The organism is Stenotrophomonas sp. 71799_Sma (assembly GCF_056482505.1).
Genome location: NZ_CM151202.1, coordinates 4,442,426 through 4,500,096, shown reverse-complemented (window position 1 = coordinate 4,500,096; position 57,671 = coordinate 4,442,426). Strand labels below are relative to the sequence as shown.

The following is a 57,671-nucleotide window of genomic DNA, read 5'->3' as shown; positions in this document are numbered from 1 at the left end:
GTGATGACGCCAAGCCGGTGCTGGTGTTCAAGGGCTCAACGGGCGAAATCATCGATCCCCGGGCGAAAGGCGGGCGGCGTGAGTCCGGAGGCGAGGATTTCCTCAACAATGGACGCCAGGGCGTAGGCATGCAGAGCGACTACTACGATCGGGCCATGGCACTGGCGAGTCGCTTGAAGACCTCTGGTACCCAGTTTGAACTTGCCGGTCATTCGCTTGGCGGCGGCATGGCCTCTGCCGCTTCGGCGGTTACCGGTGTACGTGCGACCACCTTCAATTCGGCGGGGCTGCATCCGGCCACCGCCGATCGCTACGCGAAATCCCACGGATTGCCGGTGTTCAACACGCGCGACACGGTGCACACCTACCAGACCTCGGGTGAAGTGCTCAACGATGTGCAGAATGGATTGAAGCGGCTCAACGAGCATCACCGGCAGGGCTTTGGCCTGTTGGCCAGCGAGACCAGCCAGCTGCTGCGTCAGCCCGGCGTGCAGCAGATGGTTACCCGCAAGCTGCAGGAGATGATGCCGGCGGGTGCGCAGACGGCCACGGCCCAGCTGGTTGACCAGCTGGCGTCGAAATCCGGGGCAGAGGCATTGCGCAATGTTCCGGTGGCCGCGGGCAGGATGGAACTGTTGCTGGACGCCAAGACCGAAGTGAACGGAAAGGTGGTGGATCGCCGCCATCGAGAAGCGCCAAGCCAGCTTGCCGAATACGGTGGCCCGCTGGCCGAGGTGCTGATCGCAGGTGCGCGCGGCATGCGTGCCGGACGGGTTGCCGGTGAACATGTCGAGCAGGTCGGCGCGCTGGCGGGCCGGGGCATGAGCTTGTCCGGCGTGGCCGTCGAGCGTGCGTCGACCCTGCAGGGAAATGCGATCGGCACCGTGGTCGACTACGGTGGCAAGAGCATGCGGGTGGGCATCGAAGGCGGTGCGACGGTCATTGCCAAGGGGCGCGAGCTGCAGGGTCTGGTCGAATCGGTCAGCCACCGCGTGCAGGCCAAGGGCAGTTACGGCTGGAACATCGGGGCCAGCGTGCTGGGTGCGCTCGGTGCCGACGACATGGCCAGACAGATGCGTGAGCACGGTGATGCGGCGCGCAATCAACACGAAACCAAGGCCCGTGAAGCCACCCGTGAAGCGGCGGCGGATGCCGGCCGCATCCGTGCCGGCGGCCATCATCTGGGCGGCCAGCTGCAGCAGGGCGTGCATGGCGTGGCCAATGGGCTGCGCAACGGCTATGCCGTGTACGGCGCGACTTTCCACATGGGCATGAACTGGAGCAGCCATCAGATCACCGGGCTGACCTCGCAGGCGCCGGCCGTGCTGGCCGGCACCGTCGGGCTGGGCGCGATGGCCAACAAGGGCATTGCCACGCACCTGCCCACGCCGGCACTGCCGCAGAACCTGGTCAACCTGGCCAAGACGTCGTGGGTGATCGGGCGCGGCAGTGCGACCATGGGGGAGTCGGTGGACCGGCATGGCATGAGCGAGACGATGAACCCCAGTCTCGACGCGGCAATCGCGAGCCAGGAGGCGGCCGCGCGCAAGCTGCTTGGACGGCCGCATGCGCAGCTGCAGGAGGGGGGCGCGAAGATACCCGCGCTGAACGATCCGGGGCACATCGATTTCCATCTGTTCAAGGGCGCGCAGACCGGCGTGCACGGCCTCGATGTGGCACATGGCCGCATCCCGAACCTGCAGAGCGATCAGCTGGCCGGGGCGTTGGCTGTGCAGGCCAAGCGCGAAGGGTTGCAGGCCATCTCCCATGTGCTGCTCAGTGACGACCGCACGCGGGCATTCGCGGTCGACACCCCGGATCTGCAGGCGGCCCACCGCCGACATGCGCATGTGGACGTGGCGGCCGGCATGGCCCAGTCGCTGGCCGTGAGCACGGCGCAGGTTGACGCCCTGAACACCGGTCGCGAACAGGCGACGGCAGCCGGACTGGCCCAGCAACAGGGGCTGGAGGCCCAGGAGAACGCCCGGCGGATGGGCTAATGGCCGAATGAACCGCGACGCCGCGACGGGGTTCCCCTCCCGCCCCGGCTGCGATACAGTCAAGGGGTGTCCAGCCTGACGACCCCGCATACCCTTTCTTCCGCACGCCGTTGGTGGCGATGGTGGCCCGTTGCCGTCGTCCGCCCCCATAACGCTGTGTCCCGGAAGGAAAGTCGTCTTGAACTCGCACGCTCAGTTTCAGCTGCAGGCCGCTGAAGGCCACACCCATATTCCCGTCGTCCGTGAAGTGCTGTCCGACCTGGACACGCCGCTTTCGGTCTATCTGAAGCTCGCCGACGGCCCCAATACCTACCTGTTTGAATCCGTCGAAGGCGGCGAGCGCTTTGGTCGTTACTCGATCATCGGCCTGCCGGCGCGCCGCGTGTATGCCTTCCATGGCCACACGCTGACCGTGCGCGAAGACGGCCAGGTGGTGGACACCCGCGAGGTGGCCGACCCGTTCGCCGAAGTCGAGGCGCTGCGCAGCGCCCACTCGGTGCCCAAGCTGGAAGGCCTGCCGGGCTTCACCGGTGGCCTGGTTGGCTGGTTCGGCTTCGAGTGCATCGGCTACATCGAGCCGCGCCTGGCCCCGCCGGCTGGCCGCGATGAGCTGGGCACGCCGGACATCCTGCTGCTGGATTCCAACGAGCTGGCGGTGTTCGACAACCTCAAGGGCCGGCTGTACCTGATCGTGCATGCCGACCCGCGTGTCGAGGGTGCGTTCGAGCAGGCCCAGGCACGCCTGGATGCATTGACCGCCAAGCTGCGCGCACCGGGGGCCGGCTATCCCGCACCGCTCAACAGCGACGTGCTGGACGAGTCCGATTTCGTCTCCGGGTTCACCCGCGAAGGCTTCGTCGATGCGGTCCAGCGCAGCAAGGAATACATCCGTGCCGGCGACATCTTCCAGGTGGTGCTGAGCCAGCGCCTGAGCGTGCCGTTCAAAGCGCGCCCGGTGGATGTGTACCGTGCGCTGCGTGCACTGAACCCGTCGCCCTACATGTATTTCCTTGATGTCGGCGACCTGCAGGTGGTCGGTTCCTCGCCGGAAATCCTGGTGCGTTTGCAGGATGGCGAAGTGACGGTGCGCCCGATCGCTGGCACCCGGCCGCGCGGTGCCACTGTCGAACAGGACCTGGCGCTGGAAGCCGAGTTGCTGGCCGATCCGAAGGAGCGCGCCGAGCACCTGATGCTGATCGACCTCGGCCGTAACGATGCCGGTCGCGTGTCCAAGGCCGGCACCGTGGAAGTGGGCGAGCAGTTCGTGATCGAGCGCTACAGCCACGTCATGCACATCGTCAGCGAAGTGACCGGGCAGCTGCAGCCGGGCCTGAGCTATGCCGACGTGCTGCGTGCCACCTTCCCGGCCGGCACGGTCAGCGGTGCGCCGAAGATCCGCGCGCTGGAAGTGATCCGCGAGCTGGAACCGATCAAGCGCAATGTCTACGCCGGCAGCATCGGCTACATCGGCTGGCATGGCGATGCCGATACCGCGATCGCGATCCGCACCGCGGTGATCAAGGACGGCCGCCTGTATGTGCAGGCCGGCGCCGGCATCGTCTACGACTCGGACCCGGACAAGGAATGGGACGAGACGATGAACAAGGGCCGCGCGCTGTTCCGCGCCGTCGCCCAGGCCGCCAAGGGCCTGTAAGCCTGCCTCGCCACGGCCGCTGCGCCGTGGTCGTTCCGCCGTTCCCGTTCAAGACAAGGAGTACCGCATGAAGCTGCTGAGCGCATTGCTGTGGTCGTCACTGCTGGCCACGATGGCCCCGTCTGCGTGGGCGCAGGCCAACACCATTCCCTCGCAGCCGCACCTGCTGGTGAAGGGCGAGGCGCGCCGCGAGGTGATGCCCGACCGGTTCGGCCTGCAGTTGAATATCGAAGAGACCGACATGGATGCCGACGCCGCGCGCCGCCGCGTGCAGGACAACGTCGCGCGCGTGCTGGCGCTGTTCAAGCAGCACAAGGCGGTGGAGGGCAGCGTGCGTGCGGACAATCTGCGGATCGGCCCGGCCACGCGCTATGAGCAGAACCGGCAGGTCTTCGTCGGCACCCGCGTGTCGCGCCAGCTGCGTGCCAGCTTCGCCAGCGTGAAGGCGATGCAGGACGTGCTGGGTGCACTGAAGGCCAACGAGAACCTGCAGGTCAGCAGCGTGGCCCCGACCTACTCGGGCGAAGTGGCGCTGCGGCGCGAACTCAAGGGTGAGGCCGCCGCGTCGACGCGCCAATCCGCGCAGGGCCTTGCCAATGCCTACGGCACGAAGCTGCGCGGGCTGTACAGCATCTCTGATGTGGCGCCGAACTTCGCCTATGGCGTGCAGGCGGGCAATTGGCCCAGAAGCGACGACATGGTGACACCGCCATCGCCGCCGTCACCTGCGGCGCAGATGGACATGATCGAGACCACCGGCTCACGCCTGCGCGAATCCATCGAAGCCGGCCCCATCACCTACACCGAAAACGTATACGCCATTTTCCTGATAAGCGACGGAACCTGACCATGTTGTGGATGATCGACAACTACGACAGCTTCACCTACAACCTCGTGCAGTACCTGCAGACGCTGGGCGCCGAGGTGAAGGTGGTGCGCAACGATGCGATGAGCGTGGACGAGATCGCCGCGCAGAAGCCTGAGCGCATCGTCATTTCGCCCGGCCCGTGCACGCCCAACGAAGCGGGCGTGTCGCTGGAACTCATCCAGCGCCTGGGCCCGACCACGCCGATCCTCGGCGTGTGCCTGGGCCACCAGGGCATCGGCCAGGTCTACGGCGGTACGGTCATCCGCGCCGGCAACATCATGCATGGCAAGACCTCGCCGATCCGCCATGAAGGCAAGGGCGTGTTCGCCGGCCTGCCGGACCGTTACCAGGCCACCCGCTACCACTCGCTGGTGGTGGACAAGAACAGCCTGCCCGAGGTGCTGGAAGTGACCGCCTGGACCGAGAACGACGACGGCTCGATCGAAGAGATCATGGGCCTGCGCCACCGCCAGTTCCCGGTGGAGGGCGTTCAGTTCCACCCCGAATCCATCCTCACCGAACACGGCCATGCCCTGCTGCGCAATTTCCTGCAGCGTCCGGCCGCCTGATCCCAGGAGCATTCCCATGAGCTTCTCCCCCCAGGAAGCCCTGCAACGCACCATCGAGCACCGCGAAATCTTCTTCGACGAGATGGTCGACCTGATGCGGCAGATCATGCGCGGCGATGTCTCGCCGATGATGACTGCCGCCATCCTCACTGGCCTGCGCGTGAAGAAGGAAACCATCGACGAGATCGCCGCTGCGGCCACGGTCATGCGTGAATTCGCGCTGGCGGTGCCGGTGGCCGATACCACCCACCTGGTCGACATCGTCGGCACCGGCGGCGATGGCTCGCACACCTTCAACATCTCCACCTGCGCGATGTTCGTCGCGGCCGCGGCCGGTGCGCGCGTGGCCAAGCATGGCAACCGCAGCGTGTCGTCCAAGTCCGGCAGCGCCGATGCAGTCGAAGCACTGGGTGCGGCCATCGAGCTGCAGCCGGCGCAGGTGGCCGCGGCCATCGAACAGACCGGCATCGGTTTCATGTTCGCGCCGATCCATCACCCGTCGATGAAGGTGGTCGCGCCGGTCCGCCGCGAGATGGGCGTGCGTACCATCTTCAACATCCTTGGCCCGCTGACCAACCCGGCCAGCGCACCGTCGGTGCTGATGGGCGTGTTTCACCCGGATTTAGTGGGTATCCAGGCACGCGTGCTGCGCGAGCTGGGCACCGAGCGCGCCATGGTGGTCTGGGGCCGCGACAACATGGACGAGATCTCGCTGGGCGCCGGTACCCTGGTGGGCGAGCTGCGCGACGGCAAGGTACGCGAGTACGAGATCCACCCGGAAGACTTCGGCATCGCGATGTCGGCCAGCCGCAACCTGCGCGTGGATGGCCCGGAGCAGTCCATTGCCATGCTGCGCGCCGTGCTGGACAACCAGCCCGGTCCGGCGCTGGACATCGTGGCCCTGAACGCCGGCGCCGCGCTGTACGTGGCCGGCGTGGCCAGCGACATCGGCGACGGCCTGGCCCGTGCCCGTGCCGCCATCGCCAACGGCAGCGCCCGCCAGCGCCTGCAGCAGTATGTAGAGACCACCCGCGCGCTGGTTGCCTGAGCGCGCGGTTCAGCCTGACCCTCTTGATGGCCGATAATGGCCGTCCTCACCGCCCCCGCACCGAATCGAAGACGATGAGCGACATCCTGCAGACGATCCTGGCCCGCAAGGCCGAAGAAGTGGCCCAGCGCCGTGCCCAGCGTCCCCTCGAGGACCTGCAGGCCGCCGTGGCCAGCGCCCCGCCGGTACGTGGCTTCGTGCGCGCGCTGCAGGCGGCAGTGGCCAACGGCGATCCGGCGGTGATCGCCGAGGTGAAGAAGGCCAGCCCGTCCAAGGGTGTGATCCGCCCGGATTTCCGCCCAGCCGACATCGCCGTCAGCTATGAGTTCGGCGGCGCCAGCTGCCTGTCGGTGCTGACCGATGTGGACTTCTTCCAGGGTGCCGATGCCTACCTGCAGCAGGCCCGTGAGGCCTGCACGCTGCCGGTGCTGCGCAAGGACTTCGTGATCGACGCCTACCAGGTGTACGAGGCGCGCGTGCTGGGTGCCGACTGCATCCTGCTGATCGTCGCTGCGCTGGACGACACGCAGTTGGCCACGCTGTCCGAACTGGCGATGTCGCTGGGCATGGACGTACTGGTGGAAGTGCACGACATCGACGAGCTGGAGCGTGCGCTGCAGGTACCGGCACCGATGATCGGCATCAACAACCGCAACCTGCGCACCTTCGAGGTGTCGCTGCAGACCACGCTGGACATGCAGAAGGCGGTGCCGCGCGATCGCCTGCTGGTCACCGAGAGCGGCATCCTCGGTCCGCAGGACGTGGCGCTGATGCGCGATGCCGGCATCCACTCGTTCCTGGTGGGCGAAGCCTTCATGCGCGTGGAAGAGCCGGGCGAGGGCCTGCGTCAGCTATTCTTCGCGGCATGAAAACGCACTATCCGACGCCGCGCGACGATGCGCCGCTGGTGGTCTTCGATTTCGACCACACCCTCTACGATGGCGATTCGGGTACTCACCTGTTCGCTTCGCTGATCAAGCGCAACCCGCTGCGCATGCTGGCGGCGCTGCTGGTCACGCCGATCGCCGGGCCGATGGTGGCGCTGCTGCCGACCCGCCGTACCGGCATTTCGGTCTATGTGTGGATCGGCAGCTTCGGCCTGCACCGTGCGCGCGATTTCAACAAGGTGATCGACGCCTATGTGCTGCGCAACGAGGCGCAGATGCGCGCCAAGCTGCTGCCACAGGCGCTGGAGGTGTTCGCAGCGCACCGGGCCAAGGGTGACCGCGTGGTGGTTGCCACGGGCGCGCCACCAGAGCTGGCACGCGCGATCCTGACCTTCGTCGCCCACCAGGACGTACCGGTGATCGGCACCGAGGTCGGCCCACGGCTGGGTGGCGTCGGCCCGACCCGCCACTGCCACAACGAAGAGAAGATGCGCATGCTGCGCGAGCGCGGCTACGGCGACATCGATATCGCCTACTCCGACAGCACCGCCGACCTGCCGCTGCTGCTGGCCGCCAAGGCGCCGGTGGTGGTGAACCCGAAGCCGGGCAGGGTGGACTTCTTCCGCCGCGTGCTGCCGGCCGGCACCCGCATCCTCAACTGGGGCTGCGTGGACCGCGGCGGTGACAAGGCGTAACGCGCGGAATCCGCCGGGGATGGGATGACGGAGTGCCGGGCTGCGACCCGGTAGTGCCGGCCGCTGGCCGGCAACTTCATGATTGCGGAAGGGCTTGCGGGGTTGCCGGCCAGCGGCCGGCACTACCGAATCCCGTGCAGCTAGCGCCGGGCCATGCCCGGCGAGCGCTCAGCGCGCCAGATACCCGGTCAGCGCATGCCCGATCTGGAACAGGCTGATGCCCAGCACCAGCACGCCCACGGCCACCAGCACCCAGCGCTCCTTCAGGCGCTTCACCAGCAGTGCGGCCACCGGCGCGGCCATCATGCCGCCGATCAGCAGGCCGGCCACGATCTGCAGGTGATGCAGCCCCATCGACAGCAGGAACGTTGCTGAAACTGTCAGGGTGACCACAAACTCGGCCGCGTTCACCGTGCCGATGGTGGTGCGTGCCTGGCCGCCGCGGGCCAGCAGGGTGGAGGTGGCCACCGGCCCCCAGCCGCCCCCGCCGCTGGCATCCAGGAAGCCGGCCACGAAGCCCAGCACGGGCACCCGCTTGACCTCGCCCTTGGGCATCAGGCGGCCGGCGGCACGTGCCAGGATGATGATGGCCAGCACCAGCAGGTACAGGTAGATGAGCGGGCGGATCACCTCGCCGGGCAGCTGGGTCAGGCCGTAGGCACCCACGGCGCCGCCTACGGCGCCGGGCAGCGCCAAGCGCAGGAACAGGCGCTTATCGACATTGCCGGCGACCAGATGCGACACGCCGGAGGCGCCAGTAGTGAACACCTCGGCGGTGTGGATGGCTGCACTGGCCTGCGCGGGCGGAATGCCCATGGCCAGCATCACCGACGACGACACCAGGCCGAACGCCATGCCCAGCGCGCCGTCCACCAGCTGGGCGCCCAGGCCGATGAGGATGAACCACCAGAATGCGCTGCTCAGTTCCATGCACCGAGCCTAGCGCGTGAAAGAGTGCGGACCAAGGTCCGCACCCACCGGGTGCTCAACGATCAACGGGTGCCGTACAGCACCACGGTCTTGCCGCGGGCGTGCAACAGGCCATCGGTCTGCAGCTTCTTCAGCACGCGGCCGGCCATTTCGCGCGAGCAGCCGACCAGGCGGGCCAGTTCCTGGCGCGAGACGCGCAGCTGGCTGCCCTGCGGATGGCTCATCGCCTCCGGCTCCTGCGCCAGGTCGTGCAGGGTGCGCACGATCCGGTCGGTAACGTCCAGGAATGCCAGGCGGCTGGCCTTGCGGCTGGTGTCGAGCAGGCGCTTGGAGATCTGCTGGCCCAGCGCGTAGAGCAGGCGCGGGGCATCGGCCGACAGCGGGCCGAGGAACAGCTGGTGCAGGCGCTCGTAGCTGATTTCGGCCAGCTCGCAGGCGGTACGGGTCCTCAGGATCACCTCGCGGCGGTCCGATTCAACGAACAGGCCCATCTCGCCGACGAACTCGCCGGCACCGAAGTAGCCCAGCACCAGCTCGCGATCGTCATCTTCCTCGGCCATGATCGAAACCGAGCCGCTGATGACGTAATACAGGGTTCCCGCCGGGTCACCGGGTCGGAAGACGTCGGTACGGGTGGGGTATCGCCGCCTGTGGCTGTGCGCCAGGAAACGATCGATTGTGGCGATATCCAGGGCCAGTGGACTGCTAGCTAGGCGCACGGTTGACACGATAGGAGCGCTCCCTCTGCGCATGAACGGATTCACGGGGTCGATAGCGGAGCTTAACCAGCGCAATTGTTAAGGGCAAACAGTGTGCCAGATGTGAGCGCTCTTCACGTTCCCCCCGGGGACAGTTTGCCCCATAATTCCCCCTTTCCCTTCTTACACAGGAATCGACCGCCGTGGTCAAGCCGTTGCCTCGCCTGAGGCTGCAGGGTTTCAACAACCTCACCAAGGCGCTGAGCTTCAACATCTATGACGTGTGTTACGCGCGCACCGAAGAGGAGCGTCAGCGTTACATTGAATACATCGATGAAGAGTACAACGCCGACAGGCTGACTCAAATCTTGACCGATGTCGCCGAGATCATCGGCGCCAACATCCTGAACGTGGCCCGCCAGGACTACGATCCGCAGGGTGCCTCGGTGACCATCCTGATCTCCGAAGAACCGGTGATCGACAAGAAGCAGGCCGGCAAGGAGCTGATCTCCGATGCCGTGGTCGCGCACATGGACAAGTCGCACATCACCGTGCACACCTATCCGGAAACGCACCCGCAGGAAGGTATCGCCACCTTCCGCGCCGACATCGACGTGGCCACCTGCGGCGTCATTTCGCCGTTGAAGGCGTTGAACTACCTGATCGAAAGCCTCGAGTCGGACATCGTGATCATGGACTACCGCGTCCGTGGCTTCACCCGCGATGTGAAGGGCAAGAAGCACTACATCGATCACAAGATCAACTCGATCCAGAACTTCCTGGCCAAGAACATCAAGTCGCGTTACGAGATGTTCGACGTCAACGTCTACCAGGAAAACATCTTCCACACGAAGATGCACCTGAAGGACTTCGACCTGGACCAGTACCTGTTCGAGGAAAAGGCCAAGAACCTGTCGTTCAAGGAGCGCATGAAGATCGAAGCGCTGCTCAAGCGCGAGATCGAAGAGCTGTTCCACGGCCGGAACCTGTCCGAGTAAGCCCCATGTGCGATGCCCGCAGGCATCGCCGCCCAGGCGGGACGACCCGCCCCGTGGAACCAGTGCCCCGCACGCGTTACAGTTCCACGGTGATGTACCGACCCACGGCCCGGTGTGAAAACACCGGGCCGTTTCGTTTTTCTCAAAAAAGGTAAGGAGCCCCCACCCATGCCCTGGATCTACCTGCTGCTGGCCGGCCTGTTCGAGATCGGTTTCGCCCTCGGAATGAAGTACTCCGAAGGCTTCAGCAAACCCCTTCCCACCGCTGCCACGGTCGTGTCCGCGCTGATCAGCCTGTACCTGATGAGCCAGGCGATGAAGAGCATCCCGGTCGGTACCGCCTACGCGATCTGGACCGGTATCGGCGCCATGGGCGTGGCGGTGCTGGGCATCTACCTGTTCAACGACAGCGCATCGCCGGCCCGCCTGGCCTGCGTGGGCCTGATCGTGACCGGTGTGATCGGCCTGAAGCTGGTCTCGCCCAACTAAGGCGGCCCGACCAACGGTCGGGCCCCACCGTCGGGCCCACCGTGCCCTTGGGGAGGCCCCCACCGTTGGTGGGGCGCCCCGGTCAAATGCGGTAGGCGATGGTCTTCATGACCTTGGAAGCCAGCGCCATCGCGCCCGGGATCGGGAACGGCAGGCGGCGTGCGCCGGCCTGCTCGGCGTGGTCCGCATGGCGGGCCTCGTCTTCTTTCATCACGGCGATGACCGCGCGGCTGCGCAGGTCGCCGGCCGGCAGGTCGACCAGGTGCTCGTCCAGATGGGCTTCCACCTGGCGCTCGGTCTCGACCACGAAGCCCAGGTTCCAGCCGTCGCCGCGCAGCCCGGCCAGGGTGCCGATGGTGTAGCTGCCGGCGTACCAGAGCGGGTTGAACAGGCTCGGACGGCTGTCCAGTTCGCCCAGGCGGGTGGCGCACCAGGCCAGGTGGTCGGTTTCTTCCTGGGCCGCTTCCAGCAGGTGTTCACGCGTGGCCGGGTCGCGGGCCACGGCCGCCTGGCCGAAGTAAAGGCCCTGTGCGCAGACCTCGCCGACGTGGTTGATCCGCATCAGGCCGGCCGCGTGGCGGCGTTCGGTGCTGTCCATGCCCGGCTCGTCGGTGTCCGCAGCCGGATAGGGGCGGGCCGCCGGCGGGTTGCCGAACACCGTGTCCAGGGCGCGCTGCGCCTCGGTCAGCAGGTGGTCCAGCGGGGTGATCTGGCGGAGCACGGTCATGGCGGTACACGGTGGGGCGGAAGACCCCGCGATTCTCGCCCGACCCCGTCCCCCTGCCAACCCGGTCAAGGGCCGGCTTGCAACGGGGGGCTGACCTGCGTACAATCCCGCCTCTTACGCTTCACCTTTTCACAACGCGTGGCAGAGTTCCGGCGAGCCTTTCGCCGCAATGAGCCCGACCTAACCTAGAGTTCTTCATGAGCACTTTCACTGCCAAGAACGAGACCGTCCAGCGCGACTGGTACCTCGTCGACGCCGAGGGCAAGACCCTGGGCCGTCTCGCCACCGAGCTGGCCCGCCGTCTGCGTGGCAAGCACAAGCCGGTCTACACCCCGCACGTTGATACCGGCGACTACCTGGTCGTCATCAATGCAGAAAAGATTGCCGTCACCGGCAAGAAGCTGCAGGACAAGATGTATCACCGTTTCACCGGTTACATCGGCAACCTGAAGACCGAATCCCTGGCACAGGCGCTGGAGCGCCACCCGGAGCGCGTGATCGAGATCGCCGTGAAGGGCATGCTGCCGAAGGGCCCGCTGGGTCGCCAGATGTACCGCAAGCTCAAGGTCTACGCCGGCACTGAGCATCCGCACGCCGCACAGCAGCCGCAGGTTCTGGATATCTAATCATGGCTATCACTCAAAACTACGGCACTGGCCGCCGCAAGTCCTCCACCGCTCGCGTGTTCCTGCGCAAGGGTTCGGGCAACATCACCGTCAATGGCCGTCCGCTGGACGAGTTCTTCGGTCGTGAGACCGCGCGCATGATCGTGCGCCAGCCGCTCGAGCTGACCAAGAACACCGAAAGCTTCGACATCCTGGTCACCGCCGCTGGCGGCGGCACCACCGGCCAGGCCGGTGCGATCCGTCTGGGCATCGCCCGTGCTCTGGTCGAGTACGACGAAACCCTGAAGTCCGAGCTGCGCAAGGCTGGCTTCATGACCCGTGACGCCCGTGAAGTCGAGCGTAAGAAGGTCGGTCTGCACAAGGCTCGCCGCGCCACCCAGTTCTCCAAGCGCTGATCTACCGCGCCTGGTTGGGCTCCTTCGGGGGCCCGCTGGTTGGACAAGCAAAAGCCCGGCTTCGGCCGGGCTTTTGTCGTTCTGGGGTCGTGGATTTCCTGGTTGCCGGCCAGCGGCCGGCACTACCCGTGGTCCGCATGCCTGACCCCGGTCTCTGTCTGGAGAAGAGCCCCCTTGTTGTTCAAGGGGGTGCGCCGACAGGCGCGGGGATAAGGCGGGATGCGTGACCAAACAAAAAAGAAAAAAGCCTGATCTTTCGATCAGGCTTTTTTCTTTTTTGTTTGGCTGCCCCGGATGGATTCGAACCACCGAATGCCTGAGTCAGAGTCAGGTGCCTTACCGCTTGGCGACGGGGCAAAACGTGCAACTATTTTCTCACTTTTCACGCTGAAAAACAACTTGATTTTCAGTGTGGTGGCTATGGGTGGACTCGAACCACCGACCCCAGCATTATGAGTGCTGTGCTCTAACCGGCTGAGCTACATAGCCTTGGTGAGCCCGCTATTCTGCGGATGTGTATCGCCCCTGTCAACACTTTTGTATCGTGCTTGTGGGCCGACAGGCGGCATGGGATAGTCCCGACCAGTAGATTTTTTAGGAGTCCGCATCGTGATCGATCCGGACGGCTATCGACCGAACGTCGGCATTGTGCTGATGCGGCAGGACGGCCAGGTGTTCTGGGCACGACGTGTGCGCCGGGACGGCTGGCAGTTCCCGCAGGGTGGCATGAATACCGACGAGACGCCTGTCGAGGCCATGTATCGTGAACTGCAGGAAGAGACCGGCCTGCTGCCTGAGCACGTGGAAGTGCTCGGGGCAACGCCCGGCTGGCTGCGCTACAAGCTGCCGGCGCGGGCCATCCGCCGCAACGAGCGGCAGGTCTGCATCGGCCAGAAGCAGGTCTGGTTCCTGCTGCGCCTGACCGGCGACGAGTCCCACGTGAAGCTGGACCACACCGACTCACCCGAGTTTGACCACTGGCGTTGGGTGGACTTCTGGTACCCGGTGGAGCACGTGGTGATGTTCAAGCGTGGCGTCTATGCGCGCGCCTTGCGACATCTGGCGCCGTTGGCGCGCGGGGTGGCCGGGCAGGGCGTGACCGCCATGCCCAAGAGCGCTGCGGAGGCCTGGATGCCGGGCCATACCGCCGGGCATGACCGCCCACGCAAGCGCCCACGGACCCGCGGCTACTGGCCGAAGAAGGCCACCGGCGATGGTCCGGCCACGTGACCGGCTGAACCGTATCGAGAATGGTTCAGGTCTCTGATTGACAACCATTCTCGTTTCCATTGGAATAGCCAACAGGCCACTCTTGGCCTGTCAGCCCGGTTCACGCCTGTGTACGTCTGCATCTGCAACGGAGTCACCGACCACCAGATCCGCGAAGCCGCCAGCCATGGCGTCAGCACGGTGGCCGAACTGACCATGCGTACCGGTTGTGGTGCCACCTGCGGTTCCTGCCTGGACATGGCCGGCGATCTGCTGGCCAAGGCGCGTGCCACCCACGATCTGCCGCTGCCGGTCCTCGGTCTGGCCCAGGTCGCCTGATCGTCTCTTTCGCGGCGCGTTGACGCCGCGCTTTCGCATCCTTCACGTGCGGCCGCACAGGCCAATGCGCACGATTCGCGTTCCTTCACGGCCGCGCGCAAGGCGTTAAAGTGCCTGCGTTTTCAGCGTGCAGGAGCACCCCCATGAAGGGCGACACCAAGGTCATCGAATTCCTCAACAAGGTCCTCTACAACGAGCTGACCGCGATCAACCAGTACTTCCTGCACGCCAAGATGCTGAAGAACTGGGGCATCAAGGAGCTGGCCGAACACGAGTACAAGGAATCGATCGACGAGATGAAGCATGCCGACATGCTTGCCGACCGCATCCTTTTCCTCGAAGGCCTGCCGAATTTCCAGGCGCTGGGCAAGCTGCGCATCGGCGAGAACCCGACCGAGATCCTGCAGTGCGACCTGTCGCTGGAGCGCGACGGCGTAGTGACCCTGCGCGAGGCCGTGGCCTACTCCGATTCGGTGGGTGACTACGTCAGCCGCCAGCTGTTCGTGAAGATCCTCGACTCGGAAGAAGAGCACATCGACTGGCTGGAAACCCAGCTCGACCTGATCGAGCGTATCGGCGAGCCGAAGTACCTGCTCAGCAAGCTGGAAGAGTGACGTAGCGTCGAGCTTGCTCGACTGTGATCAGCATGGCGATGGTCGAGCAAGCTCGACGCTACCGATGCTGTGCCAGGTAGCCCGTCAGCGCCACGCGCGCCCGGGCGAATTCGGCAACCAGCAGCGCCACCGCCACTGCGGGGCGCTGCAGGCTGCCACTACGGGCTTCGTGCTCGATCCGCTGCGCGATTGCCGACAGCGACAACGCCCCCACGTTCGCACTCGATGATTTAAGGCTGTGGGCGATTGCCTGCAGTCGCGGCTCGTCGCTGCTCTGCGCGGCCTGCTGCAGCTGCTGCACCATCGCCGGCGCATCCTCCAGGAACACCGAGACGATCTGGAGGGCGGTATCGCCGATCACCGCGTGCAGTTCGTCCAGCACATCACGGTCCAGCACCGGTTGCGTCACCGCTTGGCTTTTCGTCTCTTGTAGAGCCGGGCCATGCTCGGCTGGCGGGATCCCACTGGCCCCGGATGCATCGCCGTCGAGCAAGCTCGACGCTACGACATCGCGTGATCGCTGCCCCCAGCGCCTCAACAGCGCATGCAAGGTGGCGCGTGCGATCGGCTTGGACAGGTAGTCGTCCATGCCGGCCTGCAGGCAGCGTTCGCGGTCACCGGCCATGGCGTTGGCCGTCATCGCGATGATCGGCAACCGCGAGCACCCGGTTTCCGTTTCTTCCGCACGCCAGCGGCGCGTGGCGGCGTAGCCGTCCAGCACCGGCATCTGGCAATCCATCAGCACCACGTCCACGCCGCCTTCGCGAAGGGCGGCCAGTGCCTGCTTGCCGTCGGCGGCGTTGCGCACCTCGCACTGGAACACGCGCAGCAGATGCTCGGCCACCATCCGGTTGACCGTGTTGTCTTCCACCAGCAGCACGCGCAGGTGCAATGGCGGCAGCGTCGGTGCGGGCAAGCCGTCTTCGGCATTGGCCAGCAGGGCGGCAGGGCGGGCAGGCGTGGCAGGCGCCGCCAGCAGTGCATGTAGGGCTGCATCATCGAAATGCGGGAGCAGCTGGCGTTGGCGCGGGCGTTGTGCAGGCGTGTCTTCCTGCAGCCACAGTACCTGCAGTGCATCATCGTCGCCGCGCTCGGCCAGCGCCTGCTGCAGCGTGACCTCGCCGCTGCGGCGGGTGCGGGAATCGACAATCAGCCATGCCGGTGCTGGTTGTCCGGGCCGCGCGGGAGCGCGCAGGCGCTCGACCACGGCATCCAGCTGTGCCAGCACCTGCACCTGCAGCCCATGGTGGGCGGCGATGCGCTCGATGCGTGCCTGCAGCGTTGCATCGGCGCTGAACAACAGTAGCGCTGCGGGGGCGCGCGTCATCGCAGGCAGGTCGCCGGGTACTTTCAGCAGCGGGATCTCGAACCAGAACGTTGCGCCCTGGCCGGGCGTGGACTGCACGCCGATCTGCCCGTGCATCAGGTCGATGATGCGCTTGCAGATGGCCAGGCCCAGGCCGGTGCCACCGTAGATGCGCGTGGTCGAGGCATCGGCCTGGCTGAAGGACTGGAACAGGCGTGCCTGCAGTGCCTCATCGATGCCGATGCCGGTGTCGATGATCTCGAAGCGCAGCTGGTGCTGGGCCGCACCTTCGCCCAGGCGCTGCACGCGCAGCTGCACCTGGCCGCGGGCGGTGAACTTGATGGCGTTGGCCAGCAGGTTGCTCAGCACCTGGCGCAGGCGTACCGGGTCGCCGCGCACCGGCAGGCGCACCGATGGGTCAAGCTGCAGGGCCAGGGACAGGCCCTTGGCATCGGCGGCGCGCTGCATCAGCTGCACCACGCCATCGAGCAGTTCGCGCAGGTTGAAGCTGGTGATCTCCAGTTCCAGCGCCTGCGCTTCCAGCCGGGAGTAGTCGAGGATGTCGTCGACGATGCGCAGCAGCTGCTGTGAACTGGCCGAAGCGGTGGCCAGCATCTGCCGCTGGTCCTCACCCAGCGGCCCGCGCGCGATCAGCTCCAGCATCGGCAGGATGCCGTTGAGCGGCGTGCGGATCTCGTGGCTCATCGTGGCCAGGAACTCGCCCTTGGCCAGCACGGCCGCTTCGGCGGCCTGCTTGGCCTGCAGCAGCTGCTGTTCCAGCTGGCCCTGGCGTTCGGTGGTATGGCGCAGCTGGTCGCGCTCGGCGGCCAGCGCGCTGTGCTCGCGCTGCAGCTGGGCCAGTGCCCGGCTGCGCGCGCGCAGGCGCATGCCCAACAGCAGCAGTGCGACGGCCGCAGCAAGGGCAACCAGCAGCACGCCCCACAGCGGCACCTCAGAGCACCGCGTTGTGGAAGTCGAAGTTCAGGTCACTGCCGGCCGACTGCACCATGTTGCCCTGGATGTAATCGACGCCGCCGACCCACATCGCTGCCGCGGCCTGCGGGTCCTCGATCTGCTGGCCGATGATCTGCAGCCCGGCGGCATGCGCCTGTTCGATCGCCTTGCGCAGTTCCTCGCGCGTGGCCGGGTTGGAATGGCTGCTGGAGAAACGCGCGGCCATGCGCACGAACGACAGCGGCAGCTGGGTCAGCAGTGCATCGGCTTCGCCACTGGGTTCGAACTGGCTCAGGCAGAAGCGCACGCCGGCGCCGGCCATGCGCTGGCAGAACTGCTGCAGCGGCACGGTGTGGATCAGCGCGTCGGGCAGGCGCACGTCGATCACCAGCGCACTGCCGGGCAGGTCACGCTGCTGCAGCGATTCCAGCAGCCAGTCGCCAAAGGCATCGCGCTGCAGGGTGCGCAGCGACTGCGAAACGAACAGGTTCAGCGGTTGCGTTGCGTGCCGGTACAGGTCCAGCAGGCCCAGCGCATGGTCCATCACCTGCTGGTCGAGGTCGGCGATGCGGCCTGCCGCTTCGGCGGCGGGAATCACCTGGCCGGCCGCCAGCACCGTGCCGTCGGCCTGGCGCAGGCGCAGCAGCAGCTGGTACTGCGCGGTGTTGCCACCGGCGACGGCGACGATCGGCTGATAGGCCAGCTCCAGCTGGCCCTCCAGCAGTGCCAGGTGTTCCTGTTCGGTGACGGCCTGGCGGTGTACATGGCCTGCCACGCCGGCGCTGAGCAGGCGTGCCTGCAGGGTGGTGCGCTCGACCGCTTCCAGTGCGGCGTTGGCATCGTCGAAGCCCGGCGACAGCGGCGCGTAACCCACCACGCCGCGCAGATGCACCGATTCATCATCGCGGATCACGAAGGCGCGCGCCGAGAGCTGCTCACGCAGGGTCGCGGCGATGCTTTCCAGGCTGTCTTCATCGGTATTGCGGGCCAGCAGCAGGAAGCTGTTGTCGTTCAGGCGTGCCAGCAGGTGCGGATGGCCGGCCTCGGCCAGGCGCTGCCCGGCCTGCACCATCAGGCGCTCGAAGGCGGCGTAGCCATAGCGTTCGCGCAGGCCCAGCGCGCTGGCCACTTCAATGAAGAACACGCCGCCCCGGTCGCGATGGGTGAGGGTGGCGTTGAGTTGCTGCAGCACGTGGTGACGTGTCGGCAGGCCGGTTTCCGGATTGCTGGTGGCCGGTGCGCCGGTAGCACCAGGCAGGGTCGCTGCCTGCGCACGTGCGCGGCGGATGCGGTTGGCCACGGCGGCGATCAGGTGGCGGGGGCGGATCGGCTTGCTCAGGTAATCGTCGGCGCCGCTGTCGAGCACCTCGAACTGGCGTTCCGGGTCCGGATCGCCGCTCAGGAACACGATCGGCAGCAACTGCAGGCCAGGCTGCTGGCGGATCAGCGCGGTCAGGCGCATGCCGTCCAGGCCGGGCAGGTGCAGGTCCATCAGGATCAGGTCGGGCCGATGCTCCTTGATCGCCTGCAGCGCGCCGTCGGCATCGCTGTGCACGATCGCCTGCATGCCGGCGCCATGCAGCACGCTCTGTGCGAACAGGGCCTGCGCGCGGTCGTCCTCGACGATCAGCACGCGGTAGGGCGAATCGGAGGGCGGCGGCGCCTGGTCGTTGTTGCCAGCCTCGGCCAGCACGGCCGGGGCCGGCAACGGCGGCGGTGCGCTGCCGATCGATGCGGGTGCGTCGGAGGCGGCCAGCGGCGGAACCGCGGCCGGCGCTGCGGCGACCGCGCTCGCCGGTTCAGCGGTCCAGCGTTGCCAATGATCGGCCGGAGGGGTTTCAGCGCGTCCCGGGCGGGCGCCCGCGGGGGATTCGTTTGCGGCCATCGGTGCTCCTGGTGTTCGCGTCCATTATGCGACAAGCCCGGCGATCAACCGGTACCGGGCTGGCGTGGACTGTCGGGCGACGCACTGCGTGCCAGCCAGCGCACGCCCTTCCACAAGGTGCGCCAGACCAGCCACACCAGCAGCGCGCCGGCCAGGCTGCAGGCCAGCACCACGATCAGCGCGATCCACGGGTGTGCCAGGGCCAGGGCCAGGCCACCGACCACCACGGTGTCCTCGGCGGCGGAGGCCACCCAGTTGCTGGCAGGCTCGGGCGAGGTATTGAGCAGGGCGCGGGTGCCGGCCTTCAGGCCATGGCTGGCCAGCGCGACACCGGCACCGGCAGCAAGTGCGCCGGTGCCCAGCTGCCCATCTGGCGACAGCGTGGCTGCGGCAAGGAAGGCACCTGCGGGTACGCGTGCCAGGGTCTGCACCAGATCCCACGCCGAGTCGACGCCGGGAATCTTGTCGGCGAAGAATTCGGTTACCGCCAGCGCTGCCGAGGTGCCCAGCACCCACCACGATTCGGTGGCCTGCAGGGCCGGCGGCAGGTCGACCCAGCCGAGCAGGCCGGCCAGGCCGACACCGAACACGGTGAGGTAGACGCGGATGCCGGCCAGCCAGGCCAGCAGGATGCCGATCACGAACAGGTGGGCTTCGGTCATGGCGATGCTCCGGCGACGGAACTGTGCAGGGGACCACACTATCGACGATGGCATGCCTGAACGCCACAGACGGTGGCTCGCCACTGCGCAGGAAACCCACCCGTCCTGTCATACACTAGCCCGTCGTTTGCCACAGGGGCCGTACCGGTGTCGCCCTCGCGATGCCCCGGAATCCACCCATGACCAACCGTCCTCCCATGCGCGTGCAGGTTCGCCTGCCCGGCGCGCCGCAACCGCCGGCCGACCGTCGCCGCCTGCTGGTGATCGGCGGCATCTGGCTGCTCAGCCTGGTGCTGGCCGTGCTGGGTGGCTGCTGGATGGCCACGCCGCGCGATGCACAGGGCCAGCGCCTGCAGGCCGCCGAGAAGCGCGCCGAGACGTTGCAGGCGCAGCTGACCGAACTGCGCCAGAAGCAGGCCACGCTGGAAGCCTCCGACCGCATCAGCCGCGCCGCCAACACCGAGGTGCAGTCCTCGCTGGCCGAACGCGATGAGGAAATCGCCGGCCTGCGTGCCGACGTTGCCTTCTATGAGCGCCTGGTGGGTTCGACCAGCCAGCGCAAGGGCCTGAACACCCATTCGATCGAGTTCAGCCCGGAAGCGGCCGGCACCTGGCAGTACACCGCCGTGCTGACACAGAACCTCAACCGCGGCGCCATCAGCCAGGGGCAGATGCGTTTCACCGTGGAAGGCGTCAAGAACGGCAAGCTGGCCACGATCAGCTGGGATGATCTGCACCAGCGCAGCAAGGTACCGGGACAGGATTACTCGTTCCGGTACTTCCAGCAGCTCACCGGCAGCGTGATGCTGCCGGCTGACTTCACCCCGCAACGCGTGCGGGTGACATTGGGGAGTGGTACGGGGGGTACCACCCAGGTATTCGACTGGAAACAGGCCGGTGCGCCGGCCGCCAAAGGGGAGTAGGCAGATGTTCGGAAGCAGCAAATCCAACCGTGAAGGCCAGCTGGTGGTGGATGCCCTGATCGGCAACCAGGTGGTGATCCGCGGTGATGTGGAATTCAGTGGTGGCCTGTATGTGGAAGGCCGCATCCATGGCAAGGTGATCGCCGCCGAAGGCGCCAGTGGCGCGACCCTGACGGTCGCCGAGCATGGCGTGATCGAAGGTGAGATCCGTGCCCAGGTGGTGGTCATCAGTGGACGCCTGGACGGCGACGTGCATGCCACCGAGAAGGTCGAACTGACCCCGAGCGCGCGGGTCAATGGCAATGTCCATTACCAGGTGGTGGAGATGAATGCGGGTGCCCAGCTGAACGGCCGCCTGATCCATGCCAGCGCCCCGATGGCGGCCCTGCCGGCCCCGGAAGGTGATGAGGCCAATGGCGGCAAGGGTGACACCGCCGCACGCCGCAAGCTGGCCGAGGCGATGGCTTGAAAGCCATCGTCGGCACCCCCATGCTGACACCATGAGCACGCTAGTCTCCCTGCCCGGCGCCACCCCGGTTGCCGCGCCCGATTACCAGTCGCTGGAGCGCCCGCTGAACTTCACCGAGTCGGCGGCCGCCAAGGTCAAATCCCTGATACAGGAAGAGGGCAACCCCGACCTGGCCCTGCGCGTGTACATCGAAGGCGGTGGCTGTTCGGGCTTCCAGTACGGGTTCGAGTTCGACGAGAACCGTGCCGAGGATGACTTGGCGGTACAGACCAGCGGGGTGACCCTGCTGGTCGACCCGCTGAGCCTGCAGTACCTGATGGGCGCCGAGGTGGACTACACCGAGAGCCTGACCGGTGCCCAGTTCGTGATCCGCAACCCGAACGCCAAGACCACCTGCGGCTGCGGCAGCAGCTTCAGCATGTAAGAGGCCTGTGGCCGGAAGGTGCCAACCAAGGTTGGCACCTCAGTAGATCCACGCCATGCGTGGATGCTGTGCCTGCACGCCCACACCGGCAGATTGCGCACAGCGCCGAACTTGCCACCTGCATCGATTGGCGGCACGCTTGCCGGATGCCCAATACTCCTTCGCCGCTTTCCGGTTTCGCCTTCGTTGGCGAACCGCTGGAGCGCGCCGATGCCCTGCGCGACGATGCCGATGCACTGGCGCGCCTGTGGCCGGGCGCGCGCATTCTCGTGCTCGATCAGGACGGCAGCGCCTTCACCGGCGATGACGACCAGCCGCTGGCGCTGACCGGCGCCGACATCGGCGGCGGCCCCGGTGCCGCGATCTTCCTTGGCCTGCGTGGCGAGCAGGCCTGGTTCTCGGTCGAAGCCGCCAACGTTACCGTCACGGCCCCGCGCCGCCTCGACCTGCGCCAGGCCGCACTGCTGTGGCCGATGGCCGATGCGACCGCCTTCAGTTATGCCCGCGGCATGTCCTACTGGCACTCGCGCACCCGCTTCTGCGGCGTGTGCGGCGGCGCCGTGGCGTTTGCCCGTGGTGGCTTCGTCGGCCGCTGCGGGCAGTGCGCCACCGAGCACTACCCGCGTGTCGATCCCGCCGTGATCGTCGCCGTGGAAAACCAGGGCCGGCTGCTGCTGGGCCGGCAGTCGAACTGGGCACCGCGGCGTTACTCGGTGCTGGCCGGCTTCGTCGAACCCGGCGAGACCTTCGAGCAGACCGTGGTGCGTGAAGTGCACGAGGAGAGCAAGGTACGGGTGACCGCCTGCCAGTACCTCGGTTCGCAGCCGTGGCCGTTCCCGGGCGCGCTGATGATCGGTTTCCGTGCACAGGCGCAGGATGACCTGCCGACCGTGGATGGCGAGCTGGAAGATGCGCGCTGGTTCAGTGCCGACGAGGTCGGCGCGGCACTGGCACGCGATGTGGTGGACGATGGCCAGGGCATCCGCCTGTCGCCGCCGATCTCGATTTCGCGCGGCCTGATCGAACACTGGTACCGGCAGCAGAAGGGCTGAGCGGGGCTGACGGTGGCGCCTGTATTGCCGCCACCTGAACACGGCCCGGGTTACAGTCCGGTTCACCGCTGAGGGCGCCGCTGCGACAGGTAAGGTAGCGACGCCGAGCGTTCTGTTTCGTAGGGAGACCTGCCATGTTCACCACTCTGGCCGCCGTGCTGGTGGCACTGGCCCTGGGCCATGTTGCCCCGGCCGCTGCCGCCTCGCTGCGCCGTTTCGACGGCTTCCGGCGTTGGCTGGGCTGGCTGGACGCGCGCGGTGGCAAGGCTTGGCAGGGGCCGGCAGGCGTTGCCCTGGCACTGCTGCCGCCGCTGCTGCTGATGGCGCTGCTGGCGTGGTTGCTGCGTGGGGTGCTGTTCGGCCTGCCGTCGCTGCTGCTGGGCGTGGCGGTGCTGGCGTGGTGCTGGGGCCCGCGCGATCTGGACCGCGATATCGAAGCGATCATCGATGCCGATGACGCGGCGACGCGCCAGGCCGCGGTGCGTAACCTGCAGGCGGCCGGTGGCAGCCTGCGCGAGGACATTCCGTCACTGGTCGAGGCAACCGTGCTCAACGCCTTGCGGCGCTGGTTCGCGGTGCTGTTCTGGTTCCTGCTGCTGGGCCCGGCCGGTGCGCTGGGCTACCGGTTGCTGGCACTGATGGCGGAAAGCCCGATGCGCGCCCGCGTGCCGGTGGAGCCGCTGGCGCTGGCGCAGCGCCTGCTGGGCTGGATCGAGTGGCCGGTGGCGCAGCTGATGGCGTTCTCGATGGCGCTGGTGGGCAACTTCGATACGGCGTGGAAGGCCTGGCGCCAGGCCCACGGCGAGCGCCTGGCCGGCAACATCGGCTTCCTCGGCGCGGTGGCGCGGGCCAGCGTCAACGCCGAGCTGCGCGAGGATGCGCACGATTACACCGAGGCGGGGCTGTTGCCGGTGTGGCAGCGGTTGCCGGACCTGCGGGATGCGATGAGCCTGGTGTGGAGGATGCTGCTGCTGTGGCTGGCGATCCTCGCCCTGCTGGTGATTGCAGGCTGGGTGACGTAGTTGCTTTGCAGGGCTTGCAGCCCTTCACCTGCAGAAGCAACAGCAACAGCAACAGCAACGGCAACGGCAGGATTGCTGCGGGCTGGGCGGGGCGGTGTGGGGCTGCAGGACACGCCGTAAACCCGTCCTTGGGGGCTCGATGGCGCCTTGCTCGTGTGCGCTGTCCTGCGCACACGGCAAGACCGGGGTTGGGCCTCCTGCCCAACCCGCCCGAGGCATGCCTCGGGCCCATGGCGCCAACGGTCCTGCAGCCCCACACCGCCCCACCCCCGACAGATTCCCGCGGCTGTTGGTAGGTGTCGACCTTGGTCGACACGGTAGATCCACGCCATGCGTGGATGCAGAGCGAAGCGATCCGCTTCCGCTTTCGCTTTTGATCTTCTCTTTCTTTTCCGTGGTGGACGCACACGGAAACTGTCCGTGGCCGGGCGGGATGGGTTTGCGGGGGTGTCCGCGGCATGGATGCCGCGGCCAAGCCTCCACGGACGGATTCACGGCGTCCCCCGCAAACCCATCCCGCCCGGCCAACCCCATGATCGACAAACGCCGCCCACCACGAGGGGCTGCGCCGTTGGCTGGAAACCTAGATCGGTGCCAGTGCGGTGAACGGCGCCCACGGCAGGTTGCGCAGCAGCGCATACCCGGGCAGCACCCAGAGCCAGAACACGGGATTGGCCAGCACCCGCATCAGCGGGTCGAGCACACGCGGGCGGATGCCGGCGATGTTCAGCAGCATCAACAACAGGAACGGCAGGCTGATGACCAGCAGCGGGTTCATCGCCATCGCGCCGGGCAGGTCGAAGTGGACCAGGGAATACAGGCAGCGCGTGCTGCCACAGCCCGGGCAGTACAGGCCGGTCAGCGCGTACAGCGGGCAGCTCGGCAGGGGATTGCCGGCGACATACGGATTGACGTTGCGCAGCACCACCGTGGCACCCACGGCCAGGCCGGCGGAAACCAGCAGCGGTGCCCAGCGGGCGAGTCGGGAACGAGCGGGAAGCGCGGACATGCAACAACGGATCCGGCGCAGGCGCCGGATCCGTCCAGGCGTATCAGTAGTTGCCGTTGCTCATCGCGCCCATGCCGCCGAGCACAACGAAGAACAGCACGTAAAGCACGACCAGCACGACCCAGGCGATGGCCGACCACATGGCCCACTTCTTGGCCTTGGCGGCGGAGTCCTGGGCGCCGGCGATGTCGCCGGCCGCCAGCTTGCCGTTGACCTGGGCGGCGTAGACGATCGACACGATGCCGGCCGGCAGGCAGCAGAACAGGGTGGTCAGGATCGCCCAGACCAGGTTGTTCGGGACCTGCGGAGTAGCAGTATTCATGGGTTCAAGCTCCTTGATGGGTGGTGGTGGTGAATCATTGGTCGGAAAGAGCGCCCAGTACGGCCAAGCCGCCGAACAGCCCGAACCACAACAGCAACAGGACCGGCAGGGCCACGGCCGAAGCCACCGCCCACCAGCCCGCCTTGCGCGACGCACTGTAGGCCCCCGGCAGGTCGCCGGCCGCGCGGCGGCCATCGACCTGGGAGGCGTACACGATCGACACCACGCCCAACGGCAGGCAGCAGAACAGCGTCGTCAGGATCGCCCAGACCAGATGGTTGGGGATGTAGACCGGACGGCTGAGCGGTGGTGGTTGATTCAAAGCGAGACTCCATTCCTTGGTGGCCGGCCATGATGAATCGGCCGGACCTCCCCCCTGTGGGTGCGTAATCTACCGCAACCTGCGTTGCATGTATGCGTTTACAGTCACGACATGTCGCGTACACCACTGGACGATGACGTATGTGGGGGAGTCCGCTGGGCCCGCTCGGCGGGCCCATCTCGTCAGGCGTGATCGCCGCGCAGGGCCCGCACCTGGGCCTCCAGCACCGGTGCGCTGGTGCTGTGGCCATCCACGGCCGCTGCCGCCACCACCTCGACGGTGGCGCGGAAACGGCGCGGCACGCGCATGCGGCCCAGGCGGCTGTCGCGCCGGCTCCACATGCTCGACCACATGCCGCGCAGCGCCATCGGCACCACCGGCACCGGCCGCCGTTCGAGGATCTTCTCGACGCCGGACTTGAACGGTGCCATCGCACCATCCTTGGTCAGCGCGCCTTCCGGGAAGATGCAGACCAGCTCGCCTTCGGCCAGCGCAGCGTCGATGTCATCGAACGCGCGCTGCATCAGCGCCGGGTCTTCGCGCGCACCGGCGATCGGGATCGCCTTGGCGGTCCGGAAGATCCAGCGCATCACCGGGATGTTGAAGATCTTGTAGTACATGACGAAGCGCACCGGGCGCGGGATCGTCGCCGACAGGATCAGTGCGTCCATGTAGCTGACATGGTTGCAGACCAGCAGCGCGGCGCCCTCGTCGGGCACGTTGGCCTCGATGCCGTGCGGGCGCAGGCGGTACAGGGTGCGCACCATCAGCCAGCTGAGGAAGCGCATCAGGAATTCGGGGACGATGGTGAAGATGTAGATCGCCACCAGTGCGTTGGCGATGGCCAGCGCCAGGAACTGCTGCGGGATGGTCCAGTGCAGCAGCTTGTGCGCGGCCAGCGACAGCAGGGCTGCGCCGACGATGAAGCCGGAGTTCTGGATGTTCAGCGCCGCAAACACGCGCGACATCTGCGCCTTCGGCGTGCGGCTCTGGATCAGCGCGAACAGCGGCACCACGAAGATGCCGGTGAACAGGCCGATGCCGATCAGGTCGATGACGATGCGGATGCTGCCCGGCTGCTGCAGGAACGTCCCGATGGTCAGTCCGTGCACGGTCGCTTCGCCGCTGCGGGCGAAATACAGGTCGAGCAGGAACGCGGTCATGCCGAACGCACCCAGCGGCACCAGGCCGATTTCCACCGTGCGTGCCGACAGCTTCTCGCACAGCAGCGAACCGATGCCGGTGCCGACCGAGAACAGGGCCAGGGCAAAGATATACAGGGTCGGCTCACCGCCGAGGTTGGTCACGGCATAGGCCGGCAGCTGCGAGGTCAGCACGGTGCCGACGAACCAGAACCAGGACACGCCCAGGATTGAATTGCGCACCGCCTTCTGCTGGCGCGCCATGCGCAGCACCGCCAGTGATTCGGGCAGCGGGTTCCAGTTGATCTTCAGGTTCGGGTCGCCGGCATCGACCTTGGGAATCAGGCGCGCGGCGATGTTGCCGCAGATCGCCAGGCCGATGATCGCGCAGGCCGCCACCACCGTACCGTGGCTGCCGGCAACGGTGAACACCAGGCCGCCGACGATCATGCCGGACAGGATCGACATCGAGGTGCCCATTTCAACCAGGCCGTTGCCACCGGTCAGCTCTTCGGGCTTGAGCACCGACGGCAGCACCGAGTACTTCACCGGGCCGAACAGGGTCGACTGCATGCCGGTGCAGAACAGGGCGACCAGCAGCACCGGCAGGCTCTGAGTGAGGAAGCCGGTGCCGGCCAGCGACATGATCACGATCTCCATGGTGGTGGTGATCACGATCAGCCGCGATTTTTCCAGTTTGTCGGCGATCTGCCCGGCCAGCGCCGAGAACAGGAAGTACGGCAGGATGAAGATGGCCGGTGCCAGCGTGGCGTACAGCCCCAGTTCTTCCTCCGGTACGGCCATGAACAGCAACATGCTGATGATCGCCTGCCGGTACACGTTGTCGTTGAACGCTCCGAGCGCCTGGACGACGAAGAACGGCAGGAAACGGCGCTGGCGCAGCAGGGCGAACTGGTTGTGACCGGACATGGAGCCTCCTTGACCGGCGCAGCCTAGCATTCCTGCCTATCCGCCGGGACCATGGCGGGATGCATCCACGCATGGCGTGGATCTACTGAAGCCCCACAACTGTGGGTGCGGACCGTTGGTCCGCACACCTTGATAGGTCTCAGACGATATCGTCGACCACGCCGCCATCCACGCGCAGCGCTGCGCCGGAGGTCGCCGAGGCCTGCGGCGAGGCCAGATACACCACCATGTTGGCCACTTCCTCGACCGTGGCGGTGCGCTGGATCACCGAAGACGGCCGGTGTGCCATCACGAACTCGCGGCCGATCTGCTCCAGTGGCTTGCCGCTGCGCTGGCGTTCATCTTCGAACATCGCCGCGAAACCGTCGGACAGGGTCGGGCCGGGCAACACCGCGTTGACGGTGACGCCGCTGCCGGCCACGCGCTTGGCCAGGCCGCGCGACAGCGACAGCTGCGCGGTCTTGCTGACACCGTAGTGGATCATGTCGGCCGGAATGTTGCGTGCCGATTCGGATGAGATGAACAGTACGCGACCCCAGCCGGCATCGACCATGGCCGGCAACAGTGCCCGCGACAGGCGCACGCCGGACATCACGTTGGTCTGCCAGTAGCGTTCCCAGGTCGCGTCTTCGGTCTCGAAGAAGTCCTCGGGGCCGAAAATGCCGGCGTTGTTGACCAGGATGTCGACCTTGGGCAGGCCTGTCAGCAGCGTGTCGACGCCGGCCGCATCGGAGAGGTCGGCGGCCACGCCGAGCACGTCGGCACCCGGAACGGCGGCGAGCAGGCGCTGGCGGGCGCGTTCGACGCTGTCGGTGCTGCGGCCGTTGAGAATGATCCGCGCGCCCGCGTTGGCCAGGCCCTGGGCAATCGCCAGGCCGATGCCGGCGGTGGAGGCGGTGACCAGCGCGGTACGGCCGGAGAGTTCAATCTTCATGGGGAATCCGGGGGAGCAGGGATCGTCCAGTATCCGCGCGGGAACGTGATCGGGGCGCATCGCCATACGCAACACACGGTTGCACGCGGTGCAGTAGATCCACGCCATGCGTGGATGGAATGTCCGACCAGCGATGAGGGATCAGGTCAGGCTGGTCACCGCCTCATTCGCCGCCGCCCGCACCTTCGGCAGCATCCGCAGCACCAGCGCCATCTGCGTGCGGATCAGCTGCAGCTTCGGCGGCATCGCCTCGTCGATCTGTTCCAGTTCGGCGGCCACCGCGCGGTCGGCATCATTGTCCTCTTCCGCGACCGGTTGCCGAGCGCTCAGGGCCGTCGCCAGCTGCTGCAGCGCCTTGCGCACGCGCTCACCGGCAGCCAGCGCCAGCGGATCGCCGGCGTAGCTGTCCACCTGGTCGCGGTGCGCACCCAGGGCCGACAGGTGCCCGAGCAGTGTGTTGGACAGCGCCAGGAAGTGGAAGCCGGCATCCAGATTGCGGCGCACATGGCCGGGCTCACGCAGCATGTTCGACAACGCGGTGGACAGCGCGGCGTCGGCGTTGTGCATATCGCGGCGGGCGATGCGGTAGGCCAGATCGTCACGCATGCCGCTGCGGTACTGGCCCAGCACCGAATCCAGATAGCGCGCGGCGGTGTCCAGCACCCGCGCCAGCACAAGATGCAGCTGCCGGCCCTGCCAGTCGGGCAGGATCAGGAAGGCGGCCGCGGCGGCGATCGCACAACCCAGCAGCGTATCGACCATGCGCGGCACGATCAGCACGAAGCCGTCGCCGATCAGGTTGAAGCAGGTCAGGGCCATCACCGTGATCGCCGCCGACGCCACCAGGTAGCGGTCGGTGCGGGTGAAGAAGAACAGCAGCGCCGACAGCAGCGCGATCAGCAGCTGCACGTGCAGTTGCGGGAACAGCTGCAGCAGTGCCCACGTGAGCACCAGGCCGGCCACGGTGCCGACGATGCGTTGTGCAAGGCGCTGGCGGGTCGCGCCGAAGTTGGGGCGGCACACGAACACGATGGTCAGCAGCACCCACGAGCCGTTCTGTGCATTGAACAAGCGGATTGCCGCGAAGCCGGCGATCAGGGCCAATGCCATGCGCAGGCCGTGGCGGAACAGGACCGAGCCGGGCGTGAGCTGCTGGCGCACGCGCACGCCCATCTCGCGCAGGGTGTGCGGGTTGCTGTCGCGCAGGCGGGTATCGACGTTGTCCAGGCTGGCCTCGGAGCGCTCCGCATCCAGCAGGCGGCGCTCGATGCTGCGCAGGTTGTGCACGAGTAGATCCAGCGAGCCAAGCAGTCGCTGCCACTGCGGCCGCTGCTGGTCGCGCAGATAGGCCAGCGCATCGGCCAGGTCGCGCCCGGCCTGCTGGTTGCTTTCGCCATACACGAACGGACGGCGCAGGCGGATCGCCTCGCCCAGCCGTGCGCAGGCCTGCCCCTGCAGGTCGAGCAGGCGCTGGCAGCGGTACAGCACATCGCTGTGGAAGAAGGCATCGACCAGCGCACCGTAGGGGTAGTGCGAGGAGCTGGCGCGCTCGTGGAAATCCTGTGCCATGTAATAGAGGCGCAGGTACAGGCCGGAGTTCACGCCGGGCCGCCCGGAACGGCCGAAGCGGGCCAGGATCGCGGTCTTGGCTTCATTCAATGCACCGACCACGCGCCGGTTCTGTTCGGCCAGGTCGAGCTGGCGACGCTGCAGGTCGGCCTCGCGCACCGGCTCGAACAGTGTTGCCTTCAACTGCAGGTAGCGGCCCAGTTCAACGTACAGTCGCGCCACGCGTTCGCGTACCGGACGGTTGGCGAACAGTGCGGTCCACAGGATCGACAGCAGGCCGTACCAGACCGCACCGGCCAGCAGGTGGCTGACCGCGTCCAGCGCGCTGTGCAGGTCGCTGGCGCCATGCTGCTCCAGCCCGATCATGGTGTAGATCGCCAGCGTTACCGTGGCCTGGGCGATGGACGCATAGCGCTCGCCGAGCGCACCCAGCAGGGTCAACCCGAAGGTGGACAGCGCCAGCGCGCCGATGAAGATCCATGGCCAGGGGAACAGCCAGATCACCGAAGCGGCGGCGAGGCAGAAGCACAGCAGCGACAGCAGTACCGCCTTGGTACGGCCCCACCAGTTGTCATCGGTCTCGGCGATGGCGCTGGCGATGATGCCGAGGAACACGCCGGGCAGGGCAGTGAGCGCGTCCAGCTGCCAGCACACGGCAAGCGCTGCGGTCAGGGCGATGAACACCCGAAGGCCATAACTGGCCTTTTCGTGGGCCCACAGGCGGCTGAGGCGGGATTCGCGGGCGGGCATGCAGGCTCGGTGGAAGGGTCTCCCACCATTATTGCGGGTGCGGGGTGAAATATGGAGTGCGGACCAACGGTCCGCACCCACCGTCCATGTGCGGGCCCGTCGTCCGCATGGACGGCGGGGACCGGCACCTTACATCTCCCAGCGCACGCTCACCGCGAACGTGCGCGGCAGGCCGGCGCCGGCGTTGGACCAGTACCTGCGGTTGGCCAGGTTCTCGACGCTGGCACGCAGAGTCACCGGATGGCCGGACGCCAGCAGGCGATAGCCGATGCCTGCATTCACCAGCGTGTAGTCAGGCAGCTTCAGGGTGTTGTCGGCGTCGTACCAGACATCGCCGTAATAGCGCACGGCGGCATAGGTTTCCAAGCCGTCTACCCACGGCAGCTGGTAGGTGGCGTGCAGTACGCCGCTCCAGCGCGCAGCACCGGCGGTGCGGTTGCCTTCCTGTGCGGCACTGCCCGGGGACAGCTTGTCGTAGGTCGGATCCAGCCAGGTCACGCCGCCGCCGACGGTCAGTGCATCGTTGAGGTGCAGGTCGGCACTGGCTTCAATGCCTTCGTACAGCGTGATGCCGTCCTGCACCAGGCGCTTGCCGGCCGGCGTGAGCTCATCGATGTTGGCACCACGTTCCAGCCGGAACGCGGCCACGTTCGCATTCCAACGCGCCGCTTCGACCTTGGCTCCGATCTCGTACTGCTTGCTGATGGTGGGATCGAGCACGTCACCGGCGTTGATGTAGCTGTTGCCTACGCGGCTGCCCGCTTCGAGCGACTCGATGTAGCTGGCGTAGAGGGTGACCGCCTCGCTGGGCTTGAACATCACGGCGTAGGTCGGGGTGACCGGGTAGGTGTGGTACCGCCCCTTGGTTTCGAAGTCGTTGTAGCGCCAGCCCGCCAGCACCGACCAGCCGCTGCCGAGGTTCACCGTATCGCTTGCGAACACCGCCTGCTGCACCGTCTCGTCGCCGCGGGTCATCACCCGCGAACCAACGGCGTCGTGGCGGATGGCATGGCGCTGGTACAGGTTGGCGCGGCCAATCAGGTTCCACTCGTAGGGGCGGTCCCACCCCAGTCCGGTCTGGTGGCTGATGCCCGCCACCACCTGATGCTGAAGGGGGCCGGTGCGGAAGCTGCCCTGCAGCATCGCCTGGGCCAGCTTCCACTCGCTCTTGCCACCCAGTTCGTAGACGTTGACGTCGTAGTCGCCGTTGAGATCGTCGATGTAGGCGAAGATCTTGTTGACGTCATTCCACGAGGTGGTGACGCCGTAACTCAGGCTGGCTTTCCAGTCGCTGTTGATCTGCCAGTTCAAGCCGGTCGACAGCAGGCTGGAGCGTGTGTCGTAGTAGGTGCCGGGCACGCTGTTGTCGGTATCTCCGGCGATCGGCCGCGGCAACGAGGTCAGGCCACGGAAGTAGTACTGCGGCGATTCCTCGCGCAGGTCGCGCGACTGGAACACACCGTCGAAGGTCCAGGTGAGCGCATCGCTCAGGCGCGCGTCCAGCGACAGTGCGCCCACCTTGCGATCGACGTGTCCGCCATTGAAGGTCTCGCCTTTTTCCTGGAAGGCGTTGAAGCGGTAGCCGAACATCTGCTCGTTGCCGAAGCGGCCGCCAACGTCGATGCCGCCGCTGACGATGCCCTGTTCGCGCCAGCCCAGCTGGGCGGAGAAGGTGGGCGTGTCCGTCGGCTTCTTGGTGATGTAGTTGACGATGCCGCCGGGGGTGCCGAAGCCATACAGGAATCCGCCCGGGCCTTTCAGCAGATCGACCTGTTCCATCACTTCCAGCGGCCATTCGGTGCCCCAGGAAGAGACCTGCAGGCCATTGACCCGGTAGCTGTCGTAGTTCAGCTCCAGACCGCGGTTGCGGATGGGCGAGCTCCAGCCACTGGCATAGGCGCTGACCTGGGTGCTGACCGAAGGGTCGAGCAGGAAGGCTTCGCCCAGCGAGACCACCTGGCGCTGCTCGATCTGCTCGCGGCCAACAGCGGTGATCGCGAACGGAGTGTCGCGCAGGGCGCGGTCGCCCAGTGCGCCAGCGTCGGTATGGGTGCGTTCGGCGGTGACCTTCACCGCATCCAGATCGGTGGCGTTACGGCTGACGGCCGGCGCTTCGGCATGGGCAGCGCAGGCGGCTGACAGGGCGATGGCCAGCAGGGCCAGGCGGGGAGAACGGGAAGGCAGCATCGATGGTGGTCCTCGACGGACGGCCACAGGCCATCCGCCCACGGGTGGGGGAAGGGGCAGTGGCTGGGATCACGCAGGCTGGCCGGAGATGGCAGCGGGGCGCCGCGAAGGGGCGCAGGACCATGGCTGGATGAGAATTGTTCTCTTTTCGTTACCGTGCGTCAAACCCGGAGGTATGCGGACCAACGGTCCGCACCCACCATCCGTGCCCACGGTTCGTACCCACCATCCGCTCCCACGGTAGTGCCGGCCGCTGGCCGGCAGATTGGCTGTACGGAGAACACCGGCCAGCGGCCGGCGCTACCAGTAGATCCACGCCCTGCGTGGATGGGCCCTTCTACGCCCGTTGCGCGCGCTTGAGCAGCTTCGCTTCGCGCCTGCGTGCGCGACGTGCGCGCCAGCGCTCGGCCAGGCAGGAGAAGATCACGTACAGCGCCGGCGTGCTGAGCAGGGTCAGGCTCTGCGAGAACAGCAGGCCGCCGATCATCGCGATACCCAGCGGACGACGCAGCTCGGACCCTTCGCCGAGGCCGATCGCCAGCGGCACCGCCGCCAGGATCGCCACCATCGTGGTCATCATGATCGGGCGGAAGCGCACGATGCTGGCCTCGCGTGCCGCTTCGCGCGGTGCCAGCCCATGTTCCCGCTGCGCCACCAGCGCGAAGTCGATCATCATGATCGCGTTCTTCTTGACGATGCCGATCAGCAGCACCAGCGCGATCATCGAGATCACCGACAGTTCGGTACTGGTGCCGAACAACGCCAGCAGCGCACCCACGCCCGCCGCCGGCAGCGTGGACAGGATGGTGACCGGGTGGATCAGGCTCTCGTACAGCATGCCCAGCACCAGGTACACGGTCAGGATCGCGGCAAACACCAGGATCAGCATGTCGCTGGGGTCGGAGTTGAAGCCGAAGCCGGCGTCATCAGCCAGGCGGATGTCGCCGGGCATGCGCATGCCGGCCACGGTCGCGTCGATGATCGCCTTGGCCTCGCCCATGCTCACGTTCGGCGCCAGGTTGTAGCTGAGGTCCATCGTCGTGTACTGGTTCTCATGGGTGATCTGCGAAGGCGCCAGCCCCGGCACCTGCTTGGCCACCGCCGTGAGCGGCACCATGTCGCCGTTGCGCGCACGCACATGCACCTCGTCCAGCGCCGCCGGCGTAGCGGTCTGCGAGGGCAGGGCGTTGACCACCACGCTGTACTGGTTGATGTCCGAATAGATGGTCGAGATCTGGCGCTGGCCGAACGCACCGTACAGGGCGCCGTCGATGGCGCCGACCGAAACACCCAGGCGGGCGGCCTTGGCACGGTCGATCTCGATGTTCTGGCGCAGCCCGGCATTGTCCACATCGGTGCCGACGTCGCGCAGCTTCGGGTTCTTCTTCAGCTCCGCCTGCAGCTTGGGCAGCCATTCCTGCAGTGACGCCAGGTCATTGCCCTGCAGCGAGATGCGGTACTGCGCGCCCTGGCTGGAGCCACCGCCATCGTTGCTGGGCAGGTCCTGGATCGCGCGCAGGCGCAGCTGCAGGTCGGGGTAGCGGTCGGCCTTGGCGCTCAGTCGCGCCAGGGCATGTGCGGTGGTTTCGCGGCGGCCTTCCTTGCGTGATTTCAGCTCGACGTTGAACTGTGCGCTGGAGCCCTGGCGACCGCTGCCCAGGCGGACACCCACGGTCTTCACCGCCGGGTCGGCCATCAGCATGTCGGTGATGCGGCGCTGGCGGGCGACCATGTCCTCGAAGGATACGGTGGCGCTGGAGTTGGCGCGGCCCCAGATCAGGCCGGTGTCCTGCGGCGGGAACGCGCCCTTCTTCACCGCGCCGAACAGGAAGACGGTGGCACCGATCAGCAGCAGCGGCGTCAGCGACAGCAGCAGCGCATGGCGCAGAGAGAAATCCAGGAACACGGTGTAGATGCGCAGCATGCGCTCGTGGCCGGCATCCAGCCAGCGGCCGAAGCGCGACGGCGGCGCCGTGTGGTCGTGGGCGCTGAGGAAGCGGCTGCACAGCGCCGGGGTCAGGGTCAGCGAGACGATCATCGAGACCACGATGGCCGCCACCAGGGTGACGGTGAACTCGCGGAAGAACGCGCCCATCATGCCGCTGGCGAACAGCAGCGGGATGAACACCGCCACCAGCGAGGCGGTGATCGAGACGATGGTGAAGCCGATCTCGCGCGCGCCGGTCAGCGCTGCCTGCATCCGCGGCATGCCTTCGTCGAGGTGGCGCATGATGTTCTCGATCACCACGATCGCATCGTCGACCACGAAGCCGATCGCGATCACCAGCGCCAGCAGGCTCAGGTTGTTCAGGGTGAAACCCATCACGTACATCACCAGCGCGGCACCGGCCAGCGACAGCGGCACGGTCACTGCGGCGATCAGCGTGGGTGCCAGCCGGCGCAGGAACAGCGCCATGGTCAGCACCACCATCGCCAGGCTGATCAGCAGAGTGATCTGCACTTCATGCAGCGACGAGCGGATGGTCGGCGTACGGTCGAAGTACGGCGTCATCGTGGTGCCCGGCTGCAGGTAGTCGCGCAGCGCGGGGATCTGTGCCTTGACCCGGTCCACGGTCTCCACGATGTTGGCGCCGGCGCGGGTGAACACGTACATCACCACCGCCGGCTTGTGGTCGAACCACGCGGCCTGGTAGGCATCCTGCTGGCCGTCGTAGACGTTGGCGATGTCCTTCAGCCGGATCACCCGGCCATCGCCCTGGGTCTTGACCACCAGGTCGGCGAAGTCGGCGGCGCGTGCCACCGAATCGTTGGCGATGATCGCGGTGGTGGTGTTGCCATCGCTGAGGAAGCCGGTGGGTGAGGTCACGTTGGCCGCACGCACCGCGTTGCGCAGGTCATCGGCGGTCAGGCCGAGTGCGTTCATCAGGCGCAGGTTGACGTCCACACGCACCGCCGGCGTCGAGGCACCGGCGATGTCGACCGAAGCAACACCGCTGATCTGGCGGATGCGCTGCGCCAGCAGCGAATCGGCGACGTTGTACAGCTCGTCGGCCGACTGCGTCTGCGAAGTCAGCGCGATGGCGATCACCGGGTCGTCGTTCGGGTTCGCCTTCTGGTACATCGGCGAGCCCATGCCCGAGGGCAGGTCGGCCTGCGCCGAATTGATCGCGGTCTGTACGTCCAGCGCGGCCGAATCGATGTTGTGGCCGCTCTGGAAGATCATGAACACCAGCGAGCTGCCTTCCGAGCTCGACGAGCGCATGCGGTCGATGCCCGGCAGCTGGCCGAGATGACGTTCCAGCGGCGCGGTGACCGTGGAGGCCATGGTTGCCGCATCGGCACCGGACTGGCTGGCGTGCACGAAGATCACCGGGATCTCGATGTTCGGCAGTGCCGACACGCCCAGCCGCAGATAGCAGATCAGGCCGACCATGAACAGGCCGATGGCCAGCAGCGCGGTGCCGATCGGACGGCGGATGAAGGGGCCGGACAGGTTCATCGTGCGGCCCCCCGCAGCAGCGGGGCGTGGATCATGCCTGCGGCTCCTGCAGCGAACCGTCGCGCAGTGCGCGCTGCTCGCGGCGGCGGGCCAGCCATTCGGAGAAGCGCTCCATATACAGGTAGATCACCGGCGTGGTGTACAGGGTGACCAGCTGCGACAGCAGCAGGCCACCGACGATGGCGATGCCCAGCGGGCGGCGCAGTTCCGAGCCGATGCCGGTGCCCAGCGCCAGCGGCAGTGCACCGAGCATGGCCGCGGCGGTGGTCATCATGATCGGGCGGAAGCGCAGCAGGCAGGCGCGGCGGATCGCTTCATGCGCGTTGGCGCCGGCGCGGCGCGCCTCGATCGCGAAGTCCACCATCATGATGCCGTTCTTCTTGACGATGCCGATCAGCAGCACGATGCCGACGATGCCGTCCACGGACAGGCTCAGCCCGCACAGCATCAGTGCCAGCAGCGCGCCGACACCGGCCGGCGGCAGCGTGGAGATGATCGTGATCGGGTGAATGTAGCTCTCGTAGAGCACGCCCAGCACGATGTAGATCACCACCAGCGAGGCCAGCAGCAGCCACACCACATCGGTCTGGCTGCCGGTGAATTCGGCGGCCTTGCCGATGAATTCGGCATGCAGGTGGGTGGGCATGTCCAGGCTGTCCTTGGTCTCCTGGATTGCACGCACGGCGTCGGACAGCGAATAGCCCGGCGCCACGTTGAACGAGACCGTCACTGCCGGCAGTTGCTGCTGATGGCTGACCACCAGCGGCGCACTGCTGACCTTGCCTTCGGCCAGTGCCGACAGCGGAATGATGCTGCCCGCGCCGACGGTGATACCGGTGTTCTGCGCGCCGATGCCGGTAGCCGTCGATGAGTTCGACGAGGTGACCTGGCCGAAACTGGTGGCATTGGTGCCGGTCAGTGCACCGGCACCATTGGAGGCAACGGCCAGCTGTTCCATGAGCGCGGTGCTGGTGCGGAACTCCGGCGCCACTTCCAGCACAACCCGATACTGGTTGAGTTCGGTGAAGATGGTCGAGATCTGGCGCTGGCCGAACGCATCGTAGAGGGTGTCGTCGATGGTCTGCATCGGCACGCCCAGCACGCTGGCCTTGTCGCGGTCGATGTTCAGTTCAAGCGCGCGGCCCTGGTTGGACAGGTTGTTGTCGACGTCGGCCAGTTCCGGGCGCTTGCGCAGCGCTTCGGTCAGGCGTGTGGCCTGGGTGGCCACGGTCGCCGGATCGACGTCCGACAGCGAGTACTGGTACTCGGTGGCGGCTACGCGGGTATCCAGGGTCACGTCCTGGACCGGCTTCAGGTACAGGGCCACGCCCGGAATACCGGCGACGGCCTTCTGCAGGCGCGGCAGGATCTTGTCCAGGCCGTCGCGCTCGCCGCGTTCCTTCAGCACGATCGACAGCTGGCCCTGGTTGAGCGTGGGATTCATGCTGCCCGCGCCGATGAAGGCTGACACGCCGGTCACGTCCGGGTCCTGGCGCAGCGCTTCGGCCACCTGCTTGGTGCGCTGCTCCATCTGCGGGAAGGCGATGTTCTGGTCAGCCTGGACCACGCCGGTGATCAGGCCGGTGTCCTGTTCGGGCAGCAGGCCCTTGGGAATCAGCACGTACAGCAGCACGGTCAGCACCAGTGCGCCGCCGGCCACGGCCAGGGTCAGGCGCTGGTGGTCCAGCACCCAGTCCAGGCTGCGCTCGTACAGGCCGACGGTGCGCGTCCACAGGTTCTGCTTGCCGGCCGCCGCCGCACGCTCATGTGCGTCCTCGCCTTCGGGCAAGGCGTCGGGCTTGAGCAGGTAGGCGCACATCATCGGGGTCAGCGTCAGCGAGATCAGCATCGACAGCACGACGGCGATGCTCAGCACCCACGCGAACTCGTGGAACAGGCGGCCGGTGACGCCGGGCATCAGCAGCAGCGGCAGGAACACCGCCACCAGCGAAACGGTCAGCGACAGCACGGTGAAGCCGATCTGGCGCGCACCGATTTCGGCCGCTTCCTTGCCACTCTTGCCCTGCTCGATGTAACGCACGATGTTCTCGATCATCACGATCGCATCGTCGACCACGAAGCCGGTGGCCACCACCAGCGCCATCAGCGAGAGGTTGTCCAGCGACATGCCGGCAAAGGCCATCACCGCGAAGGTGCCGGCCAGCGACAACGGCACCGCCACCGAGGGAATGATCGTGGCCCACAGGCGGCGCAGGAACACGAAGATCACCGCCACCACCAGGCCGATGGTCAGGATCAGGGTGAACTGCACCTCATGCACCGAGGCGCGGATGGTCTCGGTGCGGTCGTTGAAGATCTCCAGGTGCACGTCGGCCGGCAGCACGCCCTGCAGCTGCGGCAGGATCGCGCGGATGCGCTCGACGGTCTGCACGATGTTGGCGCCCGGCTGGCGGCGCACTTCCAGCAGCACCGCCGGCTTGCCATCGGCCCAGGCCGCCAGCTGGTCGTTCTCCACGCCGTCGACCACGTCGGCCACGTCGGACAGCCGCACCGGGCGGCCGTTCTTGTAGCTGATGATGGTGTCGCGGTACTCGGCGGCGCTGGCCAGCTGGTCGTTGGTGCCGATGCTGTAGGACTGGGTCTTGCCGTTCAACGAGCCCTTGGGCGCATTGACGTTGGCCTGGGTGAGCGCGCTGCGCAGCTGTTCCAGGGTCAGGCCCATGTTCGACAGCTGCGCCGGATTGACCTGGATGCGCACGGCCGGGCGCACGTTGCCGGCAATCGAGACCAGGCCGACGCCCTGCACCTGCGACAGGCGCTGGGCCAGGATCGAGTCGGCGTAATTGTTGACGTCGCGCAGCGGGCGCGTGTCAGAGGTCAGTTTCAGGGTGACGATGGCCGCGTCGGCCGGGTTCACCCGGTTGTAGACCGGCTGGTAGGGCAGCGACGAGGGAAGGGTGGCCTGGCGGATCGCCGCCTGCACGTCCTGCGCGGCGATGTCGATGTCGCGGTCCATCGAGAACTGCAGGATGATCGTGGACAACCCGGCCGACGAGTCGGAGGTCATCAGCTCCAGCCCGGAGATCTGCCCGAACTGGCGCTCCAGCGGCGTGGTGACCAGCGAGGCCATGGTGGTGGCGTTGGCGCCGGGGTACTGGGTGGTGACCACCAGGCTGGGCGCATCGATTTCCGGCAGCGCCGACACCGGCAGCTTGCGGTAACCGAGGATGCCCAGCAGCAACAGGCCCGCCATCAGCAGCGAGGTGGCGATGGGGCGGCGGATGAAGATCGTCGAAAAGCCCACGGACTGATCCTTGCTGGCACTTCAATGTCGGCGCCGGCAGGCTTGCCGGCGCGAGGGAGGTCGGTAGCCTGCGCTCAGCGCGGGCCGCCGCCACGACGGCCACCGCCGCCGTTCTTCTGCTCGGCGGCCTTCAGCTCGGCTTCGGTCGGCACCGCCGGGGTTTCGCCCGGCTTCAGCGCGGTGACCTTGCTGCCCGGCTTCAAGCGGAACTGGCCTTCACTGACCACCCGCTCGCCGCCCTTCAGGCCCTCGGCGATCTGCACCTGGCTGTCACCCACTTCCACGCCGCTGCGCACGGTCTGCATCTTCACCGTGTTGTCGCCCTGCACCACATAGACGTACTCGCCGTCCGGGCCACGCAGTACGGCCTGGGTCGGAATGACCACGCCACCGGCAATCGTGCGCAGCTGCATGCGCACGTTGACGAACTGGCCCGGCCACAGGCCGTTGTCGGTGTTGTCGAAGATCGCGCGCGCCTTGAACGTGCCGCTGTCGGCACTGATCAGGTTGTCGACCACGTCAAGCTTGCCGTCGCCGGACAGCACGTGCGAATCGGCGCGGTCCAGTGCCGCGACGGGTACCGCACCGGCGGCCTGCGCCTGGCGCACATCGCCGAGCTGGCGCTCGGGCAGGTTGAACAGCACGTGGATCGGATGGATCTGGGTCAGCGTGACCAGCGCGGTGCCGGCGTTGACCACGTTGCCGGCGTCGACCGCGCGGATGCCAGCGATGCCGGTGATCGGCGCGGTGACCTTGGTGTACTGCAGCTGCACCTGCGCCGAGCGCATGCTGGCCTCGTTCGCCGCGACTGCGCTTTCGTACTGTGCCACTTGGTTTCGCTGTGTATCCAGATCGGTCTTGGCGACGAACTGGCGATACTCCGGCGCGTTCGAGCGCTGGTAGTTGGAACGCGCGGTGGCCAGCAGCGCCTCGTTCTGGCGCTTGGAGGCCACGGCCTGGTCATAGCTGGCCTGGGCGGTGCGCGGGTCGATCACCGCCAGCACATCGCCCTTCTTCACTTCCTGGCCTTCGCGGAAATTCAGGCTCATCAGCTGGCCGCCAACCTGCGGGCTGACGGTGACGGTGTTCATTGCGGTCACCGTACCCAGCGCGCTGGCATAGACCGGCACGTCCTGGCGTGCCGCATCCACCACGGTCACCGGCACCGGGCCGGCATCCGGGTCTTCACCGCCCTGGCGCGCAGCTGCCGCCGGGCTACCGGCCTTGTCCTTGCCCCCGCCGAGTACGCGCAGGCCGACCACGGCCAGCACCAGTACCGCCACGACCAGCAGCACGATCTTCCAAACACGTGACATTCAAGGACTCCAAGAGGGCTGGACGGGGCGCGGCCCCGGTTGGCAATGCGCAAAGCATACCTGCGCCACATCACGTTTCCTGCATGACGGATGGGACGGGCGCTAAGACCGGATCCGGCCACGGAGGTTCCCGTGGCGGCGGTGTTGCCCTACATTCAGCTGGACCCCTCTTGCTGTGGAGATTGCGATGCGCCGTTCGCTGCTGCTGTCCGCCCTGCTGCTGGCCCTGCCGGCCGTTGCCCACGCCCAGGCCGGGCAACGCCCCGAAGTGACCGCTGCTGCCCAGCGCCTGCAGGCCAAGGTGGTTGAATGGCGCCGCGACTTCCATCAGCACCCGGAACTGTCCAACCGCGAGGCGCGCACCTCGGCCGAGGTCGCCAAGCGCCTGCGTGCGATGGGCTTGAAGCCGAAGACCGGCATCGCCCACCACGGCGTGGTGGCGATCATCGAAGGCGGCAAGCCCGGCCCGAAGATCGCGCTGCGTGCGGACATGGACGCGCTGCCGGTAACCGAACAGACCGGGCTGCCGTTCGCCTCCAAGGCCACCGACCAGTACCGCGGCCAGACCGTGGGCGTGATGCATGCCTGCGGCCATGACGCGCACACCGCCACCCTGCTGGGCGTGGCCGAGGCACTGGTGTCGATGAAGAAGGACCTGCCGGGCCAGGTGATGCTGATCTTCCAGCCGGCCGAGGAAGGTGCACCGCCGCCGGAAGAGGGCGGTGCCGCGCTGATGCTGAAGGAAGGCCTGTTCGCCGACTTCAAGCCGGAGGCGGTGTTTGGCCTGCATGTGTTCTCCAGCGTGCAGGCCGGCCAGATCGCGGTGCGCGGTGGCCCGCTGATGGCCGCCTCGGATCGTTTCGGGATCAAGGTGATCGGTCGCCAGACGCATGGCTCGGCGCCGTGGAACGGTGTTGATCCGATCGTGGCCACCGCTGACCTGGTCGGCACCGCGCAGACCATCGTCAGCCGCCGCGCCAACCTGTCCAAGCAGCCGGCGGTGCTGACCTTCGGCGCGATCAACGGGGGCATCCGCTACAACATCATTCCGGATGAAGTGGAAATGGTCGGCACCATCCGTACCTTCGACGAAGGCATGCGGCAGCAGATCTTCGCCGACCTGCGCAATGTGGCCGAGCACACCGCCGCCGCGCACGGTGCCAAGGCGGTGACGGACATCTACGAGTCGGAGGGCAATCCGGCCACGGTGAACGACCCGGCGCTGACCGCGAAGATGCTGCCGAGCCTGCAGGCAGTGGTGGGCAAGGACAACGTGTACGAGCCACCGCTGCAGATGGGTGCGGAGGATTTCTCGCTGTACGCGAAGGAAGTGCCGGGGATGTTCTTCTTCGTCGGTTCGACCAGCGTGGGCATCGACCCGGCGACGGCACCGGCGAATCATTCACCGAAGTTCCTGCTGGATGAGAAGGCGCTGGATGTGGGACTGCGCGCGCTGCTGCAGGTGAGCCTGGATTACTTGAACGGTGCCGGCACTCCTGCGGGGTGAGGGTTTCAGGCAGGGCTGCGCCCTGCACCCGCCGAAGCAACGGCAACGTCAACGGCAAAAGCGGTGCTGGATTTCTGTTGGTTGGGCGGGGCGGTGTGGGCCTGCAGGACACGCCGTAAACCCGTCCATGGGGGCTCGATGGCGCCATCCATGGCGCCAACGGTCCTGCAGGCCCACACCGCCCCGCCCCCGACAGGTTCACGCGGCTGTTGGTGGGTGTCGACCTTGGTCGACACGGGCAGACATCCGGAATGTCTGAAGGATTGGCTTTTGATTTTGATTTTTCTGATCTTTCCCGTGGTGGTGGCCGCGTGCAGGGAACTGTCAGGGGCCGGGTGGGTAGGCGGGGCGGGGGTGTCCGCGGCATGGGCCCGAGGCATGCCTCGGGCGGGCTGGGCAGGACGCCCAACCCCGGTTTTGCCGTGTGCGCAGGACAGCGCACACGAGCAAGCCGCGGCCAAGCCCCCAAGGACGGGTTAACGGCGTCCCCCGACCCGCCTGCCCACCCGGCCAGGCCGATAGACCGCCTTTCGCGACCATCCAACACAACCACCACGGAGGGGCTCCGCCGTTGGCCGGCCCGGCCGAAGGCCCGCCGTCCGCGCGATACAATGCCCCCATGAACACCCCACAGGATTCCAGCCTCGGTCGCGAGGTCAGTTACCCGTCGCAGTACGATCCCGGCCTGCTGTTTCCCATCCCCCGCAGCGGTGCCCGCGCCGAGATCGGCCTCGACGACGCCGCGCTGCCGTTCGTCGGCCATGACCGCTGGCATGCCTTCGAGCTGAGCTGGCTCGACACGCGTGGCAAGCCGCAGGTCGCCGTCGCCACCGTGCAGGTGCCGTGCACCTCGCCGCGGCTGATCGAATCTAAGTCGTTCAAGCTGTACCTGAATTCCCTCAACAGCACCCGTATCGACAGCGCCGAGGCACTGCGCGCGCGCATCGTCGACGACCTGTCTGCCTGCGCCGGTGCGCCGGTCCAGATCGAGTTCGGCCTGCCGGGCCTGCGTGAGACGCCGCTCGGTGAATCCATCGACGGACTGGACGTGGAGATCGACTGCTACGGCCCGCCGCAGGCGGACTTTCTGACTGCCGACGCGGGCGAGGTGGTGGAGGAGACCCTGGTCTCGTCGCTGCTGAAGTCCAACTGCCCGGTCACCGGCCAGCCGGACTGGGCGACGGTCAGCCTGCGTTACCGCGGGGCGAAGATCGACCGCGCCGGCTTGCTGCGCTATCTGGTCAGCTACCGCGAGCACGCCGAGTTCCACGAGCAGTGCGTTGAGCGGATCTTCAGCGAGATGTCCGCCCGCTGCCAGCCGCAGTGGCTGGAAGTGGAGGCGCGCTATACCCGCCGTGGTGGCCTTGATATCAACCCTTGGCGTGCCAGTCCCGGCATCGCCGCCCCCGCTGCGACCTACCGCGAACTGCGGCAATAACTGCCGCAGGCGATTACGGGTAGTGCCGGCCGCTGGCCGGCAACCGCAGGGAACCCGCATCCAGGGCCAGCGCAAGCCGGCCAGCGGCCGGCACTACCGGGCGTCTATTCCCCCGATTGTTCAGCCGCCCCGGGGGGCGGCTTCACATCTGCACCATCCCCATTTAACAACCTCCATGGCACCGTGCGAATCACGTAGTCATGCAGACGGGAGTTGTGGATGAGTACCGAGAAGAAAGCCGATTTCTCCGGCGTCAGTGGCAGTGTCGACAGTACCGCCGAGCAGGTGCCGAAGGCGGACTTCTCCGGCGTCAGCGCTTCGGTGGACAGCACCGCAGACGTTGTCAGCGACGGCACCTATACCGTGCAGAAGGGTGACTCGCTGTCGAAGATCGCCAAGCAGCATCTGGGCGACGCCAATGCCTGGAAGAAGATCTTCGAAGCCAATCGCGATGTGCTTGACGACCCGGACAAGATCTTCCCGGGCCAGACCCTGAAACTGCCGCCGAAGTAAACGGCGATCGAACGCCGTCCGACAATCCCTGGGAGGAACCCCGAATGATCAAGACCACCCCGCTCCAGACCGCCCTGATTGCCGCCCTGCTGGGCAGCGTTGCCCTGGTCGGTTGCAAGAAGAAAGAAGAGTCGACCGACAGCAACGCCGCCCCGGCAGCGACCACCCCGGCCGAACCTGCAGCTCCCGCGCCGATGACCGGCGCACCGCCGCCGATGGCCGAAGCCGCTGCGGTCAGCGTCTCCTCGGTCACCGTCGGCAAGACCGCAGCCGCCGACAAGTCGGTTGCGACGACGGCATTGTTCGCACCGAAGGATGACGTCATCGTCTCGGTCAAGACCGACGGTGCTGCCAACAACGTCACCGTTGGCGCGAAGCTGACCTACCAGGACGGCCAGGTGGCCGGCGAACAGAACGCCACCCTGAACACCAGCGGTGCGGAAACCACCAACGTCACGTTCAAGAATGCAAAGGGCTGGCCGGCCGGCAAGTACCGCGCCGAAGTCACCGTCGATGGCAAGGCGGCCGGAACGCCGCAGGAGTTCGAGGTCAAGTAAGTCCTGCCGACTCTCTCCCGGCAGGGCTCACGATGGACGCAGCCGCGAGGCTGCGTCCTTTTTTGTTGGGCGATGCCCGCTTTAGGGAGGCTAGCGGGGTACGCTGAACGGAACACGGACAGGTCGGGGGACAGCATGCTCAGCTGGATTGCGCTCACACTCGCAATGGGACCCGCGAATCTCTGGAGCTACAGCTGCGACCACTTCCTATACGGCGCCTGTCTGCGCGTGCCAACAGGCATGTCCGTGACCTACGAGGCACCTGTTGACTTTGGTCTGCACCGCATCAGGCATGAAGGTAGGGAAGTCGCCTTGATCTACGAGGGCGATGCCCCCGAAAAGCCTGCGTCAGGAAGCACGCCGGATCTGCGCTTCACGGACGGCGGATATGTCGTGTCGGGGTATGCAAGGGCGGAAGGACCTTCCACCCGGTACGACGTCTACGTTCGACCCGGATCATCTGGCGCCGGTTCGCTGCATATCCGAGGCTCTGCAGCGACGGCTGATGAACTCGCCAGCCTGGCCGCCGTCGTTGGGGGATTCCGAATCTGCAACTTCCAGCAAAGCAAGCGCTCGCAGACCTTGATCTGTCCAAGGCGTGCCGAGTGGGGGCAGCGATTGTCGGAGTGGGTCATGCGTGCCTCAACGAGCGAGAAGTCGAATTAGCCATCAAGCCTCAGCTTCCTGACCGGAAGCGAGCCAACGACGAAACACAGCGGTCCAGTACCGCCGCGTATGGCACAGCTTTGCCCCGCGCGGCTGAAAACGCGACAATGCAGGGGTTTCCCCGCCGCGCGCCCACCCTGACGGCGACGGGGGAAAGCGCGGGGCCCGGCCTCGCGCGCGACACGGTTGCACGTGGCCCGGCGCTGGCGCCGGCCTTCCCCTGAGCATTGCTACAGAGTCCAAGTCCCCCATGTCCAAGATCCTCTACACGCTGACCGACGAAGCACCGTTCCTGGCCACCCAGTCGCTGCTGCCGATCGTCGACGCCTATACCTCCACCGCAGGCATCGCGGTGGAAACCCGTGACATCTCGCTGTCCGGCCGCATCCTGTCGCTGTTCCCGGAACTGCTGAGCGACGCGCAGAAGGTCAGCGACGACCTGGCCGAGCTGGGCCAGCTGGCGACCACCCCGGACGCCAACATCATCAAGCTGCCGAACATCTCCGCTTCGGTGCCGCAGCTGAAGGCGGCCATCAAGGAACTGCAGGACCAGGGCTATCCGCTGCCGGATTACCCGGAAACCCCGGCTGACGACCAGCAGCGCGACTACAAGGCGCGCTATGACAAGGTCAAGGGCAGCGCGGTGAACCCGGTGCTGCGCGAAGGCAATTCGGACCGCCGCGCGCCGCTGTCGGTGAAGAACTACGCACGCAAGCACCCGCACCGCATGGGTGCCTGGGCGCCGGATTCGAAGTCGCACGTCGCGCACATGGCCGCCGGTGACTTCTACGGCAGCGAGAAGTCGGCCACCCTGGCCAACGCCGGTGCGCTGAAGATCACCTTCCACGGCAACGACGGCAGCACCGTCGTGCTGAAGGAAAAGACCGCAGTGAAGGCGGGCGAGATCGTCGATGCCGCCGTCATGAGCCGCAAGGCACTGGCCGCCTTCATCGGCGAGCAGATCGCCGACGCCAAGGCCCAGGGCGTGCTGTTCTCGCTGCACCTGAAGGCGACCATGATGAAGGTCTCCGATCCGATCATGTTCGGCGTGGCGGTCAACGAGTTCTACAAGGACGTGCTGGCCAAGCATGCCGACGTGCTCAAGCAGGCCGGTTTCGATGCCAACAACGGCATCGGTGACCTGGCTGCGCGCCTGCCGTCGTTGCCTGAAGCCGCCCGTGCGGCGATCGAAGCCGACCTGGCGGCCGAGTACGCGCAGCGCCCGGGCGTGGCCATGGTCAACTCGGACAAGGGCATCACCAACCTGCACGTGCCGAGCGACGTGATCGTCGACGCCTCGATGCCGGCGATGATCCGCGACTCCGGCAAGATGTGGAACGCCGAAGGCAAGCTGCAGGACACCAAGGCGGTCATTCCGGACCGCTGCTACGCCGGCGTGTACCAGGCCGTCATCGACGACTGCAAGGCGCACGGCGCCTTCGACCCGGCCACCATGGGTTCGGTGCCGAACGTCGGCCTGATGGCACAGAAGGCCGAAGAGTACGGCTCGCACGACAAGACCTTCCAGATCGCCGCCGACGGCGTGGTCAAGGTCACCGACGATGCCGGCACCGTGGTGTTCGAGCACGCCGTGGAAGCCGGTGACATCTGGCGCATGTGCCAGACCAAGGACGCGCCGATCCAGGACTGGGTCAAGCTGGCCGTCGAACGCGCCCGCCTGAGCAGCACCCCGGCCGTGTTCTGGCTGGACGCCGCCCGCGCCCACGACGCGCAGGTCATCGCCAAGGTCGAGCAGTACCTGAAGAACCACGACACCGCCGGCCTGGACATCCGCATCCTGCCGCCGGTGGAAGCCACCGCGTTCTCGCTGGACCGCATCCGCAAGGGCGAGGACACCATCTCGGTGACCGGCAACGTGCTGCGCGACTACCTGACCGATCTGTTCCCGATCATGGAGCTGGGCACCAGCGCCAAGATGCTGTCGATCGTGCCGCTGATGGCTGGTGGTGGCCTGTTCGAGACCGGTGCCGGTGGTTCGGCCCCGAAGCACGTGCAGCAGTTTGTTGAAGAGGACTACCTGCGCTGGGATTCGCTGGGTGAGTTCCTGGCCCTGGCCGCGTCGCTGGAACACCTGGGCAACCGCTACGACAACGCCGCGGCCCGTGTGCTGGCCAAGGCGCTGGACGAAGCCAACGGCCAGTTCCTGGACAACGACAAGTCGCCGTCGCGCAAGCTGGGTGGCATCGACAACCGTGGCAGCCACTTCTACATCGCGCTGTACTGGGCCCAGGCCCTGGCCGCGCAGGACGAGGACGCCGCACTGAAGGCGCGCTTCGCCCCGCTGGCCAAGGCGCTGACCGACAACGAGCAGAAGATCGTCGAAGAGCTGATCGCAGTGCAGGGCAAGGCCGTGGACATCGGCGGCTACTATCGCCCGGACGTGGCCAAGGCCAGCAAGGCGATGCGCCCGAGCGCGACCTTCAACGCCGCGCTGGAGCAGCTGCGCGGCTGATCCATCGCCGTTCGGCCGTGACACCGGAACCCGCGCTTCGGCGCGGGTTTCTTTTTGGGCCAGGATTACTGCGGCCCTTCATCCACGCATGGCGTCGATCTACCGGGGTCCAGAACCGTGACATCCATCGGCTGTCGGAATGCCGTCAAAGGGGCATGAAACTTGCCCGCGATGGCCGTCGCAGAAACGATAGGAGGCAGTCTGCAACCGCCTTCAATCTGAGCAGTCGATCACGACGGTCTTCGCTGGCAATGCCCTAGCCTTGGCGACGCGAGACCACCGGGGAGGTGGTCGCTCGGGGAACACGGATGGCACGCGTGCTGGTAGTGGGAACCGACATCCAGGGCGAGCAGGCCCTGCTGCAACGGCTGCGCCTGGCGTCGGCACTGCCGGATGGCCAGATCCGCCGCAGCCAGGATCTGGACGATTGCGACCTGCTGGTCATCCGCGATACCCCTGCACTGCGCAACGCGGCCCAGCGCATGCGCCAGCAACGCCCGCGATTGCAGTGCTGGATCGAGGATATCGGCGGCCAGCTGCGTGACGGCGACGGGCACCAGGACGTGCTTGACGATGGTGCCATCGGCCGCGCGCTGCGCCGCATGCAGTTGGCACCGGAGCCCATGGCCATGCACGCACCCGCACCGATCCGTCTTGCCGATGGTGCACACGCCATCACCCGCCTGCTGCGCGAGCGGCTGCCGCTGCGACAGGGGCAGGCACTGTTGAGTGATGCGAGCGGGCCTCTGCTGCTGATGGATCTGGAGCACGACCAGGCCGTGCTGCTGCAGGAACCGGCTGCGGCGCTGGTGGAGCGTCTGGCCGATGCCTTCGAACACCTGCAACTGGATGCGCTGACACCCGCACGCCTGCAGGCGCTGGCCGGTGAGCGGCCACGCCAGCCACTGCGACCGCTGCTGTGGCAGTGGGCACAGCGCAGCCGCCATTGGCAGGCATTGGACGAACGCCTTCGTGGCGCTTCAGTGAAGCTGCTGCGCTGGCCGGACTTCCGCGTACTGGGCCACGACCATGATGGCTTCCGCCTGTGTTCGCTGCTGCTCAAGCGCGCGTGCACGGTTGACGAGTGCGTGATGCTGCTCGAGTTGCCGGCTGCGGCGGTGCGCGATTTCATCCATGCCGCCTACCTGTGCGGCTACGCGCAGCTGCAGACTGCATCGGCGACGCCGCTGATGGCGACAGGTGGCACCCGCACCGACAACGGCCTGCTTGCCCGCCTGTGGCGGCACCTGCGCGGGAGCGAACGCAATGCGTGAGCACAAGGTGGTGGTGCTGGGCGGCATGGGCAGCGGCAAGTCGACCCTGGTACGCAGCATCGCGGTTGGCGCGGTGGTCGACACGGATGTGGCCAACAGTGATCGCCTTGGCGCCGACAAGGCGTCCACCACCGTGGCGCTGGACTACGCAGACATCGATCTGCCCAATGGCGAACGCCTGCGGTTGTACGGAACACCCGGCCAGCAGCGTTTCGATTTCCTGTGGCCGATCCTGCTGCAGGGCGCGCGTGGCGCGGTGCTGCTGCTGGATGCGCGTCGTGCCGGCATGGCCACCGAGCTGGAGGACTACCTGCAGGTGCTGCAGCCGTTCGCATCATCCTTGGCACTGGTGGTGGCGGTCACCCACCTGGACCAGGCACCGCAGGCCGCACTGGATGACTGGGCCGCCCGTGCCAGCCTTGACGACCATCCACTGCCGCTGCTGGCCGTGGATGCCCGCGACCGCGAACAGGGACTGTTGCTGATGGATGTGTTGATGAGCGAAATGGAAGCGTACGCACTGGTGGCGGCGCATGGCTGACGGGCAGATGGCGGTACTGCCCGATGCCGGTCAGCGTGAGCGCCTGCAGCCGCTGCTGCAGGACCTGCAGCAGCGCGTGGAAGGCGTGCGCACGGTGGTGCTGGCCAGTGTCGATGGCTTCGCCCTGGTCAGTGCCGGGGCCGAAGGGCGCGGCGAACGGCTGGCGGCGATGACCAGCGCGATGCTGGCGCTGGCCGCGGCAGTTGGCCGCGAACTGCTGCTGGGCGATCTGCAGACGCTGATGCTGGAAGCCGCGGGCGGCAAGGTGCTGATGCTGGCGATCCAGGCCGAAGGGCGCGCACCGCTGCTGCTGATGGCGGCCTGCGACCAGCGCAGCGTGATCGGCCAGGTGCTGTGGCAGAGCAGGGAATGTGGCCAGGCGATCCTGGCCGAACTCGGCGGATCGTGAGCCCGGCCGCAGGGGAACGAGGGGCTCGAACCAACATCGACAAGGGGTGCGACGTGGCTGGATTGAATGAATCGTTGAACGCACTGATGGGCATCGACGGCGCGCAGGCAGTGGCGCTGGTCGACTACGAAAGCGGCATGCTGCTGGGCGAAGCCGGTGCCGGCATGGACATGGAAGTGGCCGCCGCCGGTAACACTGAAGTGATCCGCGCCAAGATGAAGACCGCCGCGTCGCTGAACCTCAACGACAGCATCGAGGACATCCTGATCTCGCTGGGCAAGGCGTACCACATCATGCGCCCGGTGGCGAAGAAGAAGGGCCTGTTCTTCTACATCGTGCTGGACCGGACCAAATCCAACCTGGCGCTGGCGCGGCGCAAGGTGCAGGACGTAGAGGCCGAACTGGCGATCTGATCCGCCGGCGCGTTGTAGAGTCGAGCTTGCTCGACTGCTTCTGCCCCTGCCTTCTGTAGAGTCGAGCCGTGCTCGACTTCGGCCAAAAGCAGTCGAGCATGGCTCGACTCTACACAAGCCACCCCACGCCAGCGTATGGTGAAGCCGGTCCTCCCGGATGAGCCCTGCATGTCCACGCCTGACATCGTTGCCGAGCTGGCGCCGCGTATCGCCGGTGCCATCCGCGATGGTTTCGAGCAGTACCATGCCCGCTTCGCGGCGATCACCGCGCGGGCGCGGCAGCGCTTCGAGCAGCGCGATTGGGCGGGTGCGCGACAGGATGCGGTCGAGCGCATCGCCCTGTACGACCTGTGCATCGCCGAGCAGATGGATGCGTTGCGCCGCCTCGCCGGTGACGCGATCGGCGAGCGTGCGCTGTGGCTGCAGGTGCACGCGCAGTACAGCGGGCTGCTGCAGGGCCTGATCGACGCCGAGCTGTACAAGACCTTCTACAACACGCTGTCGCGGCGCCTGTTCGCTACCCGCGGCGTGGACCCGGCGCTGGAATTCATTGCTTTCGACGTCGAGCCCTCCGATGCAATCACCCATCCGGTCGCGCGGCATACCTACGCGGTCTCGCCGACGCGGCCGGTGGAGGCCCTGCAACGCGTACTGGCCGACTACCGTTTCGACATCCCCTATGCGCACCAGCTGCGCTGTGCGGCGGCCATCGCCGTGCGCCTGCAGGACGACCTCGCCCATTGGGGGGACACGCCGGTACGCAGCATCGAACTGCTCGACACGGTGTTCTACCGCGAGCGCCGCGCTTACCTGGTTGGCCGCGTGTTCGGCGAGCATCGCTTTTCGCCATGCGTGATTGCCCTGGTCAACGATGCGCGCGGCCTGCGTGCCGATGCGGTGCTGACCCGGCGCCGTGATGTCGCCCATCTGTTTGGCGTGTCGCGCAGCTACTTCCAGGCTGACCTGGGCACCGTGGGCGACGCGGTGGTGTTCCTGCGCAGCCTGCTGCCGGGCAAGCCGATCGACGAGATCTACACGGTGCTGGGACGTGCCAAGCAGGGCAAGACCGAGCGCTACCGAACCTTCTTCCGACACTTCAACGAGCATCCGCAGGAACGGCTGGTGCATGCCGAAGGCACGCCGGGCATGGTCATGGCGGTGTTCACCCTGCCCAGTTATCCATTGGTGTTCAAGCTGATCCGTGACCGTTTCGCCTGGCCCAAGGCAATGTCGCGGCAGCAGGTGGAAGAGAAGTACGCGCTGGTGTTCAATCTCGATCGTGTCGGCCGCCTGCTTGATGCGCAGCCTTATCGCCACCTGCGTTTCCCGCGCGAGCGCTTCGCGCCGGCCCTGCTGGAAGAGCTGCTGCAGCAGTGCGCGCAGAGCGTACGTGTCGATGGCGACGAGGTCGAAGTCGCACTGTGCTATGTGCAACGTCGTTTCCGTCCTTTGAACCTGTACCTGCGCGAGCAGTCCGGCGAGGCGGTGCGCGCGGCGGTGCTCGACTACGCGCAGGCCATCACCGACATGGCGCGCAACAACATCTTCCCCGGCGACATGCTGCCGAAGAACTTCGGTGTGTCACGGCACGGCCGGGCCGTGTTCTATGACTATGACGAGCTGTGCCTGGTCAGCGACTGCGTGTTCCGCGCCTGGCCGCAGCCACGCACGCCAGAGGAAGCGATGGCCGACGAGCCGTGGTTCCATGTCGGCCCGCGCGACGTGTTTCCCGAGCGCTTCGGTCCGTTCATGGGCCTGCCTGCTCCGGAGCTGGCAGCCGTGCGCGAGCACTACCGGCACCTGTTCGACCCGGGCTGGTGGCAGGGCCTGCAGGAACGCTTCGCCCGGGGTGATTATCCGGACACGCCACCCTACGCGGGCGCACACCGGCTGGCGTGAACCGGCTGTCATGGCGGCTGGGACTGGGATAGGCTCGCCGTTCATCACCAAGGATCCGGCAATGATGCGTTCCCCACTGTTTCTCGCCCTCGCGTTGGCCGTAGGTGCCGGCGCCCCCCTGCTTGCAGGCGATGCCACTGCGCAGACCGCACGTGCTGTACGTGCGACTGCGGAAATGAGCATGGTGCTGTCCGGTCATATCGAGGTCACGCCGGAGGGCGCGGTCCGCTCGCTGGTGCTGGACCAGAAAGCCATGGTGGCCCCGAGCATCGCCTCCTTCGTGGAAGGCACCATCGGTGGCTGGCGCTTCGAGCCCACGCTGCGCGATGGCCAGGCAGTGGCCACGCGGGCCCCTTTGCGCGTTCGCCTGCGCGGCAAGGCTGCGGCCGATGGCGGTTATGAAATCAGCATGACCAGTGTCGACTTCAGCGAGTACGATCCGAAGGCCACCGATTCGGTGACCCAGCTGCACATGACGCCGCCGCGCTACCCGGAAGCGGCCTACCGTAACGGTGGCCAGGGTGAGGTGCTGCTGTTGGTCAAGGTGGCCCGTGACGGAACGGTGGCCGATGTGGCCGCCGAGCAGGTGAACATGGCCGTGGTCGCACCTGAGCGGACCCTGGCCAAGATGCGCGACATCCTGGCCAGAGCCAGTGTCAGCACCGCCCGCACGTGGACCTTCAAGCCGCCGACCACCGGCGAGGACAGCACCCGGGACAGCTGGACGGTTCGCATCCCGGTGAACTTCGCCCTGAACAATGATCCCAATGCAGTGGCGGAACGCTATGGCCGCTGGCGCGCCTTCATTCCGGGGCCGCGGCAGACCGTCCCGTGGCGCGAGGCGGACCCGGTCGAGCAGGTCGGCAGCGATCTGCTGCCGGAAGGCGGCGTCTACATGGTGGACGGCGCCAAGCGCGGCCTGCGCCTGCTGACCCCGCTGGCGCAGGGCTGAGACCCGCTGCGGAGCCGGGCAGCCCGGCTCCGCGTCAGTCGGCGTACGGGTAGACCACCACCCGGTTGCGGCCCTGTTCCTTGGCCATGTACAGGGCCTTGTCGGCCAGCCGCAGCGCCTGTTCTGCGTCGACATGGAAGCTGGGGAAGTGGGCCACGCCCAGCGATACGGTGATGGTGCCGACCGGTTCGAACGGATGGTCGGCGATGTGCTGGCGCAGGCGTTCACCGGCCTGGCGGGCCGATTCAGTACTGATGCCCGGCAGCAGCAGCAGGAATTCCTCGCCGCCGGCGCGGCAGAGGATGTCGCTGTCGCGCGAGTAGCGGCGCATCTGGTCGGCGATGTGGACGATGGCGTTGTCGCCGACGTCATGCCCGTAACTGTCGTTGATCGACTTGAAGCGATCGATGTCCAACGCCAGGATCGCGAACGGAATGCCCTGCACCTGCAGCGCATCCAGCGCCTGCTGCAGCCCGCGGCGGTTGAGCAGGCCGGTCAGCGGGTCGGTGCGGCTGGCACGGTTGAGCGTGCCGATACGATCCTGCAGCGCATTGAAGCTGTGCAGCACCGCCTGTTTGAGCTGGGCGACCTCGAAGTACCAGGCGCGGATGCCGCTGACGTGGTTGATCGCGTTGCCGGTGTCCTCGCCGCCCTGCACGTTGCGCGCCAGTTGCCACAGCGGCATCGAAATGCGGCGCGCGAACCACCAGGTGACCAGCAGCGACAGCAGGCCGAGTGGAATCGCATTCCAGATCACTGCGGTCATCAACCGCGACAGCGGCTGCAGGGTGGCCTCGGTCGGGCGCTGCGCGATGATGCCCCAGCCGGTGGCCGCCACCGGTGCATAGCCGGCCAGCATCGACACGCCGCGGTTGTTGCGTACCTGCTGTGCGCCCCGTTCTCCGCGCACCACGGCCTTCACCGCCGGGTTGCCGACCACGTAGTCACCCACCCGCTTGCCATCGGCGTGGTACAGCAGGCGGCCATTGCGGTCCACCACGTACAGGTAGGAACCGTCGCGGTAGTAGTGCTTGCCCAGCAGCGTGTGCAGTGCACTGCGCTGGCGCAGGTACAGGGTGCCGCTGACATAGCCGCGATAGCGGCCCTGGCGGTCGAAGATCGGGTGCGACAGCGAGACCAGCAGCTTGCCGGTGGCCGACTGGTACGGGTCGCTGATCATCGGCTGGCGCGCCGCCAGTGCCGCGTTGTTGCCGACACTGTGCAGCACCTCACCCTGCAGCTGCAGGGTCTGCGGCGAGGTGGCGATCACCAGGCCGTCGGCGTCCACCACCAGTGAGGAGTTGAAGCTGCTGGACTGCAGCTGCAGGCGGCTGGCTTCATCCTGGGCCTGCTTCGGATCAAGGTCGTCCTCGCCCAGGCGGGTCGCGGCATAGGCCAGCTGCTGCTGCGCGGCCAGCAGGAAGTTCTGGGTGGTCTCGGCCAGCTTGGTGGCGTAGACGCGGTTGGCTTCCAGGGTGTTGCCGACCAGCTGGTCGCGCTGCACGCGGTAGCTGGCCAGCAGGGTATTGGCCAGCGCGATGATGGCGCTGAGCAGGGCCAGGGCGAGGATCAGCTTGCCCAGGTTGAGGCGGGGGGACAGCGTTCGCATGCGTCGACGGATCCGGCAGGAGGCTGGACCCGACCGGTTCTCCGGAAGGGGCGACAGCGGGAATCGGTGGCAGGGCCCACGGGGGCCGGGCAGGGTATCGCGCGGATTATCGCCAAAAGCGGGCGCGAGCGAAGTGAAGTGCGTCGCCCTGCAGGCAAAAAAAAACCTGCCGCAGCGAGCGGCAGGTTTCTTCTGATGCAGCGCCAGGGATCAGCGCTTCATCGAACCGAAGAACTCGTCGTTGGACTTGGTGTTCTTCATCTTGTCCAGCAGGAACTCCATCGCGGCCATTTCATCCATCGGATGCAGCAGCTTGCGCAGGATCCAGATCTTCTGCAGCAGCTCCGGTTCGATCAGCAGGTCTTCGCGGCGGGTGCCGGAACGGTTGATGTCGATGGCCGGGAACACGCGCTTTTCAGCGATACGGCGGCTCAGGTGCACTTCGCTGTTGCCGGTGCCCTTGAACTCTTCGTAGATCACCTCGTCCATCTTCGAGCCGGTGTCGACAAGCGCGGTGGCGATGATGGTCAGGCTGCCGCCTTCTTCCACGTTGCGCGCGGCACCGAAGAAGCGCTTCGGGCGGTGCAGGGCGTTGGCGTCGACACCACCGGTCAGCACCTTGCCCGAGCTCGGCACCACGTTGTTGTAGGCGCGGGCCAGGCGGGTGATCGAGTCGAGCAGGATCACCACGTCCTTCTTGTGCTCGACCAGGCGCTTGGCGCGCTCGATGACCATTTCGGCCACCTGCACGTGGCGCGCGGCCGGCTCGTCGAAGGTCGAGCTGATGACCTCGCCGCGCACGGTGCGCTGCATTTCGGTCACTTCTTCCGGGCGCTCGTCGATCAGCAGCACGATCAGGTGCACGTCCGGATGGTTGGTGGTGATGGCGGTGGCGACCTGCTGCATCATCATGGTCTTGCCGGCCTTCGGCTGCGACACGATGAGCGAGCGCTGGCCCTTGCCCTGCGGGGCCATCAGGTCGAGGATGCGGCCGGTGATGTCTTCCGACGAACCGTTGCCGCGCTCCAGGGTGAAGCGGCGGCGCGGGAACAGTGCGGTCAGGTTCTCGAACAGCACCTTGTTCTTCGACGCTTCGATCGGCTCGCCGTTGATGGTGTCGACGATGTTCAGCGCGAAGTAGCGCTCGCCGTCCTTCGGGAAGCGGATGCGGCCGGAGATGTGGTCGCCGGTGCGCAGGTTGAAGCGGCGGATCTGGCTGGGCGAGATGTAGGTGTCGTCCGGGCCGGCCAGGTAGCTGGCTTCAGCCGCGCGCAGGAAGCCGAAGCCGTCCGGCAGGATTTCCAGCACGCCATCGGCGGCAACGCCGTCACCGTGGCGGGTCAGCACCTTCAGCAGGGCGAAGATCACGTCCTGCTTGCGGGCACGGGCCACGCCTTCGGAGATCTGCAGCTGCTCGGCGATTTCCAGCAGCTTCTGTGCCGGCATGCGCTTGAGGTCGCTCAGCGAGTAGACCGGGAAGCCTTCGGGTACGTTGGCGTGCGGGCGCGGCACGAACGGCTGCTGCTCGCCGCCGTCGTTGGGCAGGCCATCGTCGCGGAAGCGGTTGTTGCGGTCACGGTCGCGGCGGTTGCGGAAGCGGTCACGGCGGTTGCCCTGACCTTGCCCCTGGCCCTGCTGGCCGTTCTGGTTGTACGGGTTCTGGCCCTGGTTCTGGCCGCCCCCCTGGTGGTTCTGCTGGCGCGGCTGGCCGGATTCGCGACCCTCACCGCCTTCGCCACCGCCACTGCTGGCAGGGGCCTCGGCGGCGGGCGCGCTCGGTGCAGGGGCCGCAGCCGGTGCCTCGGGCGCGGCGGCCAGCGGCAGGGTCGGCTGCGCCGGCGCGGCGCTGGTTTCGGCGGCTGCCGGAGCGGCGGCCTTGCTCACGCGGGGCTTGCGCACGCGCTTTTCGGCGGGCGCATCGGCGCTGCCGGTTTCGGAAGTGTTATCGGACAAGAGCGTTATTCCTCGCTTGAAGGTGCGAGCGCCCGGCTGGGGCGGCGAACGTTGGGAATGGGTCTGGAAGAAACTGCGTCCAGAGGGTGCGGCACGCGAACGCGGCCGGATATGCCGACACTATCATCGGCCTGCGGCGCCACGCAAGGGTCGCCGGGAACAGCATTCATCATGGGCGCGGGGCGCCCGCCGGCAGCCGCGGTCGGCGGCTGCCGGAGAACAGCAGGATCAGGCCAGGGCCTTGTCCAGCAGGCCGGCCAGCTGGGCCTTGCCCACCGCACCGATCTGCTCGCCGACCTTCTCGCCGTCCTTGAACACGACCAGGTACGGAATCGAACGCACGTGGTACTTGGCGGCCAGCGCACGGTTGTGGTCGACGTTGACCTTGGCGATCTTGGCGCGGCCCTGGTAGGCATCGGCCAGTTCGTCCAGCGCCGGGGCGATCATCTTGCACGGGCCACACCACTCGGCCCAGAAATCGACCAGCACCGGTTCCTTGGAATTCAGCACTGCGCTATCAAAGTCGGCGTCGCCGACATGTACAACCTTGTCGCTCATCTTGGTTTCTCGTCTTGGATTGCACCCGGCCATGCCGGAGGTGGGTGAACTGGGCCATGCCCGGTGGCGCGACCCTCGTCGTTGCCTCGCGGCGCACTGCCGCGGTGCGTTCGGCGGGATGCCTGGACGCTCACGGCCGGCAGTGTACCCCTATCGCAGGGCGGGGACAGGCGCCGGCTGGAACCCAGCGTATCGTGATCGCTTCGATGCCTGGTATGTGTCGGATTTCACTGTCTTCCTGTACATGGGGCTGGCAGCGG

At 66.8% G+C, this 57,671-nt stretch carries 49 protein-coding genes and 2 tRNA genes (1 of these 51 cut by a window edge); 30 read left to right on the top strand and 21 right to left on the bottom strand.

Annotation, left to right across the window (positions count from 1 at the left end):
* The 7 genes from ACZK4Z_RS20795 to ACZK4Z_RS20765 all read left to right on the top strand — a co-directional run.
* Positions 1-2,000, top strand: partial view of a Tle-like phospholipase domain-containing protein gene (locus tag ACZK4Z_RS20795; RefSeq protein ID WP_125895886.1) — the 3' portion only. 358 nt of this gene lie to the left of the window's left edge; the window shows 2,000 of its 2,358 coding nt (coding positions 359-2,358); the start codon falls outside the window, past its left edge; its stop codon occupies positions 1,998-2,000.
* Between the two features lie 178 nt (positions 2,001-2,178).
* The gene (gene trpE / locus ACZK4Z_RS20790) at positions 2,179-3,654 is read left to right on the top strand and encodes an anthranilate synthase component I (protein WP_049424043.1); all 1,476 of its coding nucleotides are present in this window, start codon (positions 2,179-2,181) and stop codon (positions 3,652-3,654) included.
* 67 nt (positions 3,655-3,721) lie between these two features.
* On the top strand, positions 3,722-4,501 hold the full coding sequence (locus ACZK4Z_RS20785) for an SIMPL domain-containing protein (protein WP_049461246.1): 780 nt from the start codon (positions 3,722-3,724) through the stop codon (positions 4,499-4,501).
* 2 nt (positions 4,502-4,503) lie between these two features.
* Entirely contained in the window at positions 4,504-5,091 is a 588-nt protein-coding gene (locus tag ACZK4Z_RS20780; protein ID WP_125895885.1) for an anthranilate synthase component II, read from the top strand.
* A 16-nt stretch (positions 5,092-5,107) separates the two neighbouring features.
* Positions 5,108-6,139 (top strand): anthranilate phosphoribosyltransferase, encoded by a 1,032-nt coding sequence (gene trpD / locus ACZK4Z_RS20775; protein ID WP_049401667.1) that lies wholly within the window; start codon positions 5,108-5,110, stop codon positions 6,137-6,139.
* A gap of 74 nt (positions 6,140-6,213) precedes the next feature.
* A complete protein-coding gene (trpC, locus tag ACZK4Z_RS20770) occupies positions 6,214-7,008 on the top strand; it encodes an indole-3-glycerol phosphate synthase TrpC (RefSeq protein WP_049401666.1) in 795 nt (264 codons plus the stop codon).
* Positions 7,005-7,721 carry a haloacid dehalogenase-like hydrolase gene (locus ACZK4Z_RS20765; protein WP_125895884.1) on the top strand — a complete coding sequence of 239 codons (717 nt, stop codon included), beginning with the start codon at positions 7,005-7,007 and terminating at the stop codon, positions 7,719-7,721. Before trpC ends, ACZK4Z_RS20765 begins: the two co-directional genes overlap by 4 nt.
* Before the next feature lie 168 nt (positions 7,722-7,889).
* Here ACZK4Z_RS20765 and ACZK4Z_RS20760 read toward each other — a convergent pair whose 3' ends face one another.
* Positions 7,890-8,651 (bottom strand): sulfite exporter TauE/SafE family protein, encoded by a 762-nt coding sequence (locus ACZK4Z_RS20760; protein ID WP_014038735.1) that lies wholly within the window; start codon positions 8,649-8,651, stop codon positions 7,890-7,892.
* 62 nt (positions 8,652-8,713) lie between these two features.
* Positions 8,714-9,403 (bottom strand): cAMP-activated global transcriptional regulator CRP, encoded by a 690-nt coding sequence (gene crp / locus ACZK4Z_RS20755; RefSeq protein WP_010482649.1) that lies wholly within the window; start codon positions 9,401-9,403, stop codon positions 8,714-8,716.
* A 149-nt stretch (positions 9,404-9,552) separates the two neighbouring features.
* Here crp and speD point away from each other — a divergent pair, with 149 nt between their 5' ends.
* Complete coding sequence (speD, locus tag ACZK4Z_RS20750; protein ID WP_006473908.1) at positions 9,553-10,347, top strand: adenosylmethionine decarboxylase; 795 nt, start codon at positions 9,553-9,555, stop codon at positions 10,345-10,347.
* Between the two features lie 168 nt (positions 10,348-10,515).
* A complete protein-coding gene (locus tag ACZK4Z_RS20745; protein ID WP_125895840.1) occupies positions 10,516-10,836 on the top strand; it encodes a DMT family transporter in 321 nt (106 codons plus the stop codon).
* A gap of 82 nt (positions 10,837-10,918) precedes the next feature.
* On the opposite strand, the gene coq7 is transcribed toward ACZK4Z_RS20745, so the two are convergent.
* On the bottom strand, positions 10,919-11,563 hold the full coding sequence (coq7, locus tag ACZK4Z_RS20740) for a 2-polyprenyl-3-methyl-6-methoxy-1,4-benzoquinone monooxygenase (RefSeq protein WP_032127169.1): 645 nt from the start codon (positions 11,561-11,563) through the stop codon (positions 10,919-10,921).
* Between the two features lie 197 nt (positions 11,564-11,760).
* On the opposite strand from coq7, the gene rplM reads away from it, so the two are divergent.
* Positions 11,761-12,189 carry a 50S ribosomal protein L13 gene (gene rplM, locus ACZK4Z_RS20735; protein WP_005414692.1) on the top strand — a complete coding sequence of 143 codons (429 nt, stop codon included), beginning with the start codon at positions 11,761-11,763 and terminating at the stop codon, positions 12,187-12,189.
* A 2-nt stretch (positions 12,190-12,191) separates the two neighbouring features.
* Positions 12,192-12,584 carry a 30S ribosomal protein S9 gene (gene rpsI / locus ACZK4Z_RS20730; RefSeq protein WP_005411311.1) on the top strand — a complete coding sequence of 131 codons (393 nt, stop codon included), beginning with the start codon at positions 12,192-12,194 and terminating at the stop codon, positions 12,582-12,584.
* A gap of 282 nt (positions 12,585-12,866) precedes the next feature.
* Here the strand turns inward: rpsI and ACZK4Z_RS20725 are convergent.
* A tRNA-Gln gene (locus tag ACZK4Z_RS20725) sits at positions 12,867-12,941 on the bottom strand.
* 55 nt (positions 12,942-12,996) lie between these two features.
* Positions 12,997-13,073, bottom strand: a tRNA-Met gene (locus ACZK4Z_RS20720).
* 120 nt (positions 13,074-13,193) lie between these two features.
* Here ACZK4Z_RS20720 and ACZK4Z_RS20715 point away from each other — a divergent pair.
* The 3 genes from ACZK4Z_RS20715 (at position 13,194) to bfr (ending at position 14,746) form a co-directional block, all read left to right on the top strand.
* Positions 13,194-13,814, top strand: coding sequence for an RNA pyrophosphohydrolase (locus tag ACZK4Z_RS20715; RefSeq protein WP_032127170.1), 621 nt, complete (start codon positions 13,194-13,196; stop codon positions 13,812-13,814).
* 108 nt (positions 13,815-13,922) lie between these two features.
* Entirely contained in the window at positions 13,923-14,132 is a 210-nt protein-coding gene (locus ACZK4Z_RS20710; protein ID WP_005411309.1) for a (2Fe-2S)-binding protein, read from the top strand.
* A 143-nt stretch (positions 14,133-14,275) separates the two neighbouring features.
* A complete protein-coding gene (gene bfr, locus ACZK4Z_RS20705; protein WP_005419804.1) occupies positions 14,276-14,746 on the top strand; it encodes a bacterioferritin in 471 nt (156 codons plus the stop codon).
* 58 nt (positions 14,747-14,804) lie between these two features.
* Here the strand turns inward: bfr and ACZK4Z_RS20700 are convergent, their stop codons facing one another.
* The 3 genes from ACZK4Z_RS20700 to ACZK4Z_RS20690 are packed head-to-tail and all read right to left on the bottom strand — an operon-like array spanning position 14,805 to position 19,553.
* Positions 14,805-17,003, bottom strand: a complete 2,199-nt coding sequence (locus ACZK4Z_RS20700) for an ATP-binding protein (RefSeq protein WP_125895842.1) — start codon at positions 17,001-17,003, stop codon at positions 14,805-14,807.
* Position 17,004: 1 nt separating this feature from the next.
* The gene (locus ACZK4Z_RS20695) at positions 17,005-18,891 is read right to left on the bottom strand and encodes an EAL domain-containing protein (RefSeq protein ID WP_049424052.1); all 1,887 of its coding nucleotides are present in this window, start codon (positions 18,889-18,891) and stop codon (positions 17,005-17,007) included.
* 44 nt (positions 18,892-18,935) lie between these two features.
* Positions 18,936-19,553, bottom strand: coding sequence for a DUF4126 domain-containing protein (locus ACZK4Z_RS20690; RefSeq protein WP_005411305.1), 618 nt, complete (start codon positions 19,551-19,553; stop codon positions 18,936-18,938).
* Between the two features lie 179 nt (positions 19,554-19,732).
* On the opposite strand from ACZK4Z_RS20690, the gene ACZK4Z_RS20685 reads away from it, so the two are divergent.
* The 5 genes from ACZK4Z_RS20685 (at position 19,733) to ampE (ending at position 23,443) form a co-directional block, all read left to right on the top strand.
* Positions 19,733-20,476 carry a DUF6776 family protein gene (locus ACZK4Z_RS20685; protein WP_019336613.1) on the top strand — a complete coding sequence of 248 codons (744 nt, stop codon included), beginning with the start codon at positions 19,733-19,735 and terminating at the stop codon, positions 20,474-20,476.
* A gap of 4 nt (positions 20,477-20,480) precedes the next feature.
* Positions 20,481-20,945 (top strand): bactofilin family protein, encoded by a 465-nt coding sequence (locus tag ACZK4Z_RS20680; protein ID WP_006398829.1) that lies wholly within the window; start codon positions 20,481-20,483, stop codon positions 20,943-20,945.
* Positions 20,946-20,976: 31 nt separating this feature from the next.
* Positions 20,977-21,369: an iron-sulfur cluster insertion protein ErpA gene (erpA, locus tag ACZK4Z_RS20675; protein ID WP_005419789.1), complete on the top strand. Its 393-nt coding sequence runs from the start codon at positions 20,977-20,979 to the stop codon at positions 21,367-21,369.
* A 146-nt stretch (positions 21,370-21,515) separates the two neighbouring features.
* Positions 21,516-22,421: an NAD(+) diphosphatase gene (nudC, locus tag ACZK4Z_RS20670; protein ID WP_125895843.1), complete on the top strand. Its 906-nt coding sequence runs from the start codon at positions 21,516-21,518 to the stop codon at positions 22,419-22,421.
* 134 nt (positions 22,422-22,555) lie between these two features.
* Positions 22,556-23,443 (top strand): regulatory signaling modulator protein AmpE, encoded by an 888-nt coding sequence (ampE, locus tag ACZK4Z_RS20665; protein WP_032127176.1) that lies wholly within the window; start codon positions 22,556-22,558, stop codon positions 23,441-23,443.
* Positions 23,444-24,026: 583 nt separating this feature from the next.
* On the opposite strand, the gene ACZK4Z_RS20660 is transcribed toward ampE, so the two are convergent.
* The 10 genes from ACZK4Z_RS20660 to ACZK4Z_RS20615 all read right to left on the bottom strand — a co-directional run bounded on the left by ACZK4Z_RS20660 (position 24,027) and on the right by ACZK4Z_RS20615 (position 40,649).
* Positions 24,027-24,452, bottom strand: a complete 426-nt coding sequence (locus ACZK4Z_RS20660) for a DUF2752 domain-containing protein (RefSeq protein ID WP_006473646.1) — start codon at positions 24,450-24,452, stop codon at positions 24,027-24,029.
* Between the two features lie 43 nt (positions 24,453-24,495).
* The gene (locus tag ACZK4Z_RS20655; RefSeq protein ID WP_032127177.1) at positions 24,496-24,774 is read right to left on the bottom strand and encodes a CD225/dispanin family protein; all 279 of its coding nucleotides are present in this window, start codon (positions 24,772-24,774) and stop codon (positions 24,496-24,498) included.
* A 34-nt stretch (positions 24,775-24,808) separates the two neighbouring features.
* The gene (locus ACZK4Z_RS20650; protein WP_005419784.1) at positions 24,809-25,096 is read right to left on the bottom strand and encodes a CD225/dispanin family protein; all 288 of its coding nucleotides are present in this window, start codon (positions 25,094-25,096) and stop codon (positions 24,809-24,811) included.
* 182 nt (positions 25,097-25,278) lie between these two features.
* Entirely contained in the window at positions 25,279-27,168 is a 1,890-nt protein-coding gene (locus tag ACZK4Z_RS20645; RefSeq protein WP_125895796.1) for an MFS transporter, read from the bottom strand.
* A gap of 139 nt (positions 27,169-27,307) precedes the next feature.
* Positions 27,308-28,102, bottom strand: a complete 795-nt coding sequence (locus ACZK4Z_RS20640) for an SDR family NAD(P)-dependent oxidoreductase (protein WP_125895795.1) — start codon at positions 28,100-28,102, stop codon at positions 27,308-27,310.
* A gap of 141 nt (positions 28,103-28,243) precedes the next feature.
* Entirely contained in the window at positions 28,244-30,421 is a 2,178-nt protein-coding gene (gene yccS / locus ACZK4Z_RS20635) for a YccS family putative transporter (RefSeq protein WP_125895794.1), read from the bottom strand.
* Between the two features lie 129 nt (positions 30,422-30,550).
* Positions 30,551-32,608, bottom strand: a complete 2,058-nt coding sequence (locus ACZK4Z_RS20630; RefSeq protein ID WP_125895793.1) for a TonB-dependent siderophore receptor — start codon at positions 32,606-32,608, stop codon at positions 30,551-30,553.
* Between the two features lie 337 nt (positions 32,609-32,945).
* Positions 32,946-36,068, bottom strand: a complete 3,123-nt coding sequence (locus ACZK4Z_RS20625; protein WP_125895792.1) for an efflux RND transporter permease subunit — start codon at positions 36,066-36,068, stop codon at positions 32,946-32,948.
* 31 nt (positions 36,069-36,099) lie between these two features.
* Positions 36,100-39,333 (bottom strand): efflux RND transporter permease subunit, encoded by a 3,234-nt coding sequence (locus ACZK4Z_RS20620; RefSeq protein ID WP_125895791.1) that lies wholly within the window; start codon positions 39,331-39,333, stop codon positions 36,100-36,102.
* A 74-nt stretch (positions 39,334-39,407) separates the two neighbouring features.
* Entirely contained in the window at positions 39,408-40,649 is a 1,242-nt protein-coding gene (locus ACZK4Z_RS20615) for an efflux RND transporter periplasmic adaptor subunit (RefSeq protein ID WP_125895790.1), read from the bottom strand.
* Positions 40,650-40,836: 187 nt separating this feature from the next.
* Here ACZK4Z_RS20615 and ACZK4Z_RS20610 point away from each other — a divergent pair, with 187 nt between their 5' ends.
* From ACZK4Z_RS20610 to ACZK4Z_RS20560, 11 genes are all read left to right on the top strand, one after another.
* On the top strand, positions 40,837-42,156 hold the full coding sequence (locus ACZK4Z_RS20610; protein WP_125895789.1) for a M20 family metallopeptidase: 1,320 nt from the start codon (positions 40,837-40,839) through the stop codon (positions 42,154-42,156).
* A gap of 619 nt (positions 42,157-42,775) precedes the next feature.
* Positions 42,776-43,594, top strand: coding sequence for an NADPH-dependent 7-cyano-7-deazaguanine reductase QueF (gene queF / locus ACZK4Z_RS20605; protein ID WP_125895953.1), 819 nt, complete (start codon positions 42,776-42,778; stop codon positions 43,592-43,594).
* A 219-nt stretch (positions 43,595-43,813) separates the two neighbouring features.
* A complete protein-coding gene (locus ACZK4Z_RS20600) occupies positions 43,814-44,107 on the top strand; it encodes a LysM peptidoglycan-binding domain-containing protein (RefSeq protein ID WP_478451048.1) in 294 nt (97 codons plus the stop codon).
* Between the two features lie 44 nt (positions 44,108-44,151).
* Positions 44,152-44,664, top strand: coding sequence for a hypothetical protein (locus tag ACZK4Z_RS20595; RefSeq protein ID WP_125895952.1), 513 nt, complete (start codon positions 44,152-44,154; stop codon positions 44,662-44,664).
* A gap of 916 nt (positions 44,665-45,580) precedes the next feature.
* Positions 45,581-47,803: an NADP-dependent isocitrate dehydrogenase gene (locus ACZK4Z_RS20590; protein ID WP_125895950.1), complete on the top strand. Its 2,223-nt coding sequence runs from the start codon at positions 45,581-45,583 to the stop codon at positions 47,801-47,803.
* Between the two features lie 308 nt (positions 47,804-48,111).
* On the top strand, positions 48,112-49,077 hold the full coding sequence (locus ACZK4Z_RS20585) for a hypothetical protein (protein WP_125895949.1): 966 nt from the start codon (positions 48,112-48,114) through the stop codon (positions 49,075-49,077).
* Positions 49,070-49,618: a GTP-binding protein gene (locus ACZK4Z_RS20580; RefSeq protein WP_125895948.1), complete on the top strand. Its 549-nt coding sequence runs from the start codon at positions 49,070-49,072 to the stop codon at positions 49,616-49,618. The genes ACZK4Z_RS20585 and ACZK4Z_RS20580 overlap by 8 nt, the downstream gene beginning before the upstream one ends.
* Positions 49,611-50,027, top strand: coding sequence for a roadblock/LC7 domain-containing protein (locus tag ACZK4Z_RS20575; RefSeq protein WP_049401646.1), 417 nt, complete (start codon positions 49,611-49,613; stop codon positions 50,025-50,027). Before ACZK4Z_RS20580 ends, ACZK4Z_RS20575 begins: the two co-directional genes overlap by 8 nt.
* 53 nt (positions 50,028-50,080) lie before the next feature.
* Complete coding sequence (locus ACZK4Z_RS20570; protein WP_005419760.1) at positions 50,081-50,440, top strand: hypothetical protein; 360 nt, start codon at positions 50,081-50,083, stop codon at positions 50,438-50,440.
* Between the two features lie 168 nt (positions 50,441-50,608).
* Positions 50,609-52,339, top strand: a complete 1,731-nt coding sequence (aceK, locus tag ACZK4Z_RS20565) for a bifunctional isocitrate dehydrogenase kinase/phosphatase (RefSeq protein ID WP_180838254.1) — start codon at positions 50,609-50,611, stop codon at positions 52,337-52,339.
* 61 nt (positions 52,340-52,400) lie between these two features.
* Positions 52,401-53,291 (top strand): energy transducer TonB, encoded by an 891-nt coding sequence (locus ACZK4Z_RS20560; RefSeq protein ID WP_032130286.1) that lies wholly within the window; start codon positions 52,401-52,403, stop codon positions 53,289-53,291.
* Between the two features lie 34 nt (positions 53,292-53,325).
* On the opposite strand, the gene ACZK4Z_RS20555 is transcribed toward ACZK4Z_RS20560, so the two are convergent.
* From ACZK4Z_RS20555 to trxA, 3 genes are all read right to left on the bottom strand, one after another.
* Positions 53,326-54,900: a sensor domain-containing diguanylate cyclase gene (locus tag ACZK4Z_RS20555; protein WP_032130287.1), complete on the bottom strand. Its 1,575-nt coding sequence runs from the start codon at positions 54,898-54,900 to the stop codon at positions 53,326-53,328.
* A gap of 210 nt (positions 54,901-55,110) precedes the next feature.
* Complete coding sequence (gene rho / locus ACZK4Z_RS20550) at positions 55,111-56,853, bottom strand: transcription termination factor Rho (RefSeq protein ID WP_029379723.1); 1,743 nt, start codon at positions 56,851-56,853, stop codon at positions 55,111-55,113.
* A 228-nt stretch (positions 56,854-57,081) separates the two neighbouring features.
* Entirely contained in the window at positions 57,082-57,411 is a 330-nt protein-coding gene (trxA, locus tag ACZK4Z_RS20545; RefSeq protein ID WP_005411275.1) for a thioredoxin, read from the bottom strand.
* Positions 57,412-57,671: the final 260 nt, after the last annotated feature.

What these genes read in the sequence shown, in the direction of transcription:
- ACZK4Z_RS20785 (WP_049461246.1), top strand. Translation starts at nt 3,722, where the DNA reads ATGAAGCTGCTGAGCGCATTGCTGTGGTCGTCACTGCTGGCCACGATG.
- ACZK4Z_RS20780 (WP_125895885.1), top strand. Translation starts at nt 4,504, where the DNA reads ATGTTGTGGATGATCGACAACTACGACAGCTTCACCTACAACCTCGTG.
- trpD (WP_049401667.1), top strand. Translation starts at nt 5,108, where the DNA reads ATGAGCTTCTCCCCCCAGGAAGCCCTGCAACGCACCATCGAGCACCGC.
- trpC (WP_049401666.1), top strand. Translation starts at nt 6,214, where the DNA reads ATGAGCGACATCCTGCAGACGATCCTGGCCCGCAAGGCCGAAGAAGTG.
- ACZK4Z_RS20765 (WP_125895884.1), top strand. Translation starts at nt 7,005, where the DNA reads ATGAAAACGCACTATCCGACGCCGCGCGACGATGCGCCGCTGGTGGTC.
- ACZK4Z_RS20760 (WP_014038735.1), bottom strand. Translation starts at nt 8,651, where the DNA reads ATGGAACTGAGCAGCGCATTCTGGTGGTTCATCCTCATCGGCCTGGGC.
- crp (WP_010482649.1), bottom strand. Translation starts at nt 9,403, where the DNA reads ATGCGCAGAGGGAGCGCTCCTATCGTGTCAACCGTGCGCCTAGCTAGC.
- ACZK4Z_RS20745 (WP_125895840.1), top strand. Translation starts at nt 10,516, where the DNA reads ATGCCCTGGATCTACCTGCTGCTGGCCGGCCTGTTCGAGATCGGTTTC.
- coq7 (WP_032127169.1), bottom strand. Translation starts at nt 11,563, where the DNA reads ATGACCGTGCTCCGCCAGATCACCCCGCTGGACCACCTGCTGACCGAG.
- rplM (WP_005414692.1), top strand. Translation starts at nt 11,761, where the DNA reads ATGAGCACTTTCACTGCCAAGAACGAGACCGTCCAGCGCGACTGGTAC.
- rpsI (WP_005411311.1), top strand. Translation starts at nt 12,192, where the DNA reads ATGGCTATCACTCAAAACTACGGCACTGGCCGCCGCAAGTCCTCCACC.
- bfr (WP_005419804.1), top strand. Translation starts at nt 14,276, where the DNA reads ATGAAGGGCGACACCAAGGTCATCGAATTCCTCAACAAGGTCCTCTAC.
- ACZK4Z_RS20695 (WP_049424052.1), bottom strand. Translation starts at nt 18,891, where the DNA reads ATGGCCGCAAACGAATCCCCCGCGGGCGCCCGCCCGGGACGCGCTGAA.
- ACZK4Z_RS20690 (WP_005411305.1), bottom strand. Translation starts at nt 19,553, where the DNA reads ATGACCGAAGCCCACCTGTTCGTGATCGGCATCCTGCTGGCCTGGCTG.
- ACZK4Z_RS20685 (WP_019336613.1), top strand. Translation starts at nt 19,733, where the DNA reads ATGACCAACCGTCCTCCCATGCGCGTGCAGGTTCGCCTGCCCGGCGCG.
- ACZK4Z_RS20680 (WP_006398829.1), top strand. Translation starts at nt 20,481, where the DNA reads ATGTTCGGAAGCAGCAAATCCAACCGTGAAGGCCAGCTGGTGGTGGAT.
- erpA (WP_005419789.1), top strand. Translation starts at nt 20,977, where the DNA reads ATGAGCACGCTAGTCTCCCTGCCCGGCGCCACCCCGGTTGCCGCGCCC.
- nudC (WP_125895843.1), top strand. Translation starts at nt 21,516, where the DNA reads ATGCCCAATACTCCTTCGCCGCTTTCCGGTTTCGCCTTCGTTGGCGAA.
- ampE (WP_032127176.1), top strand. Translation starts at nt 22,556, where the DNA reads ATGTTCACCACTCTGGCCGCCGTGCTGGTGGCACTGGCCCTGGGCCAT.
- ACZK4Z_RS20660 (WP_006473646.1), bottom strand. Translation starts at nt 24,452, where the DNA reads ATGTCCGCGCTTCCCGCTCGTTCCCGACTCGCCCGCTGGGCACCGCTG.
- ACZK4Z_RS20655 (WP_032127177.1), bottom strand. Translation starts at nt 24,774, where the DNA reads ATGAATACTGCTACTCCGCAGGTCCCGAACAACCTGGTCTGGGCGATC.
- ACZK4Z_RS20645 (WP_125895796.1), bottom strand. Translation starts at nt 27,168, where the DNA reads ATGTCCGGTCACAACCAGTTCGCCCTGCTGCGCCAGCGCCGTTTCCTG.
- ACZK4Z_RS20640 (WP_125895795.1), bottom strand. Translation starts at nt 28,102, where the DNA reads ATGAAGATTGAACTCTCCGGCCGTACCGCGCTGGTCACCGCCTCCACC.
- yccS (WP_125895794.1), bottom strand. Translation starts at nt 30,421, where the DNA reads ATGCCCGCCCGCGAATCCCGCCTCAGCCGCCTGTGGGCCCACGAAAAG.
- ACZK4Z_RS20630 (WP_125895793.1), bottom strand. Translation starts at nt 32,608, where the DNA reads ATGCTGCCTTCCCGTTCTCCCCGCCTGGCCCTGCTGGCCATCGCCCTG.
- ACZK4Z_RS20625 (WP_125895792.1), bottom strand. Translation starts at nt 36,068, where the DNA reads ATGAACCTGTCCGGCCCCTTCATCCGCCGTCCGATCGGCACCGCGCTG.
- ACZK4Z_RS20615 (WP_125895790.1), bottom strand. Translation starts at nt 40,649, where the DNA reads ATGTCACGTGTTTGGAAGATCGTGCTGCTGGTCGTGGCGGTACTGGTG.
- ACZK4Z_RS20610 (WP_125895789.1), top strand. Translation starts at nt 40,837, where the DNA reads ATGCGCCGTTCGCTGCTGCTGTCCGCCCTGCTGCTGGCCCTGCCGGCC.
- queF (WP_125895953.1), top strand. Translation starts at nt 42,776, where the DNA reads ATGAACACCCCACAGGATTCCAGCCTCGGTCGCGAGGTCAGTTACCCG.
- ACZK4Z_RS20600 (WP_478451048.1), top strand. Translation starts at nt 43,814, where the DNA reads ATGAGTACCGAGAAGAAAGCCGATTTCTCCGGCGTCAGTGGCAGTGTC.
- ACZK4Z_RS20595 (WP_125895952.1), top strand. Translation starts at nt 44,152, where the DNA reads ATGATCAAGACCACCCCGCTCCAGACCGCCCTGATTGCCGCCCTGCTG.
- ACZK4Z_RS20590 (WP_125895950.1), top strand. Translation starts at nt 45,581, where the DNA reads ATGTCCAAGATCCTCTACACGCTGACCGACGAAGCACCGTTCCTGGCC.
- ACZK4Z_RS20585 (WP_125895949.1), top strand. Translation starts at nt 48,112, where the DNA reads ATGGCACGCGTGCTGGTAGTGGGAACCGACATCCAGGGCGAGCAGGCC.
- ACZK4Z_RS20580 (WP_125895948.1), top strand. Translation starts at nt 49,070, where the DNA reads ATGCGTGAGCACAAGGTGGTGGTGCTGGGCGGCATGGGCAGCGGCAAG.
- ACZK4Z_RS20575 (WP_049401646.1), top strand. Translation starts at nt 49,611, where the DNA reads ATGGCTGACGGGCAGATGGCGGTACTGCCCGATGCCGGTCAGCGTGAG.
- aceK (WP_180838254.1), top strand. Translation starts at nt 50,609, where the DNA reads ATGTCCACGCCTGACATCGTTGCCGAGCTGGCGCCGCGTATCGCCGGT.
- ACZK4Z_RS20560 (WP_032130286.1), top strand. Translation starts at nt 52,401, where the DNA reads ATGATGCGTTCCCCACTGTTTCTCGCCCTCGCGTTGGCCGTAGGTGCC.
- ACZK4Z_RS20555 (WP_032130287.1), bottom strand. Translation starts at nt 54,900, where the DNA reads ATGCGAACGCTGTCCCCCCGCCTCAACCTGGGCAAGCTGATCCTCGCC.
- trxA (WP_005411275.1), bottom strand. Translation starts at nt 57,411, where the DNA reads ATGAGCGACAAGGTTGTACATGTCGGCGACGCCGACTTTGATAGCGCA.